At 66.0% G+C, this 57,218-nt stretch carries 48 protein-coding genes and 2 pseudogenes (2 of these 50 cut by a window edge); 24 read left to right on the forward strand and 26 right to left on the reverse strand.

Annotation, left to right across the window (positions count from 1 at the left end; genetic code table 11):
• Window positions 1-1,500, reverse strand: partial view of an ankyrin repeat domain-containing protein gene (locus AC06DU_RS02955; protein ID WP_184615807.1) — the 5' portion only. Its footprint begins 609 nt before the window's first position; only the first 1,500 of its 2,109 coding nucleotides appear in the window; it begins with the start codon at window positions 1,498-1,500; its stop codon lies off the left edge, out of view.
• A 329-nt stretch (window positions 1,501-1,829) separates the two neighbouring features.
• Here AC06DU_RS02955 and AC06DU_RS02960 point away from each other — a divergent pair, with 329 nt between their 5' ends.
• Window positions 1,830-2,750 carry a hypothetical protein gene (locus AC06DU_RS02960; protein WP_260286157.1) on the forward strand — a complete coding sequence of 307 codons (921 nt, stop codon included), beginning with the start codon at window positions 1,830-1,832 and terminating at the stop codon, window positions 2,748-2,750.
• A 175-nt stretch (window positions 2,751-2,925) separates the two neighbouring features.
• Here AC06DU_RS02960 and AC06DU_RS02965 read toward each other — a convergent pair whose 3' ends face one another.
• From AC06DU_RS02965 to AC06DU_RS02980, 4 genes are all read right to left on the reverse strand, one after another.
• Complete coding sequence (locus AC06DU_RS02965; RefSeq protein WP_478203515.1) at window positions 2,926-4,422, reverse strand: hypothetical protein; 1,497 nt, start codon at window positions 4,420-4,422, stop codon at window positions 2,926-2,928.
• A gap of 178 nt (window positions 4,423-4,600) precedes the next feature.
• A complete protein-coding gene (locus tag AC06DU_RS02970; RefSeq protein WP_478203517.1) occupies window positions 4,601-5,005 on the reverse strand; it encodes a transposase in 405 nt (134 codons plus the stop codon).
• Window positions 5,006-5,107: 102 nt separating this feature from the next.
• The gene (locus tag AC06DU_RS02975; RefSeq protein ID WP_184615805.1) at window positions 5,108-5,311 is read right to left on the reverse strand and encodes a hypothetical protein; all 204 of its coding nucleotides are present in this window, start codon (window positions 5,309-5,311) and stop codon (window positions 5,108-5,110) included.
• Window positions 5,312-5,373: 62 nt separating this feature from the next.
• Window positions 5,374-6,306 carry an AraC family transcriptional regulator gene (locus tag AC06DU_RS02980; RefSeq protein WP_065032165.1) on the reverse strand — a complete coding sequence of 311 codons (933 nt, stop codon included), beginning with the start codon at window positions 6,304-6,306 and terminating at the stop codon, window positions 5,374-5,376.
• Window positions 6,307-6,396: 90 nt separating this feature from the next.
• Here AC06DU_RS02980 and AC06DU_RS02985 point away from each other — a divergent pair, with 90 nt between their 5' ends.
• From AC06DU_RS02985 to AC06DU_RS03010, 6 genes are all read left to right on the forward strand, one after another.
• Window positions 6,397-7,230 carry an oxidoreductase gene (locus AC06DU_RS02985; protein WP_478203519.1) on the forward strand — a complete coding sequence of 278 codons (834 nt, stop codon included), beginning with the start codon at window positions 6,397-6,399 and terminating at the stop codon, window positions 7,228-7,230.
• 137 nt (window positions 7,231-7,367) lie between these two features.
• Complete coding sequence (locus tag AC06DU_RS02990; RefSeq protein WP_478203521.1) at window positions 7,368-7,598, forward strand: hypothetical protein; 231 nt, start codon at window positions 7,368-7,370, stop codon at window positions 7,596-7,598.
• 319 nt (window positions 7,599-7,917) lie between these two features.
• Window positions 7,918-8,490 carry an RNA polymerase sigma factor gene (locus tag AC06DU_RS02995; protein ID WP_226426886.1) on the forward strand — a complete coding sequence of 191 codons (573 nt, stop codon included), beginning with the start codon at window positions 7,918-7,920 and terminating at the stop codon, window positions 8,488-8,490.
• Between the two features lie 93 nt (window positions 8,491-8,583).
• Window positions 8,584-8,907, forward strand: coding sequence for a DUF4880 domain-containing protein (locus AC06DU_RS03000; RefSeq protein WP_160955266.1), 324 nt, complete (start codon window positions 8,584-8,586; stop codon window positions 8,905-8,907).
• A gap of 680 nt (window positions 8,908-9,587) precedes the next feature.
• A complete protein-coding gene (locus AC06DU_RS03005; RefSeq protein ID WP_478203522.1) occupies window positions 9,588-12,035 on the forward strand; it encodes a TonB-dependent receptor plug domain-containing protein in 2,448 nt (815 codons plus the stop codon).
• Window positions 12,036-12,104: 69 nt separating this feature from the next.
• A complete protein-coding gene (locus AC06DU_RS03010; protein WP_478203524.1) occupies window positions 12,105-14,180 on the forward strand; it encodes an Atxe2 family lasso peptide isopeptidase in 2,076 nt (691 codons plus the stop codon).
• Window positions 14,181-14,248: 68 nt separating this feature from the next.
• Here AC06DU_RS03010 and AC06DU_RS03015 read toward each other — a convergent pair whose 3' ends face one another.
• From AC06DU_RS03015 to AC06DU_RS03045, 7 genes are all read right to left on the reverse strand, one after another.
• A complete protein-coding gene (locus AC06DU_RS03015; protein WP_478203526.1) occupies window positions 14,249-15,982 on the reverse strand; it encodes a lasso peptide isopeptide bond-forming cyclase in 1,734 nt (577 codons plus the stop codon).
• Entirely contained in the window at window positions 15,982-16,656 is a 675-nt protein-coding gene (locus AC06DU_RS03020) for a lasso peptide biosynthesis B2 protein (RefSeq protein ID WP_435012881.1), read from the reverse strand. The genes AC06DU_RS03015 and AC06DU_RS03020 overlap by 1 nt, the downstream gene beginning before the upstream one ends.
• A 108-nt stretch (window positions 16,657-16,764) precedes the next feature.
• On the reverse strand, window positions 16,765-16,911 hold the full coding sequence (locus tag AC06DU_RS03025; RefSeq protein WP_016903880.1) for a benenodin family lasso peptide: 147 nt from the start codon (window positions 16,909-16,911) through the stop codon (window positions 16,765-16,767).
• Between the two features lie 48 nt (window positions 16,912-16,959).
• Window positions 16,960-17,100, reverse strand: a complete 141-nt coding sequence (locus AC06DU_RS03030) for a lasso peptide xanthomonin 1 (RefSeq protein ID WP_104538648.1) — start codon at window positions 17,098-17,100, stop codon at window positions 16,960-16,962.
• A 246-nt stretch (window positions 17,101-17,346) separates the two neighbouring features.
• Window positions 17,347-17,988 carry a GntR family transcriptional regulator gene (locus AC06DU_RS03035; RefSeq protein WP_478203528.1) on the reverse strand — a complete coding sequence of 214 codons (642 nt, stop codon included), beginning with the start codon at window positions 17,986-17,988 and terminating at the stop codon, window positions 17,347-17,349.
• 285 nt (window positions 17,989-18,273) lie between these two features.
• Window positions 18,274-19,299 (reverse strand): alpha/beta hydrolase, encoded by a 1,026-nt coding sequence (locus AC06DU_RS03040; RefSeq protein ID WP_065032158.1) that lies wholly within the window; start codon window positions 19,297-19,299, stop codon window positions 18,274-18,276.
• Window positions 19,300-19,434: 135 nt separating this feature from the next.
• Window positions 19,435-21,021, reverse strand: a complete 1,587-nt coding sequence (locus AC06DU_RS03045; protein ID WP_115043063.1) for an SDR family NAD(P)-dependent oxidoreductase — start codon at window positions 21,019-21,021, stop codon at window positions 19,435-19,437.
• A gap of 218 nt (window positions 21,022-21,239) precedes the next feature.
• Between AC06DU_RS03045 and AC06DU_RS03050 the strand changes: the two are divergent.
• From AC06DU_RS03050 to AC06DU_RS03060, 3 genes and pseudogenes are all read left to right on the forward strand, one after another.
• A pseudogene (locus AC06DU_RS03050) lies at window positions 21,240-21,359 on the forward strand (SPFH domain-containing protein); the annotation flags it as partial.
• 173 nt (window positions 21,360-21,532) lie between these two features.
• A complete protein-coding gene (locus AC06DU_RS03055) occupies window positions 21,533-22,507 on the forward strand; it encodes a glutathione S-transferase family protein (protein WP_039513158.1) in 975 nt (324 codons plus the stop codon).
• 79 nt (window positions 22,508-22,586) lie between these two features.
• Window positions 22,587-22,982, forward strand: a complete 396-nt coding sequence (locus tag AC06DU_RS03060) for a VOC family protein (RefSeq protein WP_478203530.1) — start codon at window positions 22,587-22,589, stop codon at window positions 22,980-22,982.
• A gap of 142 nt (window positions 22,983-23,124) precedes the next feature.
• Here AC06DU_RS03060 and AC06DU_RS03065 read toward each other — a convergent pair whose 3' ends face one another.
• The 3 genes from AC06DU_RS03065 to AC06DU_RS03075 all read right to left on the reverse strand — a co-directional run bounded on the left by AC06DU_RS03065 (window position 23,125) and on the right by AC06DU_RS03075 (window position 25,421).
• Complete coding sequence (locus AC06DU_RS03065; protein ID WP_054592329.1) at window positions 23,125-23,586, reverse strand: hypothetical protein; 462 nt, start codon at window positions 23,584-23,586, stop codon at window positions 23,125-23,127.
• Window positions 23,587-23,802: 216 nt separating this feature from the next.
• Entirely contained in the window at window positions 23,803-24,798 is a 996-nt protein-coding gene (locus AC06DU_RS03070) for an alpha/beta hydrolase (protein ID WP_039531075.1), read from the reverse strand.
• Entirely contained in the window at window positions 24,798-25,421 is a 624-nt protein-coding gene (locus AC06DU_RS03075; RefSeq protein WP_039531073.1) for a YiiX/YebB-like N1pC/P60 family cysteine hydrolase, read from the reverse strand. The genes AC06DU_RS03070 and AC06DU_RS03075 overlap by 1 nt, the downstream gene beginning before the upstream one ends.
• A gap of 149 nt (window positions 25,422-25,570) precedes the next feature.
• Between AC06DU_RS03075 and AC06DU_RS03080 the strand changes: the two genes are divergently transcribed.
• Together AC06DU_RS03080 and AC06DU_RS03085 are read left to right on the forward strand one after the other, a co-directional pair.
• Window positions 25,571-25,906, forward strand: coding sequence for a DUF3817 domain-containing protein (locus AC06DU_RS03080; protein WP_186810929.1), 336 nt, complete (start codon window positions 25,571-25,573; stop codon window positions 25,904-25,906).
• Window positions 25,907-26,029: 123 nt separating this feature from the next.
• Window positions 26,030-28,006, forward strand: coding sequence for an alpha/beta hydrolase family protein (locus tag AC06DU_RS03085; RefSeq protein ID WP_478203531.1), 1,977 nt, complete (start codon window positions 26,030-26,032; stop codon window positions 28,004-28,006).
• Window positions 28,007-28,142: 136 nt separating this feature from the next.
• Here the strand turns inward: AC06DU_RS03085 and AC06DU_RS03090 are convergent, their stop codons facing one another.
• The gene (locus AC06DU_RS03090; RefSeq protein ID WP_478203532.1) at window positions 28,143-30,467 is read right to left on the reverse strand and encodes a S9 family peptidase; all 2,325 of its coding nucleotides are present in this window, start codon (window positions 30,465-30,467) and stop codon (window positions 28,143-28,145) included.
• Window positions 30,468-30,869: 402 nt separating this feature from the next.
• Here AC06DU_RS03090 and AC06DU_RS03095 point away from each other — a divergent pair, with 402 nt between their 5' ends.
• On the forward strand, window positions 30,870-32,303 hold the full coding sequence (locus tag AC06DU_RS03095) for a GAD-like domain-containing protein (RefSeq protein ID WP_478204356.1): 1,434 nt from the start codon (window positions 30,870-30,872) through the stop codon (window positions 32,301-32,303).
• A gap of 50 nt (window positions 32,304-32,353) precedes the next feature.
• On the opposite strand, the gene AC06DU_RS03100 is transcribed toward AC06DU_RS03095, so the two are convergent.
• Complete coding sequence (locus AC06DU_RS03100) at window positions 32,354-33,445, reverse strand: DUF1615 domain-containing protein (protein WP_046345610.1); 1,092 nt, start codon at window positions 33,443-33,445, stop codon at window positions 32,354-32,356.
• A 258-nt stretch (window positions 33,446-33,703) separates the two neighbouring features.
• Between AC06DU_RS03100 and AC06DU_RS03105 the strand changes: the two are divergent.
• From AC06DU_RS03105 to AC06DU_RS03115, 3 genes and pseudogenes are all read left to right on the forward strand, one after another.
• A pseudogene (locus AC06DU_RS03105) lies at window positions 33,704-35,760 on the forward strand (GGDEF domain-containing protein).
• A 140-nt stretch (window positions 35,761-35,900) separates the two neighbouring features.
• Complete coding sequence (locus tag AC06DU_RS03110; RefSeq protein ID WP_228911382.1) at window positions 35,901-36,341, forward strand: Rrf2 family transcriptional regulator; 441 nt, start codon at window positions 35,901-35,903, stop codon at window positions 36,339-36,341.
• A 435-nt stretch (window positions 36,342-36,776) separates the two neighbouring features.
• On the forward strand, window positions 36,777-37,676 hold the full coding sequence (locus tag AC06DU_RS03115) for an NAD(P)/FAD-dependent oxidoreductase (RefSeq protein ID WP_478203534.1): 900 nt from the start codon (window positions 36,777-36,779) through the stop codon (window positions 37,674-37,676).
• Between the two features lie 64 nt (window positions 37,677-37,740).
• Here AC06DU_RS03115 and AC06DU_RS03120 read toward each other — a convergent pair whose 3' ends face one another.
• The gene (locus AC06DU_RS03120) at window positions 37,741-38,286 is read right to left on the reverse strand and encodes a hypothetical protein (protein WP_104576608.1); all 546 of its coding nucleotides are present in this window, start codon (window positions 38,284-38,286) and stop codon (window positions 37,741-37,743) included.
• Between the two features lie 306 nt (window positions 38,287-38,592).
• Here AC06DU_RS03120 and AC06DU_RS03125 point away from each other — a divergent pair, with 306 nt between their 5' ends.
• Complete coding sequence (locus AC06DU_RS03125; RefSeq protein WP_478203535.1) at window positions 38,593-38,916, forward strand: hypothetical protein; 324 nt, start codon at window positions 38,593-38,595, stop codon at window positions 38,914-38,916.
• 179 nt (window positions 38,917-39,095) lie between these two features.
• On the opposite strand, the gene AC06DU_RS03130 is transcribed toward AC06DU_RS03125, so the two are convergent.
• Together AC06DU_RS03130 and AC06DU_RS03135 are read right to left on the reverse strand one after the other, a co-directional pair.
• A complete protein-coding gene (locus AC06DU_RS03130) occupies window positions 39,096-39,641 on the reverse strand; it encodes an LbetaH domain-containing protein (RefSeq protein ID WP_425519449.1) in 546 nt (181 codons plus the stop codon).
• A gap of 205 nt (window positions 39,642-39,846) precedes the next feature.
• Complete coding sequence (locus tag AC06DU_RS03135) at window positions 39,847-40,698, reverse strand: SAM-dependent methyltransferase (RefSeq protein WP_184515969.1); 852 nt, start codon at window positions 40,696-40,698, stop codon at window positions 39,847-39,849.
• A 305-nt stretch (window positions 40,699-41,003) separates the two neighbouring features.
• Between AC06DU_RS03135 and AC06DU_RS03140 the strand changes: the two genes are divergently transcribed.
• Entirely contained in the window at window positions 41,004-41,879 is an 876-nt protein-coding gene (locus tag AC06DU_RS03140) for a DMT family transporter (protein ID WP_046345616.1), read from the forward strand.
• 143 nt (window positions 41,880-42,022) lie between these two features.
• On the opposite strand, the gene AC06DU_RS03145 is transcribed toward AC06DU_RS03140, so the two are convergent.
• Entirely contained in the window at window positions 42,023-42,820 is a 798-nt protein-coding gene (locus AC06DU_RS03145) for a transporter substrate-binding domain-containing protein (protein WP_434982249.1), read from the reverse strand.
• Between the two features lie 155 nt (window positions 42,821-42,975).
• Between AC06DU_RS03145 and AC06DU_RS03150 the strand changes: the two genes are divergently transcribed.
• The gene (locus AC06DU_RS03150; RefSeq protein ID WP_024937810.1) at window positions 42,976-43,191 is read left to right on the forward strand and encodes a hypothetical protein; all 216 of its coding nucleotides are present in this window, start codon (window positions 42,976-42,978) and stop codon (window positions 43,189-43,191) included.
• 124 nt (window positions 43,192-43,315) lie between these two features.
• Here AC06DU_RS03150 and AC06DU_RS03155 read toward each other — a convergent pair whose 3' ends face one another.
• Complete coding sequence (locus AC06DU_RS03155; protein WP_478203536.1) at window positions 43,316-45,088, reverse strand: expansin EXLX1 family cellulose-binding protein; 1,773 nt, start codon at window positions 45,086-45,088, stop codon at window positions 43,316-43,318.
• A gap of 569 nt (window positions 45,089-45,657) precedes the next feature.
• On the opposite strand from AC06DU_RS03155, the gene cycA reads away from it, so the two are divergent.
• Both cycA and AC06DU_RS03165 read left to right on the forward strand, forming a co-directional pair.
• Complete coding sequence (gene cycA / locus AC06DU_RS03160; protein ID WP_039523314.1) at window positions 45,658-47,034, forward strand: D-serine/D-alanine/glycine transporter; 1,377 nt, start codon at window positions 45,658-45,660, stop codon at window positions 47,032-47,034.
• Between the two features lie 186 nt (window positions 47,035-47,220).
• Window positions 47,221-48,132, forward strand: a complete 912-nt coding sequence (locus AC06DU_RS03165; RefSeq protein ID WP_046345619.1) for a CorA family divalent cation transporter — start codon at window positions 47,221-47,223, stop codon at window positions 48,130-48,132.
• Window positions 48,133-48,717: 585 nt separating this feature from the next.
• On the opposite strand, the gene AC06DU_RS03170 is transcribed toward AC06DU_RS03165, so the two are convergent.
• On the reverse strand, window positions 48,718-49,413 hold the full coding sequence (locus AC06DU_RS03170) for an AIM24 family protein (RefSeq protein ID WP_039523320.1): 696 nt from the start codon (window positions 49,411-49,413) through the stop codon (window positions 48,718-48,720).
• Window positions 49,414-49,947: 534 nt separating this feature from the next.
• Here AC06DU_RS03170 and AC06DU_RS03175 point away from each other — a divergent pair.
• Window positions 49,948-50,907, forward strand: coding sequence for an arabinan endo-1,5-alpha-L-arabinosidase (locus AC06DU_RS03175; RefSeq protein ID WP_065032145.1), 960 nt, complete (start codon window positions 49,948-49,950; stop codon window positions 50,905-50,907).
• A 146-nt stretch (window positions 50,908-51,053) separates the two neighbouring features.
• On the opposite strand, the gene treA is transcribed toward AC06DU_RS03175, so the two are convergent.
• Together treA and AC06DU_RS03185 are read right to left on the reverse strand one after the other, a co-directional pair.
• A complete protein-coding gene (gene treA / locus AC06DU_RS03180; RefSeq protein WP_478203537.1) occupies window positions 51,054-52,727 on the reverse strand; it encodes an alpha,alpha-trehalase TreA in 1,674 nt (557 codons plus the stop codon).
• 400 nt (window positions 52,728-53,127) lie between these two features.
• The gene (locus tag AC06DU_RS03185) at window positions 53,128-53,898 is read right to left on the reverse strand and encodes a DUF72 domain-containing protein (RefSeq protein ID WP_478203538.1); all 771 of its coding nucleotides are present in this window, start codon (window positions 53,896-53,898) and stop codon (window positions 53,128-53,130) included.
• Window positions 53,899-54,005: 107 nt separating this feature from the next.
• Between AC06DU_RS03185 and AC06DU_RS03190 the strand changes: the two genes are divergently transcribed.
• Together AC06DU_RS03190 and AC06DU_RS03195 are read left to right on the forward strand one after the other, a co-directional pair.
• The gene (locus AC06DU_RS03190) at window positions 54,006-54,758 is read left to right on the forward strand and encodes a DNA-formamidopyrimidine glycosylase family protein (RefSeq protein WP_039531016.1); all 753 of its coding nucleotides are present in this window, start codon (window positions 54,006-54,008) and stop codon (window positions 54,756-54,758) included.
• Window positions 54,759-55,038: 280 nt separating this feature from the next.
• Window positions 55,039-56,058 (forward strand): hypothetical protein, encoded by a 1,020-nt coding sequence (locus AC06DU_RS03195; RefSeq protein ID WP_161961154.1) that lies wholly within the window; start codon window positions 55,039-55,041, stop codon window positions 56,056-56,058.
• Window positions 56,059-56,880: 822 nt separating this feature from the next.
• Here AC06DU_RS03195 and AC06DU_RS03200 read toward each other — a convergent pair.
• Window positions 56,881-57,218: the 3' end of a GAF domain-containing protein gene (locus tag AC06DU_RS03200; RefSeq protein ID WP_478203540.1), read on the reverse strand. 598 nt of this gene lie beyond the right edge of the window; the window shows 338 of its 936 coding nt (coding positions 599-936); the start codon falls outside the window, past its right edge — the gene reads right to left on this strand; it ends in the stop codon at window positions 56,881-56,883.

The following is a 57,218-nucleotide window of genomic DNA, read 5'->3' on the forward strand; positions in this document are numbered from 1 at the left end:
GTGGATGTCGCGTGCGTTGGGATCGGCGCCGTGTGCCAGCAGCACGCGTGCGGTGGCCACGCCGCCCCAGCCGAGCATGGTGGTGCCGTTGTCCCAGCGTGCGTCCGGGTCGGCGCCGGCGTCCAGCAGCGCTTCCAGCATGTCCAGATAGTCCTGCAGGCTGAGGTGGTTGCGCAGCTTGCTGTCGACGTCTTTCACCGCCTCCTCGCTGGCCTGCTGCAGGGCGCGCTTGGCGGCGCGATAGCGCTCGCGGGTCTGTGCGTCCTTGGCTTGGGCGATCATGCCATCCAGTGAGTCGAGGCTGCCGATGCTGATGCTGTCGATCAGGTGCTGGCGGTAGTGCGCGCGCGTCATTGCGGCGATCGGCCCGCGGGTGACCACCAGGTCGTGCAGCGGCCAGTACCGCTGATTGGCCCAGCCGTTGACGCGTGCGCCGTGCGCGATGAGCCAGCGCACGGTGGCTAGCGTGCCGTGTTTGACCGCGGTATTGAGCGGCAGCAGCCGTGTATTGAGCGTTGCGCCGGCCTTGAGCAGGCGCTCGATCATCGCCGTGTTGTCGTGCCGGGTGGCGTAATGGATGGCGGTGGAAAACTCCTGGTCGGATGCGGTGTGTTCCATCAGCCAGTCGCTGTCCGGCGTGCAGTCGGGGACGGCGCCTGCCAGCAATGCGGCCTCGACGCCGACGAGTGAATTGGCGCGTGCGGCGTCCAGCAATGCGCGATCGGCAGCGCTGCGCTCCACGATCGGCAGCGGCGGCGTATCGGGGTCGGGTTGTGCCGGGTCGCGTTGCAGCCAGGCCAGCCACGCCTTTGAGCCCTGGTTGCCGGCATCCAGGTAGAAGGTGTCGTCTTTCTGGCCGTTGCCGAAGCGCATCCACGAGGCCCATTCGGTGCCGGCCATGCCTAGCGCCGACATCTGGGTGATGAAGCTGAAGAAGTCCGGCGCCAGCGCCAGGCCGTGCAGCATCTCCAGTTCGTGCGAGAAATAGCGTACCGGTTGCCTGGCCGGATCCGCATGCGTGGTCTCGATGGTCAGCCAGTCGCCGTTGATGAGGTTGTAGAAAGCGAACTGGTGTTCCCACAGTGCAGGACTGTTGGGTGCCTCGGACAGATCGCGCGTGGCCAGCTCCTGCTTCCAGTCCAGGAAGACGGGCAGGGCCATCGTATCGATGTGCGTCAGGCTCCACACTGTGTCGCGATTGCAGCTCATCGACGGCAGGTCTTGCTGTTCCATCGCGCGCAGATGCGAGGGCACGTACCAGCCGAAGCTCACCTCCGCCGACAGCTCGCGCAGGACGCGACGCAGTTGGGCGGGGATCGGCAGGCGGTGACGGCGTTCGAGCGATAGCAGCTGGCGTTCTGTCGCAGGCGGGGCGATCCGTAGCGGCGTCACCTGCCAACGGCGCTTGCGGGCGATGGCTTCCATCCAGCGCCATTTCGCCTGCCACTGGCTCCAGCGCGTGTGCAGGGCGCTGTCCTGCGTGGCGCAGGCGCCGAGCATGCCCGCTGTGCCCAGGACGACGATGCCGGTTTCGAGAAATTGACGACGGGTGACCTTGCTCAGGTGCGGTTCCTCGCAGAAGGCGGAAGAGACAGCTGCTTGCGGGGCGAAGGATAACGCGCGAGGCGATCGGTGCCCGGCAGCAGGCAACGTGTGCGCGACACACCAGGGCGCGACGCCGGAATGCCTGCAGCGCAGACCTTGCGCTCTGTTGCCCGGGCTCGATAATCGGCACGACACCGTGCGGCGGCTGCGATACGTGTTGCCTGCAGCCAGATGTGGCTGAACTGCATCGGTGCGGGAGCAGCGTCAATCCACGGAGGATGCAGATGCAATCGACATCGCAGATGGAAGACAGGTTCACCCCGGCCACACGGCTGTACGTCCTGCTGGCGCGGGACGCACGCACCGGGGTGATCTTCCGGCGTGGGCCCAGCAAGCAGGTACAGCTGATCCGCTGGGACTTGCGCACGGACACGTTCGAGCACGGGCAGTGGTTCAAGGGCCGCATCTACGAGCGGCGTTGCGATCTGTCGCCGTCGGGGCGGCTGTTGGTGTATTTCGCGGCCAAGCACAAGGGCGATTTCGGAACCTGGACAGCGCTGTCGCGCCCACCGTTCTTCACCGCGCTGGCGCTCTGGCCCAAGGGGGATGCGTGGGGTGGCGGTGGTGCGTTTGAGGACGAGCAGACCTTGCTGTTGAATCATCGGCCGCAGGCAGGCCGCGAGCCGTTTCCGCTGCCGACCGGCTTCGGTCTGAAGCACGGGATGACGGTGCGGCCGTTCGGGCAATGGTCCGGCGGTGGCGAAGACGAGCCGATGGACAGCATGCTGCGGCAGCGCGCTGGCTGGCGAACGCTCGACGGCGGTGAGGGCGAACGCGGCGGTTTGCGAAGCGGCGTGCTCTACGGCTTCACGCGCCCACGCGTGTGGGAGAAGGACGGCAGTGGCGGGCGTCGGCTGCAATCGCTGTTGCATGCCGTGGGGCGCCAGAACGATGCCTGGTATGCGCTGGGTCATCGCGTGCTGGATCGCGACGGCGCCGTGCTGGTGGACCTGCCCGGCACCGACTGGGCCGACTGGGATGGCGGCGACCTAGTGTTCGCGCGGGGCGGCTGCCTGTATCGATTGTGCAAAAGCGATTTCCGGCGCTATTCCGAGCAGGGTGAGCAGGCGGCTCGGCTGCTGCATGACTTCAGCAAGGCGCGGTTTGCGCCGGTGGCACCCACAGCGGAGGCGCTACGCTATTGAGGGGCTGTGCGTGATGCCTGTGCGCTGCCGGCATTGCAAGCGGACAAGGCCTTGGAATGCGGCACCGCGTTGCCTGCGCGGCGCCGCGGCTTGCGGCAGCAAGATGTCGACCTGCAAGGCCTCCGTACACACGCCTGAGTCGCGCCAGCCGCGTATCGGCGGCGTGGTGCGGCAATCAGGCGCCATCGTTTGCGCGCAGGTGATCGAGCAGCAGCGGGTGCAGCAGCGGTGGCATGGGAGCAGTGCCTGCCCCGTGCTCCCACTGCTGCAGGAATGGCGCCAGCCATTGGCGATGCCAGACAGTTGGACGGGCGCGTGCGGCCAGCCGCTGGCGCAACTGTTCGACATGTGCGTTGGCACGTGTCTGTTCGCCGCACTCCAGGTGGAAGAACACGAATACCAGCAGCACGCTGTCCGGGCTGGCGAATATCACCTCGGGCGGCACCACGCCGTTGTCGTCGCCGTGTTCCAGCAGCTGCAGCCAGGTGTCGGCGGAGCGTTGGAACCAGGGGCCGGCCAGCTGATCGGTGATGCGGCTGAAGAAGTGCACATCCAGTGCGGGTAGTGCCGTCGCCAGACGGGCCAGGGCAGCGCTCAGCACGGCGTCGCTGTGGGCTGGATTCAGTGCCCAGCCGCCGTAGTCGCCCACGTCCGCGCTGTCCAGGACCTGCTTGCCCAGGAAGGTGGCCGCATCAGCCACGCAATGCAGGTCATGCAGCTGCGTGGTCGCCGCGCGCTGCTGCCAGGCCAGCAGGCGGGCATGCTGCAGCCCCGCCTGGACCATCAGCTCGCCCAGGGTCGGGTCATAGCTGGCCCACAGACACTGACGGCTGCCGTCGTGGTCGCGGATCCATTGCCAACGATGGCTCGCTTCAACCGTGACAGCAGACCAACCAGCAGCGCGCAGCGATGTGCCCAGGTGTTGCTCCACCAGTTGCGGGAGCAGCTCGCGCAGACGCACCTGCTGACGTGTGGCCTTGTCACGCGTAGTGCGTAACGCCGCAGGCGTGCGCTTGGGCTGCAGGAAAAACCGCAGACCCATCTCGCGCTCGATCTCACCGGAGGTGCCGCTGTCGGCCAGCCGCGGCACGGCCAGGTCCTCGGGCGCGCCACGGCGAGGCTTGAGCGCGCGGAGTGCGGCCAGCGCACGGATGGCGCGCAAGGTGTCGGAAGCGAGCAGGCCGTCCAGGGTGGGCGCGATACCGTCGGCAGCGTCGAAGGTCTCGTCCAGCCAGCCGTTGACCAACAGGCCGTAGCAATCGGTGAACAACGCGCTGTCATCGGCCTGGTGGGCGAGGTCGAGAACGTCCCCGAACACTTCTGCCAGCGGTAGCGTGTGGCCGGTGTCTGGTCGGCGGTAGACCACGCGTGCCTGGTCTTGCCATTGCAGATAGACCTCGCCCTGTGCGTCCTCCAGCCAACCGGGCGCTTCGGCGGCCAGGGCCTGCGCGCGCAGGGTCGCATCGTCGATGTCCTCGACCGCCGTACGCACCAGCACGCCATTGCGCAGTAGCTCGGTGTGCACGCGGAACCATGTCAGGCCGGTGTCGTAACGCGCCTGCAGCCCAAGCAGGCTACGCATGAGCGCTGCCTTGTGCGTGCGACTCAAGCTGCCGCGATCGACCAGCTGGACGCAGCGTTCGATGAACTCCTCGATAGCGTGTTGTGACATCCCTGCCTCCTGTACGTCAGTGGTCAACGTGCGGGCACCATCATGCCAGTGGTCCGGGCGACCGCGTGAGTGGGAAAGGTCGCGGGCGGGAGCCGTGCCGCCCGGCGCGGATCCGCTGCCTGTTCGTGCGCTGCTGCGCACTTTTCATCTCAAGCCAACAACGGAGCCAATAACGGGGTCAGGTTAACTTGTCAGTCGGCGGTGTTCGGTCTGTGTGGGCGATGAGCGGGCCTGACGCCCGCAAAGCGGTGGGTCTTGGTTTCGACCATTGCGCGGAAGGCGTCGTGGCCCAGGGCTCGCTGCTGCTGCAGATGAAGACGAATGCTGCGACGTAGTTTCGTCCAAGCCGCTGGATCAGTTGCCCGATCCGTCCCGCATCAGGTGGCGTGACTAGCAAGTGCACATGGTTGTCCATCAAGACGTAAGCGTGCAACTGGCAGCCTGTGGCGTGCAGGGCCTCATGCATCAGGTGCAGATAGCGCAATCGATCGCCATCATCCAGAAAGCAGGGCAACCGGTTGTTCCCGCGCTGCACGATGTGCGGCGGGATGCCGGGAAGGTCGATGCGTGGAAGTCTGGCCATGGCACAAGACTCGCAGCCCGGCGTTGGTGCTGATAGCGAGGAAGCCCTCTCGAAAGCTGAGGCCGTAGCCTGAAATTTGGCTAGGAAGTGAACCTGACCCCGTTAGCGCAGCGTTTCCAGGCATGGCGCGTACTGGGCAGTCTTGTCTTGGACGATTGCCACGTCGTTGCGCATATTTCCCTCCTCGTCCCATCCCGGCGCCTGTCCGCAATGCGTCAGGACGGGAGACAGTGTAGAGAACGCTGCTTGATAGTCCTTGCGGTCGTAGCGCTGCTGAAATACCGCGCGTGCGCAGGCCGGCAACATGCGGTCTCCGCGCTCCTCCAAGCGGAAAGAGCCATGCGGTTTAATTGCCGCGGTTCCCTTAGCTAGTGCGAAGAGACGTACACCGCATCCGCAAATGCCTCGGGAATTGCAAACGTCTCCCGCATCCTCCGCGCCTCGGCCGCCGGCGTGGCACCAAACAACCGCCGGAACTCACGACTGAACTGCGATGGGCTGGTGTACCCCACCGCATGGCTCGCCGCTTCCGCCGTCAGCGATTGCCGCACCATCAACAACCGCGCCTGGTGCAGCCGCGTCGACTTCACGTACTGCATGGGCGAGACCTGCGTGATCGCCTTGAAGTGGCTCTGGAAGCTGGGCGCGCTCATGCCTGCTTCGCTCGCCAGTCGCGCCACGTCCAGGGGCTGCGGATATGAGGCGTGAATCAAACGTAGCGCCTGGCTGATGCGACCGAACTGGCCGCGCATGGCCAGTGCACTACGCATGGCGCTGCCCTGCGCGCCCGTCAATACGCGGAAATAGAGCTCGCGTAGCAGTCCCGGGCCGAGGACGGCGGCATCCAGTGGCTTCTGCATGGCCTCGAGGAAGCGCAGGACCGAATCGCGCATGGCGTCGTCCACGGGCGTGGACATCATGCTCTGCGGTGGCTGCAGAGTGTCGGCCTGGCCTTTGCGGTCGATCTGTTCCGCCACTTCCGCGGCGAGCGGGAAGTCGAGATGGAGGTAGAGGGCCAGCAGGGGGTGGGCCGGCGTGGCGTCCGTTTCCATCGTGAAAGGCACGGGCACCGAGACGGCGAGGTACTGGTCCGCGTCGTAAAGGTAGAGCTGGTCGCCGAAGTAGCCACGTTTGCGGCCCTGGCACACGATGACGATGCCAGGGTCGTAAAGCACGGGCGTGCGGGCAAGCGCCCGGTCGGAGCGGAGGATGCGGACGCTCGGCACCGCCGTGAGGTTATAGCCCTCGTCGGGTGCAAGTTCGCGCAGAAGTTTGAGCGTGCGAGCCTTCGGAGCATCCATAGGAATAGGCAAGAATAAAAGCCAATTGTGACTTATCGACCTGGCAATGGTGGCGGATTATGCATTCCAAGACCAACCAACGGAGCACCCATGGGCAACCCGAAGACCCTCCTCATCACCGGTGTCAGTAGCGGTTTGGGCCGTGCCCTGGCTCGGCAAGCCGTCGCCCAGGGCCACGTGGTCATCGGTACCGTTCGCAACGCGGCAGCGAAACGCATCTTTGAAGACCTCGCTCCCGGGAAGGTTCATGGCCGCCTCCTCGACGTCACCGACTTCGCCGCCATCGACGGCGTCATCGCCGAAGTGGAGGAGAATGTCGGCCCGGTCGACGTCCTCGTAAACAACGCTGGCTACGGCCACGAAGGCATCATGGAGGAGTCGCCTCTCGAGGAGATGCGCCGCCAGTTCGATGTCAACGTATTCGGCGCCGTCGCCATGATGAAGGCCGTGTTGCCGTACATGCGCCAGCGCCGCCGCGGCCACATCCTCAACATCACCTCGATGGGCGGCCACATCACCATGCCCGGCATCGGATACTACTGCGGCAGCAAATTCGCGCTGGAAGGCATCTCCGAGACGCTGGGCAAGGAAGTTGGTCCGCTAGGCATCGCGGTGACAGCGGTGGCGCCGGGTTCGTTTCGCACCGATTGGGCGGGGCGTTCGATGCAGCGGGCGCCGCGATCCATCGCGGATTACGACGCCATCTTTGATCCCATCCGCCAGGCCCGCGAGGAAAAGAGTGGCAAGCAGCTAGGCGACCCGGTGAAGGCAGCACGCGCGATGCTGAAGGTGATTGCCGCGGAAAATCCGCCGGCGCATTTGCTTCTGGGGAGCGATGCGTTGACGCTGGTGCGAGCCAAGCTGGCTGCGTTCGCAGCGTCCATCGCCGATTGGGAAAAGGTGACCATTTCAACCGACGGCTGAAGATGCGTCTCTGGTGCAGCGCACTTGCTAGCGAAGAGGGGGAGCGCGATGAGTCTTATCGCGAGCACCGATCGGCGCCCCTACAACACGGGGTAGCGGGGGTGGCACCGGGCAGGTAGTTCAGTTCATGAAGGGCAATGAACACCGATTCCGCGCTTCTGGCCCGTTTCCCAAAGGATGGAGTGACGGCTTTGGTGTTGATGAAACCAGACTTGGCGGACGATGCGTCGTACGAGTGCCGAACGATGTCGGTAGCAATCGGCCTTGTTGCTTACAAACCTCACGTCTGGATCGTGTCCGCCACGTCAGATCTCGCACCAGCTGGAAGAACGGATGACCCGTATCTGGAAAGGGCGAGCATCTGGTGATTTCTGACGGCGAATCGGTCATGCAGTATCGCCGGTGCAAGTGACAGGGTTGAGGTGTGCAGCACGTGTGTGTTGATGTGGACGGAGGCTGACTGACGCGCAAAACGTAGGGGGTTAGCATCGCTTGCCGTCATAGAAGAGGTGGGGCTGCGGTTCGGGGTGCGGCGCCCACCACCCACTCTCCATCTTTCGGCTGCACTGCTCATGTTCAGATCCACTTGCATGACCCTCGCGCGCGCGTTGCGCTGGTGCGTCGTGTCGCAGGATGCGTGGGGGAGTTGGTGGGCAGCGGCACTTGGCCGAAGGCGCGGCGATCACGATGAGCTCGCGTGACGGGCCGCCCATGGCGCGCGGGCAGCCGTCGCTCGCCGAGAGGGACCGTCTCCGCGCCGAGTTCGACCAGGCATTGGCCGCACTGCATGCCGAGCTGTTGGTATACCTGCGCCGCCGTACGCGCGATGCCGAGACCGCTGCAGACCTGGCACAGGAGACCTTCTCGCGGATGATGGTGTACCGCGATGCGCCCAACATCGGCGACCGCCGGCTGCTGATGTACCGCATCGCGCACAACCTGGTGATCGAGCAGCGGCGCTCGCGTCAGCGGCGGCTGGCGGCGCAGCACGTGTCGCTGGACCAGGTTGCGCCGATCAGCGCCGACGAGGCCGGCGTGGACGAGATTGCCGATGCGCGCCAGACACTCGATGTGCTGCTCAAGCGCACCTTGCTTGAGCTGCCGCCAAAGTGCCGGCTTGCGTTCAAGCTCAGCCGGTTCGACGGGCTCACCTATCCGCAGATCGCCGCGAAGATGGGGATCTCCACCAAGATGGTGGAGAAGCACATCAGCCGTGCGCTGCTGGCGTGCCGCGCGGCGGTGGGGGAACTGCCGCAGTAACCGGGCTGCAAGGCGGCTGGCTGGCGTTGCCGGAAGATGCTGGTAGCATCGTGCGCGAGGCCGCAGCAGACGGCCCGTCGGGAGTCACCAGCCATGCGTGCAGAGTCCGGGCGCATCCACGCGCAGGCGGCCGCCTATCTCGTTCGACGCGGCAGCGAGACTGCTGCCGAGCGCGCTGCGCGCGAGGCGTGGCTGGCTGCCGATCCGCGCCACCGTGCGGCCTACCAGCAGTTGCTCGACGTGGACGAACACGCGTCGGCAGTGCTGGATGATCCCGAGTTGCAGGCCGCCACTGCACGCGATCTGGAACTGCTGACGCCGGCCTCCGGCCGGCGTCGTCGCTGGCCCTGGCTGTTGCTGGCAGCGATGCTGGTTGCCGCGATCGGCTACGCGGTGCATCACCTGCTGGTGCAGTAGCGCGCACTCAGCGCTCGGCACTCAGCAAACCGCACTGCGTGTTGCGGAAACCGTTGAATGTGCGCTCTGTTGCAGCGCTGCCTGCATATTGCACACGTTACTGGTAGGGCATTGCGCTTGCGCAACATCACTTGTTGTCGGGGGACGCAATGGCGATGGTGCCGCGCCCAGGACGCGAAGGATGCACATGCAAGCACGACGGGCAGTATCGGGGAGCGGTGTCGGTTTTGATCATGCACGCAGCAGACTGGCCTTGGCGGTGGTCTCGCTGCTGTCGCTGCACAACCTTGCGGCGCAGGAACGCACTGCTGTGCAACGCGTGCAAACCCCAGCGGTGGAAGCGGATGCGCAGCGCGGTGATGCGCCTGTGCACGTAGCCACGGCCGGCATGCTCTGGTGATGGCGATGCAGGCGTAGTGGACGCGTAGCAGGTAGTGGGGAAAGGGCAATTGCATACACAGCGATGACGTGTCGGGCCCGGATGGGTGCCGAGCCATTTTGCGTGCGCAATGATTGCTCGAAAATCAAACAGTTAGTGATACTGGTCGCTGCCCGCCGCGTTGCGGTGCCCGCGTTTTAGCAGTGGGTGCAGGACCGATCTTGCTCAGCTGGCGATGCGGGTCGGGTCGACCCGGAGTGCGCCGTCGGCGGGCCAACCCAGGCAAGCCAAAGGACGCAGCATGAAGACACGCACGTTACGCAACGCCATTTCCATCGCCCTACTAGCCGTGGCGAGCGGGGCGGCAGGTGCGGTGGGGGCACGGGCAGCGACAGCGCAGGGGGCGACGCAAGCTCCGGCAGCGGCGCAGAAAACGCCGGCAGCCGTGGCACCGAACGCAGGCGAGCCGCCCAGGCCCGGCTCGCCGGAGGCTGCGATTGCGGCGACCGCGCCGGCGCAAACCGCCGCGACCGAGTTGGAGTCCATCGAAGTCACCGGCACGCGCATCAAGGGCGGTGCAGTTCCGTCGCCGGTGATTTCGATCAGCGCGGCGCGTATCCAGGAAGAGGATTTCAGCGATCTGGGCGAGGTGATCCGCAGCGTGCCGCAGAACTTCTCCGGTGGACAGAACCCGGGCGTGCTGAGCGGCAATCTGGCCGGGGCCGGCAATGCCAACCAGAATATGACCGGCGGCGCGAGCCTCAACCTGCGCGGGCTGGGCGCCGATGCCACGCTCACCCTGCTCAATGGGCGCCGGCTGGCCTATGGTGGATTCACCCAGGCGGTGGACCTCAGCGCGATCCCGGTGGAGGCAGTGGAGCGGCTGGAGATCGTGGCCGACGGTGCGTCGGCAATCTATGGGTCGGACGCGGTGGGTGGCGTCGGTAATGTGATCCTCAAGCGCGACTACGACGGGGTGAGCGTTGGCACGCGCTTCGGGCGGGCCACGCAAGGCGGGCTCACCTCGCGGCAATACAGCGTTACGGCCGGCACCACCTGGCGCAGTGGTGGAGTGATCGCGACCTATCAGGACGCGTCCGCAGACCCCATCTACAGCCGTCAGCGTAGTTACACCACTCAACTCACCGACCCGTCCACGCTGTATCCGGGCAGCGACCTGCGCAGCGGGCTGCTGAGTGCCTACCAGGCGCTGGGCGACAACGCCGAATTGCGCCTGGATGCGTTACGCACTGAACGCGACCAACTGCACTTTTACGCTGTCAGTGGCCGCAACAGCCGGGTCACTCCGACCACCACCAGCCTGCTGCTGTCACCGAGCCTTGTGGTGTGGTTGCCCAACGACTGGACGCTGACATTGGGCGCCACCGACGGCAACAGCAAGCACGATCAATACCGCCAGGAGACGGCGCTGGCCAGCGGTGCGGTGAGCGTGACCGACCTGTGCTATTGCAACGACAGCCGCAGTTACGAGCTGGGCGCCGAAGGGCCGCTGTTCGCGCTGCCGGCAGGCGATGCGCGCCTGGCCACCGGGGTGGGGTATCGCAGCAACACGTTCCGTAACGTCAACCACGTCAGTGGCGCGGCGACGATCGACGGCAGCGAAAGTGCGCGCTTTGCCTATGCGGAGCTGAACCTGCCGGTGGTGGGCCCGGCACAGGGCGTGCCCGGTGTGCAGCGACTGACGCTGACAGCGGCGGTGCGCGGGGAGGACTACAGCAGCTTCGGCGGGGTGACGACGCCCAAGTTCGGTGTGCTGTATGCGCCTGGCAGCGATGTGACGCTCAAGGCCTCGTGGGGCAAGTCGTTCAAGGCGCCCACGCTGTTCGAGCGCAACTACGCGCAGGAGGCGTGGCTGTTCCAGCCGGGCGCGTTCGGCGGGGTAGGCTTTCCCGCCGGGACGACGGTGCTGGTGGCCGATGGCGGCAACCAGGATCTGCAGCCGGAGCGCGCCATCACCCGCTCGGTCTCGCTGGCCTGGCACCCCGAGGCGTTGGATGGCCTGGAGGCGGAGCTGACCTGGTTCGGGGTGGACTACAGCAACCGCGTGTTGCAGCCGATCGCCAATGCCAGCCAGGCGTTGCGCAATCCGATCTACGCGCCCTTCGTGGACCGCACGCCGACGCCGCAGGCGCAGGCCGATGTGATCGCGCTCGCCAGCCGATTCTCCAACTTTGCCGGCGTCGCCTACGACCCGAGCCGGGTGGCGGCAATCATCTACACGCAGTACGCCAACGTGGCGCAGCAGGACATCGAGGGTCTGGACCTGAGCGGTAGCTACCGGGTGGCGTTGGCGCGCGGCACGCTGACCTTGCGCGGCTCGGCGAGCTGGCTGGACAGCACGCAGCGGACACTCCCCGCGCAACCGACGTTCGATCTGTCCGGCACGCTGTTCAACCCGCCCAAGCTGAGCAGCCGCGTGGGCGCGGTGTGGAAGCAGGGCGGGCTTACCGCCTCGCTGTTCGGCAACTACCGCGGCGGGGTGCGCAACCGCGCCGACGGGGTGGAGTCGGCATCGTTCACCACATTCGATATGGCGTTGCGCTACGCCACCGGCGCACGCGGCGATGCGTGGGCGGGGCTGGAGTTCGGTGCGTCGGTGGACAACGCCTTCGATCGCGATCCGCCGTTGTATCGGGTGACCTCGCCGCTGTACGTGGCGCCGTACGACTCCACCAACTATTCGGCGATTGGTCGCTTCGTGAGCGTGTCGGTGTCCAAGCACTGGTGATGCGTGGGCTGCCTGCTGCAGCCGATGTATTGGCGATGGTCCTTGAGCGTTGCTGAGAGGAGTGTGTGTGTGAGGAATCACAAACCATGGCGCCTGCTGCTTGCAGGCGTGCTGATGGCGGCAGGTGCATGCGTGGGACACGCGCAAACGGTATCGTCCCAGCGATTGCTGGAGGTGGTGGATATCGGCAGCCCCACGCTGTCGCCGGATGGCCGCAGCGTGGCCTTTCGCACCGAGCAGGCAGCGGTGCAGCGCAATACCTACGACAGCGTCTGGTACGTGCAGGGCCTGCAGGACGCTGCGCCCAGACGCATTGCCGATGGCGGCGTGCCCTTGCGCGATTCGGCAGGCGGGTCCTTGCCTGCAAAGGTGCTGTGGTCGCCGGATGGTCGCTGGCTGTACTACCGCGCGTTGATCGATGACGTGATTGCGGTGTGGCGCGCGGCGGCGGACGGTTCCGGCGCGCAAGCGGTGACCCACGATGCGGCCGACGTGCAGGAGTTTTCGCTGGACGCGGATGGGCGGGTGCTGCGTTACCGCGTCGGCGCCACGCGCGCGCAGGTCATGGCGGCCGAACAGGACGAGTATGCGCAAGGCATCCGGATCGACGAGACGGTGCCGCTCGGGCAGGGCCTGTTCCGCTCGGGCAATGTGCAAGGACGCCTGGCGACGCAGCGCTTCGGCACGGTGTGGTTCGATCGCACCGGCTTGTCGGCGGATGTGCCGGAGCACTGGCTGGCGCTGGACCTGGCCACGGTAACCACGCGGCCACTCGCGGATGCGCCGGTGCCCGCGGAGGAATCGCCCGTCAGTACGCACGGTGTCGACGGTGACGTGTGGCAGTCCGTGCCTGCGCCCGGTGGTGCGGTGGCGGTGTTGTCGCGTGTGGGTGATGGCAAGGGCCAGCTATTCCGTCCGCAGGTGGCGCTGTCAGTCCTGCCCGGTGCACACGCCCGCAAGGCCGTGCGCTGCACCGCGGCGGCCTGCGTGGACAAGACAATCAGTGCAGTGCAGTGGCGCCCGGGGAATGCGGAGGTGCTCTTCACCATCACCGATCCTGCATTGGGCCTGGCGCAATCCATCCAGCGCTGGAATCCGGCCACCGGGCGGGTGCGGTTGGTGGTGCAGGGGCGCGGTTTGATCAATGGCGGGCGTGACCCGGCGGCACGCTGCGGTGCCTCGGCCGTTGCGCTGGTGTGCGTGACAGCCGAAGCCGATCGCCCGCCGCGTCTGGAACGTATCGGCCTGGACGATGGCACGCGGCAGGTGCTGTTCGATCCAAATGCGGAGCTTGCAGCGGACATGGCGCGTGCAACGCCTGCACGGCTGTTGCAGTGGAGCGATGCACGTGGGCGGCGATACAGCGGGCAGTTCTTCGCGGCACACGGTACCGGCGCGGGCAAGCCGCCGTTGTTCGTCACCTACTACAGCTGCCCTGGCTTCGTACGCGGTGGCGTGGGCGATGAGTGGCCGCTCGCCGCGTTGGCGCAGGTAGGCATCGCAGCGCTGTGCATCAATCAGCTGCCCGGCTACACCATGGATGCGGTGGAACGGCACGGCGAAGGGCTGGCGGCGGTGGAAAGCGCGGTGGCGTTGTTGTCGTCACAGGCCGGCATCGATCGCACGCGGGTGGGCATGGGCGGGCTGAGCTTCGGCGGTGCGGTGACCCTGTGGACGGCCACTGAGTCGAACCTGCTGGCCGCCGCTTCGGTAGCCAACCCGGTGGTGTCGCCGTCGTACTACCTGTTCGGCAGCATGAAGGGCGAGCCCTTCCTCAAGGGGCTGCGCGACATGTGGGGCCTGGGTGCACCGGAGCAGACACCCGAGCGATGGAAAGTGTTGTCGCCGGCGTTCAAGCTGGAGCGGATTCGCGCGCCGATCCTGTTCCAGCATTCCGAGCAGGAGTATCTGTACGCGCTGGATTACCTGATTCCCCTGCTGCGTGCGCAACGCGCCGAGTTGTACGTGTTTGCGAACGAGCCGCACCAGAAGTTCCAGCCGCAGCACAAGTTGGCCGTATATGCGCGCAACGTTGATTGGTTCCGCTTCTGGTTGCAGGACTACCAGGACGCTGCGCCGGAAAAGGCCGCGCAGTATGCGCGCTGGCGCGCAATCAAGGCGGCACTGCCGTCGCGTGGCGACTAGCGTGTGTGGCGCAGCTGACGCGTGGCACGTTGGCAGCTGCGCCACGCACCTACGCAGTGCAGGCAACCTCAGCGCTGATGACGGACCCAGTTCTCGACCGCGCACAGGTCGAAGATGCGCATGACGCTGTGGTCGCCGTCGGCCACTGTGTGGTCGAAATGGTGGCGCAGGGCATCGGCGTCCAGCAGCCCCTGGCCTGCAAGCCGACCCTGCAGCAGATAATCGCGGATCTGCTGCCTGCCCCGACGATAGACCGCGCCGGAGTAGTTCATGAAGGTGCCTTTGCTGCGGCGATGCAGAATCTGCGCAGGCAGCACATCCGCAAACGCATCGCGTGCGACGGCGCGATTGCGGCCGCCAGCGATCCACATCCAGCTCGGCACTGTCAGGCAGGCCTCCACCACCGGTTGCGAGAGCAGCGGCATGCGCAGGTGCCACGATGCACTGCGCGCCAGTCCATCACGGAACACCTGGGTGCCGGCCAGATCGACGATACGTTCGCGGTCGCCGGGCAGGCTGTCGGGTGGGGCATCGAACCAGGGATGCGATTGCAATGGAACCTCAGCCTGCGTGCCTAGCAGGAACGATCGCTCCGGCTTGCGTGGCGGTCCGGCCTTGGCGAGGAGTTTCTTGATCGTCAACCTGCCTGCTTTCCACAGCGTGCACTGGTGCAGTTCGACAAGTGCATGGACTGCGCTGAAGCCGGCGCGCAGGCCGCCTGCACGGAAGGCGTCTGCGGCGGGCGCGGCGGTTCTGGTGTTGCAGAACACGGTGTCGCCACCGCCGCCGGAAAAGAAACTGGTGATGGCCAGCTGCGTGCCGATCGCTTCTTTCAGCGCATTGGAGGCATGCTGCAGAAACCAGGTGCTGGGCGCGACCGCATGTGCCGGCGGTGCGAAATCGACCGGTGCAGCGTCGAACCCCATGGTGCGCACGATCAGCTCGGTGCCCAACAGATCGCTAATCTGCCGGGCATAGTGCCGTTCGTCGGCGCCAGGCACCGGCGTAACCAGATTGCAGCACGCCACGCGCGCGGTGGTGTCTTTCAGGCATGCAGCCAGGATGGAGGAGTCCAGGCCGCCAGAGAGTTCCAGCAGCACGGACACATCGGTCCGCGCCCAACACGTGACGCTGGAGGCGACCGCCTGACGCAGCTGTGCCTGTGCGTCGAGTGGGTCGTGCCGGCGCCGAGAGGCTGCGACGAAATCCCAGGGGTTCCAGACTTGCTCGACACGGCTGCGGTTGGACTGCAGACACAGCTGGCTGCCCGGCAGCAATTCGCGTATGCCGACAAGCCCGGTGCGCTCGGTCTTGAGGTGCGGGTAGTGCAGATGATGGGCGATGGAGTCCCAGTCGATCTCACGCGTGTACACACCGGCATGCGTGGCGATCGAAATGTCTGAAGTGATAAAGCCATGCTGTAGCGCGTAAACGCATGCCACGCCGCCGGAAGGCTCGCGCATGACGGTGATGGCGCTGGGATCCGCGCGCGGTGCATGCAACAGCAGGTACTCGCCCCAGTGCGTCTCGATCAGGTGCCGCGTCCGCTGTGCCGCGGACAACGCATGCAGCGATGCGCCGTCCAGCAAAGGGGCGTTGTCGCGCTGCGAAAAGACATGGCCGATCAGTGCGCCACCACCAGGCAGGTCGAGCACGGGCGTGTCGTCTGATGCATACAGGTCGATGTGCCCAGTGCGTTGCCGTAGCTGTAACCCGATCTGGCGCAACAACGCATCGATGCCGGCGCGGTCGCCATCGCGGTGCACCTGCGCATGGTTGAACAAGGCGATGTAGCGGTACATCACACCACCCGGATGGGGGTATGCGCGTGGACGTTGCCGACCGTGTCGTTCAGGACCAGATCGCCTGTCTGTACCCAGCAATGGGCCGAAAACGGATCGAGTGCGACTCCGAAGACAAGCTGGGCGTCGAGCTGGCGCCTACGCAGGAATCTTGCCAATGCGACTGAATCGAGCAGGCAGCGCATCTCGACCGGCACCCACACGCGTGCTCGCTGGAAGGTGGACGCTGCATCGGTGAGCCGTTGCTCGAGTCCGGCGAGCGAGCGTTGCTGCATCCCCCGACGCTGTGCTCCAGCGGAGAGGCTGCCAAGTACCCTGCCAAGCGGGGTGCGCTTCAATGCCAGGCGTGTGGACAGCACAAGTGCCAGCACCTCGAGCTTTTCAAGCAGCTGTGGTCGTCGCGCCGGTACAGGCATTTCCATCGCGCTACGCAAAACAGGCATGACGGGAAGCTGCGGGCCGGCGGTCGCTTGCGACCGTTCCACCAGCAAGCCCCGTTCGACAAGGTCGTTGATCTCCAGGTCCGACACCGGGTCATGCGCCAGGTAGGCGAGCAGGGAGTGCTCCAGTGCATGGGGCAGGCGGAAGTAGCGGTCGTTGCCGACATCCAGAAACACCAGGCGCTCGCCAATGCGGCAGAACGTTAGGTCGTTGCGCAATGTGTAGCGGTGCATGGCGCTGTCCTTGAGAGAAGGGGCGCACCGTTGCAGTGCGCCCCGTGACCTGGGAAGTTGCTCACCGGCATGTACAGCCGAGTGGCGACCGCCGCGCGTTGGCAGCGCCTAGTCCTGGCTGATGCCCAGCGTGGTGCTGCCACCCATTTCTTCGCCTGCCAGTGGCCCGCCCTGCGTGTCCAGGCTTGCGATCCCAAGCACGATGAGATCCTGACCAAACGTCGTGGTGTGCGCGTCGTTGTTGCTGGTATCCATGGTCTCTACTCCTGGTGGGAGAGGCGTGCACTCAGGCACGCCTCGGGTTCACTCTTCGGAAATGCCAGGCACGTTGAAGCCGCCGATTTCTTCGCCAGCGAGCGGGCCGCCTTTGGTGTCGGTGCTGGCAACGCCAAGCACCGTGATCTCGCTGGATGCATCGCTGTAGGTGGTGTCATTGATGTTCATCGCTGTCTCCTGGTTGTGTCATGGGAATCCATGACGCAGATACGTTAGGAAACAGGTGTATTGATTTTCAAATGATTAAGTCGTAACACCGTCATAATTAAATGCACTGTGTGACCGTCATCGAAGATGGCCGCGCAAATCTGGCTGGTGGTGTCGCATCGCACCTTTCACGCCACATCAGGCGCACGTCACAGGCAGCTCGCAAGCACAGCATGCAGATCCCGCGATGTGCTGCGCTGACGACACTCAGTCGCCGAAGCTGGAAGCCTGGTTGATGCGCTCATTCATGACCGCCACGATGCGCGGCACGGCCTGGATGCGGCGTACGTGATAGGCATGCAACGCTGTCTGCAACGCGGCAAGGTTGCGCTGCTGCCAGTGCAGCGTGAGCTCTGCCAGTTCTTCTTCGAGAGAGTCGAGCAGGCCATGTTTGGCATGTCGCACCGGTGCCAACCGGTCGTTGGTCTGCCTGACGGCATGATGCAGCGACCAATGCGCCGTGGCATGGGCGATGGCGTCGAAGAGCTTCCAGGTCTGCTTGACCACGTCAGCAGGTGCGGTGGTGGTCTCCAACTCGCCAGCGGCGTGCGGTGTCGATGCAACGCCGATATCGCAGGCCATCCGCAGCAGGCGGTCCATCCAGTCGTAAAGATCCCGCAGTGCGACCTCGGTGAGCAGCGGCACCTGCAAGCCATAGCGTGCGTGATCGATGACCAGGCCTTCGCCGACCAGGCGATGCAACGCAAGGCGTACCGGCGTGGGGCTGACCTTGAACTCGGCAGCCAACGTTGTCGGATCGATGCGCTGACCGGGTCGATACCGGCCGGATTGCAGTGCGTGCCTGACCTGCGTATAGGCGATGGTAGTTTTGGAGTGGATCCCATGCATGGCGAACTCCTTGTCTGACCGCGACTCCTCCCTGGCCGGATCGTACATGCAATGGCTGCGGCAGGAGTTGCTGCGGTAGTCCTTTTTAGTCCCAGGCCTGTCGCATCGTGCTGCCTACGAGGCAGGCTCGGAGCCAATACCCTGTCCCGACAGTAATAGTTTTAATAACGCACAAACTGGGATCAAAAAAGAGGGCCGCCTGGTATGCCAGGGCGGCCCTCGTGTGGACATTATCTGTTCCTGCTATCGCGTGGCACGCCCGTCGTGCCAGACGCTGTGCCTTGTTTAGCGGAACGACTCGCGCAGCCGCTTGCCTGCGTACTCCTGCGCGGCCTTCGCCTTGGCAACGACTGCGGCGCAACCGAAGAACTCGTGCGTCACGCCGGTGTAGACCTCACGCTCGACCGGTACGTTGGCGTCCTTCAGCGCATCTTCCAGCTTGGCGCCATCGCTGCGCAGCGGGTCGATGGTGGCGTTGATGATCGTTACCGGTGCCAGGCCGCGCAGGTTGGCGTTGACCAGGTCCAGACGCGTATCCGCCTTGTCGGCGTCGCTGCGGATCAGGTGCCCCACGAACCATTCGATCATGGCCTTGTTCAGGGGCTTGGCGATGGCGTTTTCGATGTAGGACTCGGTGTGCAGGCTGCCGGTCTGCCCGACCGGGTAGACCGCCAGGATATGCGTCGGTGCCGGCAGCCCCTTGTCGCGTGCGGCCACGGCCGTGGCGATGGCGAGGTTGCCGCCGGCGCTCTCGCCCGCGAGTGCGACGCGCTGCGGGTTGCCGCCGATGCTTGCCGCGTTTGCCAGCACCCACTCATAGGCGGCGAGCGCGTCGTCCCAGGCGGCGGGGAACTTGTGTTCGGGCGCCTGGCGATAGTCGACCGAGACCACGATGGCGCCGGTTTCCTTGGCGAGCCCGCGCGCGCCGCCGTCATAGACCTCGGCATTGGCGATCACCCAGCCACCGCCGTGGAAATAGACGATGACCGGCAGTGCGGTGCCGCCCTGTGGGGTATAGACGAAGGCCGGGAGATTGCCGGCAGGCGTTTCCAGCGTGTGGGAGGTGCGCTTGACGCCGGGCACCAGCGCCTCCGGGTCGGCGGACTTGCCCTGGTCGTGCAGGAGCTTCTTGACCGCGTCGGCAATGGTCGGCTGCTGCCGGGCTTCGGCCGGCGTCAGCTTCTCGATGGCCTTGGGTTCGAGCGCATCGTGGGCCTGGGCCAGGTCGTGCATGTCGTCGTCGGCACGGATGGCGCCGATGACGTTGGAAAGGGTGTCGATGATCGGGTTGGGCTTGCCGTGCTCTGTCATGTGGGCGTCTCGGTTGATTGACCGTGACGCTAGCGGCGGTGCAGTCAATGGGGCGACAAGGGAGCTCGGCCGTTATGCACATGGCGGCAACATTTGCAGCAGGCGCCGGTGCAGGCACCTGCCGATTGAGAGCCCTCACCAATCCGTCGGCGCATAGTCCTTTAGGAACTGCCCCCACACATGCTCGCCGGTGTTGGCGCCGTGGATGATGGGGTCGACGATGCGCGCGGCGCCGTCGACGATGTCCAGCGGCGGGTGGAAGCGTTCCTGCTGAACCTTGAGCGCGGCGATGTCCGCCGGATCCTCGTCGGTGACCCAGCCGGTGTCGACGCTGTTCATGTGGATGCCGTCGTTCTGGTAATCGGCCGCCGAGGTGCGCGTCATCATGTTCAACGCAGCCTTGGCCATGTTGGTATGCGGATGCCGGGTGGTCTTGAAGTTGCGGTAGAACTGCCCTTCCATCGCCGAGACGTTGACAATGTGCTTGTCGCGCTCGGGCGTGCGCAGCATCAGCGGCTTCAGCCGCGCGTTGATGATGAAGGGCGCGATGGCGTTGACCAGCTGGGTTTCCAGCAGTTCCACCGAGGGCACTTCGTCCATCAGCAGGCGCCAGGAGTTGCGCCCGCGCAGATCCACCTGCTGCAGGTCCTGATCCAGGCGTCCATCCGGGAACAGGTGCTGCTGGCCGACCAGTTCGTCGTCCAGCAACGCCACCTGCGACAGCTCGGCGGCGCGGGTGAGCCCATCGGCGCCGTCCAGGCCGCGGCCATGCACCGCCGGCAGCGCCATTGCCGAGGCATCGCGCAGCAGTTCGGGCGTGCGCAGGCCCTCGTAATGGCCGACCAGGTTGCGTACGGTTTCCGGCAACTCGTGCAGCGCGGCGGTCTCGCCGGCCATCATGTGCGCGTAGAACTGCGGCGGGCGGCGCACCGTCTGGCAGGCGTTGTTGATGATGAAGTCCAGCCGGTCGCGGGTGGCCAGCAGCTGGCTGCAGAACGCTTCTACGCTGGGGGTGTGGCGCAGATCCAGGCCGAACACCTGCAGGCGATGGCCCCATTCGTTGAAGTCCGGCTCCTGCGCATAGCGCGCGGCCGAATCGCGCGGAAACCGCGTGGTGACGATCAGTTCGGCGCCGGCGCGCAGCAGCTTCAAACCGGCCTGATAGCCGATCTTGACCCGTCCGCCGGTCAGCAGCGCCACGCGTCCGCGCAGGTCGGCGGTTTCGGTGCGCTTGAAGTAGTTCAGCTCGGCGCAGGCCGGGCACATCTGGTCGTAGAAATGATGCAGCTGGGTGAACTTCTGCTTGCAGACGTAGCAGTGGCGCAGTTCCGGCGAATGCGTGGGCTCCGGTGCGGCAGTGGCATTCTGGCCGTTGTGCGCGTCGTGCAGGCCGGCGGCATGCGGCGGGAAGAAGTTGGGCGTGCTGAACACCGGTTTGCGCCGCAGCGCGCGGATGCCGCGCTGCTCGAGCAGCGCCTCGGCCTTGCGCACCTTCTCCTGGTGCCGCTCGCGCTCGCGCTGCTTGAGCAGCTGCCGCCGCGCCTTGGGCTCGGGGTGATAGACCCTGGCCACCACCTGGTGCAGCCGCACGCGGTCGGCCTCGGGCAGCGTGTCGAGCACGCTGCGGTCGGCCTCGATGGCCTCTAGCAGGTCCAGCGCCGCGCGCAGGCGGTCGGTCAGGGGCAGGTCGTCGGCGGGCGGGGGTGGGGCGTTGGTGTTCAAGATGGATCCGGAAAAGAGCGACAGAAGGCGGAGCGCATGCAGCGGGCGGCGCGGTGGACGCGATGGATGGCGGCCAGCGGCCACGCTGGCCTGGACCGCTGCCGCCGCAGGCCGGAGCGTCCGGACCGCGGCTATTTTCGCCGATCCCGAGGTGTTGATGCCAATGGCGTGCCAAGGCAGTGGCAGCGGTGATGACTCCGGTGCCCAGGACGTATCTGATCGGCCTGACGCCCGAGCAGTACCTGGCCAGCCAGATCGCCGAACTCAATGCCGATGCCTGCAAGAAGGCGCAGGCCTGCTACATGGTGCCTTCCGGCACGTCGGTGATTGCCAGGTAGCGTGCGCTGCCGGCCGATGGCAACGCGGGGCTCCTGTTGCCTTGCAGCGGTGGGTCTTCGGTCTGCAAACGCTGCTGGCTGCTCGCGTCCGCTCACGCCACCACGGCCGCTCACGCACTCTCCAGACCGGCTGGGCTAGGGTTGCGGCCTACTGTGGTAGCGGAGAAGGCAGCATGGGCCTGTTGGTCGATGGCAAGTGGCAGGACAGTTGGTACGACACCGACAAGAGCGGTGGGCGTTTCGAGCGCTCGCAATCGCAGTTCCGCAATTGGGTGACGCGCGATGGCAGCCCCGGCCCGCATGGGGACGGTGGCTTTCAGGCCGCTCCCGGGCGCTATCACCTGTATGTGTCGCTGGCCTGCCCGTGGGCGCATCGCACATTGATCTTCCGGCGCCTGAAAGGCCTGGAGTCGATGATCGACGTGTCGGTGGTGCACTGGCTGATGGGCAAGCAGGGCTGGACGTTTGCGCCAGGGCCGGGCGTGGTGGGCGATGCGCTCCACCAGGCGCAGCATCTGTACGAGGTCTATCTGAAGGCGGATCCGCAGTATTCCGGGCGCGTGACCGTGCCGGTGCTTTGGGATCGCGAGCGCAACACGGTGGTCAGCAACGAGTCGGCCGACATCATCCGCATGTTCAATAGCGCCTTCGACGCGGTCGGCGCTGCGCCCGGCGATTTCTATCCGGCGCCGCTGCGCGAGCAGATCGATGCGATCAATGCGCGCGTGTACGACACCGTCAACAATGGCGTGTACAAGGCAGGCTTCGCCACCACGCAGGCTGCGTACGAAGAGGCGGTGGTGCCGCTATTCGAGAGCCTGGATTGGCTGGATGCGCGCCTGGGCCAGCAGCGCTACCTGTGCGGCGACCGGCTCACCGAAGCGGACTGGCGCCTGTTCACCACGCTGGTGCGTTTCGACGCGGTGTATGTCGGCCATTTCAAGTGCAACCTGCGGCGCATTGCCGATTATCCGCAGTTGTCCGGCTACCTGCGTGAGCTGTATCAGATGCCGGGTATCGCAGACACGGTGAATTTCCAGCACATCAAGCACCATTACTACCAGAGTCACGACATGATCAACCCCACCGGCATCGTGCCGCTGGGGCCGGTGCTGGATCTGCAGGCGCCGCACGGGCGTGGCGGCTGATGCAGCTGTTCGCCGAATGCTGCCGGATATCCACGTGCTGCCCTAAGCTGCGCGCCTTCGATACGAACAGGAGTGATGCGTGCTGAATCATGTGATGGTGGGATCGAACGATATCGCGCGATCCAGGCAGTTCTACGATGCAGTGCTCGGCGGCGTCCTGGGGGCCGCCGAACCGCTGGTCAATCCTGCCAACTCGGGCCATGTGCGCCTGTTTTATCGCCACGCCGGCAGTACGTTCGTTGTCAGCGAGCCGATCAACGATGCGCCCGCGACCAACGGCAACGGCGCCACCGTGGGCTTCAGCTGCGGCTCGCCCGAGCAGGTGCAGGCCTTCCACGAAGCTGCGGTGGCGGCAGGTGGGATGTCCATCGAAGATCCACCGGGCGTGCGTGAGAGCCGCATGGGGCCGGTCTGGCTGGCCTACGTGCGCGACCCGGACGGCAACAAGCTGTGCGCGATCTATCGGCCTGCGTAGGCTGTAATCCCTGCGCTGCTGCAACTGCCGCAGCGCGAGCGCGCACCGAGTCATCGCTTCGCTATGGCGACGGTAAAACGGCCGTCGCCATGGCGCGCCCTGTGGTTGCAGCGCGCGACAGGCTTAGGTGAATGAGGTCGCGCTAGTGCTTGGCCGCGTCGCGCATGATCAACGTCGCTGCGCCCACCGTGATCGCGTCTTCGACCACGCCGGTGCTGGTCTGGCCGTAGCGGTCGATCGCACGCATGCGCAGGTTGAAGGTGAGATAGGCGGCCGCCACTGCGGTGGACGCTCCCAGCAGTGCGGCGACGCCGCGCTGATGGCGCGGAGCCAGGGCCGTGCCGACGATCACGCCGGTGGCGATGCGCGCGATCATGCCGGGCAGCACGATGCGGTCGGGCGCGGTTTTCATCTTGTCGCCTGCCAGTTCGCCGCCGGCAAGCGCGAGCATGCCGGCCGACGCCAGCGGATTGGCCAGCAGCGGCGGTGCGCCGTTGTCGGCAGGAAGCTTGCCGGTACGCGCAGCATTGGTGACCGCCGCCAGCGGCGTCATCGAGCGCATGCCGGCGACGGCGCCCATCAGGATGGAATGAATCAAAGCCATGTACACCTCTGCGTGTGCTCAACAATCGCAGGCGGAATGCGCTGCGTGCGGCACGCTGTATGGATGTGCACACACTAGGCCGGCGCATGTATGGGCGTTGGCAAGAGCTTGTGCATGCCTTGCATTGGCGGCGCCCGCACGGCACTGGATGTGCTTGCGATGCGCCGCCGGGAATGTATCGGCTTGCGCCGCGCAACCAGGCGCGCGGCATTGCACTCAGGGAGCCTTGGTGCCCAACAGGAACTTCAGCCCATGGGTGATGCCGCGCGGCGCGACACTCAGGTGATCTTCGTCGTTGAGCACCTCCAGCTCCAGCTGCAGCGACGGATACTGTCTCGCGCGCAGCGTCTGCACCAGGTTCCTGGCATCGATCACCATGTCGTACTGCTTGTTGTAGCGCACCTGCTCGTACTCGCCGACATACATGTAGACCCGCGCCGGCGCATCGGTGTGTACCGCAGCGAAGCGCTTTTCCTGCGCGGCCGTGGCGTGCTCGCCGTACCAATACGAGGGGCTGCCAAGCAGATAGCCGGAAAACATCTGCGGTGTGCTCAACAGGATCTGGGTGCCGAGCAGGCCACCGTAGGAATGCCCGAGAAACAGGCGCTTGCCTTCGTCGGTTCGGTAGCGGCCGGCAATGAAGGGCAGCACCTGCTGGCGCAGGTAGGACGCGTAGGCCGTACTGCCACCGTGGGTTGCATTGGGCGGTGCGGTGCCGCCATTTTCCAGCGTCGGGGTGTAATCGCGCCGCCGGCTGGGCATTGGCTCATCGCCCACCGCGTAGGACAGCCCGACCAGGATGAAGTCCTTGATCGCCGGCCCGTCGCCGTTCAAGCGGCGCGCGATCTGCCGCACCACCGGGAACGCATAGTCGCTATCGGTGACGTAAAGAACCGGATAGCGACGCTCCGGGTGGTCGGCGTAGCCGGCCGGCAAGCCGACAACGACCTGATAGCGGCGGCCTGATGCCGGATCCGGGACATCCCAAACCTGGCTGTCGACAATCTCGTACGGCTGGCCTTCGCCGCGTTGCCCAGCTAGCGCGGTGGCCATGGCCGCTTTGGCAGGTGCCGGTGCTTGCTGCGGCACAGCCGCCTTTTCCTGCGGTGCGGGTGGTGCATTGATGCAGCCAACCAGTGACAAGGCGAGCAGCCCTGCCGGCAATGCCTTGTTCAACGTTCTCTCCTGACCACGCGCGGCATTCCCGCGCATCAATTCAAACGGCCGACATACGCCAGCACGGGAGCAGCCGCCATATCGTTCGGGTTGGTGCCGGGCAGGCCTTGCGGCACGTCCATGCCCTTGCTGCGGTAAAAGTCGGTCCAGTACTGCGAGATCTTGCCGGTCTGCAGGTTCTTGAAGTTCATCGGTTGCAGGACGAACACGTGTTGGGCGCGAAACGCGCGTTCGATGAAGTCCGAGCAGTAGTAGCTGTTGTCGTCCTGCACGTAGGTCTGGTTGTAAGGCTTGCCGAGCATGCGCCGTGCCTGCGCGATGGCGCCGGGGATCGCATTGCGCTGTTCTTCCGTCAGCCGGTACACATGGATCTGCCGATGCTTGGCATTGGCTTCTTCGACGAATGCCTGCAGCGGCTGCTGCCGCGAGCCTTGTTCGTCTGCGTGCAGCAGCACCTGTCCGGTAGCGTCATGGGCGAGCAGTGCCACATGATCGAAGCTGGGGGCATCCTGCCTGGCGGTGGCATCGTCGATGGCACCGCTCAGGCCGGTGCGGGCGGCGGTGACGAACAGCAAGTCGCCGTCCTGCAGCTGTACGGCGATGGAGGTGGTGGGCAGCAGTGCCAGTGCAAGCACGGCGAGCAAGAAGAGGGTGCGCATGGGAGGCCGGCAGGTGGTGCAAGGGCCACCATTATCGCCAGGAACGCGGGCCGGCTGCCGATGCGCGATGCGCTCTGTAGAATGCAACTGCCAGCGGGCGTCGTCGCCGCCATCGCGTCGCGGCAATCCCTGTCCGTCTGGAGTGTTGCATGCGTGCTTCTTCTGCGTTGTCGCCGATCGGCCGGCTGTTTGCGGTGGCCGCCTTTATCGAGGGGCTGACCTGGGCCGGGTTGTTGCTCGGCATGTTGCTCAAGTACGGCACGCACACCACCGAGCTTGTGGTGTGGCTGTTCGGGCGCCTGCATGGCGCGGCCTTCCTGTTCTATGTGGCGGTCAGCGTGCTTGCCGCGTTGCGGCTGCGCTGGCCGTGGTGGGCATGGGCGCTGAGCCTGCTGGCCGCATTGCCGCCGCTGGTGACGGTGCCGCTGGAAATGTGGTTCCGGCGTATCGGTCTGTTGGGCCCGCGCGCACGCACCGGTACCTGAGCATGTCGGCGCAGGCCAAGCAACATTGATGCCGCGTGCTTTGCATGGCATCGCGGCAGACGATGGACTCCACAAACCGCCTTTGCCACCATAGGCGGACCAAGGAAGAGGCGGAGTGTCGCAATGCATTATTGGATGAGGGTGGCGACTGCCGCGCTGGCAGTGGCAATGACCATCGCGGTGCCGGCTCGCGCGCAGACGCCGCCGCAACCGCTGGATCTGACGCCCTATCTCAAAAGCGACCAGTTCGAGCGGATCAAGATCTCGCCGACGGGTGAGTATTTCGCGCTCACCATGCCGCTGGAAGATCGCACCGTACTGGGCATCGTACGGCGGCAGGACAAGATGGCCACCGCGAAAGTCACCGGTGGCGCCAATAGCGTGGTGGACGATTTCTGGTGGGCCAGCGACGACCGCATCGTGGTGTCGATGGCGCAGCGGCTGGGGTCGCGCGACGAGCCGATGGCGATCGGCCAGCTGCATGCCATCGACGCCGATGGCAAGAATGGCGGCCTGTTGGCCAGCCCCTATGGCACCAATCCGGATATCAACGGCGTGCAGTTGAAGATGGACCTGGAGCCAGGCACGTTCATGCTCGATACCTTGCCGGGCGATCCGCGCAACATTCTGGTGTCGACGATCCCGTTCGTCGGCGACCCGAACATCCGCATCGACAAGCTGGACATCCAGACCGGCCGGCGCAGTACCGTGGCGACCTCGCCGGTGCGGCGCGCAAACTTCGTGACCGATCAGCAGGGACGCATCCGCTTTGCCAACGGCGCCGACGTGAGCAACGTCAGCAAGCTGTATTACCGCGACGACGATGCCGCACCGTGGCGGTTGGTCAATGATGCCGCCAGCAGCGGGCATCGCGAATTTCCGCTCGGTTTTGCGGCCGATGGCAGCCAGGCCTATCTGCAGGTGGAACAGGCGAGCGGCACCGATGTGCTGGTGGGATGGGACCCGGCCAGCGGCAAATCCACGCCGTTGTTGCACGACGACACCGTCGACCCCTACCGGATCCTGCGCGATCTGGACGGCACCACGCCGATCGGCGCGTCCTACATGAGCGACCGGGTGCGCAACCGCTTCTTCGACGAGAAGTCGCCGACGGCCAGGCTCTACCGCAGCCTGGAAAAAGCCTTCGACGGCAACGCGGTCTACATCACCTCGGCCACCCGCGACCGTCGCCTGGTGCTGGTGTACGTGTGGAGCGATCGCAATAACGGCGACTATTACCTGTTCGATACGGTCAGCAAGCATGCCGACCGCGTGTTCAGCCGCCGCGAGTGGTTCCCGCCCGATGCCGTCCCGGCAAGCAGGCAGGTAAGTTTCCAGGCGCGCGATGGCCTGCAGTTGCACGGCTATCTGACCCAGCCGCTGCATGCCGAGGCAGGCACGCCGCTGCCGTTGATCGTGATGCCGCACGGCGGGCCGTTCGATGTCTTCGACAAATGGGAGTTCGATGACGAGGCGCAGCTGCTGGCCGCCGCGGGCTACGCGGTGCTGCGCGTCAATTACCGCGGTTCGGCCAATTACGGGCGTGCCTTCACCCAGGCCGGCGCCAGGGAGTGGGGCGGGCGCATGCAGGACGATCTCACCGACGCCACCCGCTGGGCCATCGCGCAAGGCGTGGCCGATGCCTCGCGCATCTGTCTCTACGGCGCCAGTTACGGTGGCTATGCTGCGCTGATGGGCGTTGCGAAGGAACCGACCCTGTATCGCTGCGCCGCCGGCTATGTCGGCGTCTACGATCTGGACATGATGGCGCGCGACACCGCGCGCTACGCGCGCTGGGCCAAGAACTGGACCGGCGACTGGCTGGGCGCCCGCGACACCCTGGCGGCACGCTCGCCGGTGATGCTGGCCAGGCAGATCAAGGTGCCGGTGTTTCTGGCGGCAGGCGGCAAGGACGAGCGTGCGCCGATCGAACACACCAAGCGCATGGAGCGCGCACTGAAAGGCGCCGGCGTGCCGGTGGAGGCGCTGTATTTCCCCAATGAAGGCCACGGCTTCTACACCGAGCCGCATCGTCGCGAGTACTACACCCGCTTGCTGGCGTTCCTGAGCACGCAGTTAGGCGGCAGTACGGCGAAGTAAGCGGTTGGTGGTTCCATCCGGCGTTGTCCGGATGGAACGTACGGCTAAGCTGCGCAGCGATCGGTGAGTGTCGCGGCCGGGGCCGCTCCTACGTGGCAGGGGCCTTCGGGTCGCCGGCTGCCATGCGTGCGTGCGCTCAGTTCTTGGGCATCGGCTTCATCTGGTAGTCGGCCGGCGGCGTGGCGCCGAGCAGGTGTTGCACGAAGTAGTCCCAACGGCGGCGGCTGACATACGGGGTGAGTTCGCCATAGCCGTGCTTGGCGTTGGGCAGCATCAGCATGTCGAAGGTCTTATTGGCCTTGATCAGGGCATCGGCCACCAGCAGGGTGAGATATGGCGGCACGTTGTCGTCCAGGGTGCCGTGCACCAGCATCAGCTTGCCCTTGAGTTTGCTGGCGTGGGTGGCGTTGGCCTGGTCGTCGTAGTTGGAGCTGCCGTCCTTGTTGACGATGTGCTCGCCGTGATATTTCTCGGCCCAGTCGTCCTCGTAGCCGCGGTTGTCGTGGTTGCCGCTTTCCGACCAAGCCACCTTGAAAAAGTCCGGGTAGCGCAGCATCGCGGCGGTGGATGCATTGCCGCCGCCGGAATGGCCCCAGATACCGACGCGGCCCAGGTCGATCCACGGATAGCGCTGGCCGAGTTCCTTCAGGCCGGCCACCTGGTCGGGCAGGGTGTTGTCGCCCATGTTGGCGTACCAGGTGTCGTGGAAGGTCTTGGAGCGCCACGGTGTGCCCATGCCGTCGATGGCGACCACGATGAAACCCAGCTCCGCCAGCGATTGATTGTCGCCATGGCCGGCAAGGAAACTGCGGCCGCGGACCGAACCGGTCTGCGGGCCGGGATAGACGTAATCGATGATCGGATACTTGCGCGCCGGGTCGAAGTTGCTGGGCTTGAACATCAAGCCGTACAGCGTGGTCTTGCCATCGCGCGCCTTGACCGTGATCGGCTCCGGCGGCACCCAGCCGGCCGCCTTGAGGCGGCTGATGTCGGCAGTGGCGATCGTGCTGACCGTGCGTCCGTCGCCGGCATCGCGCAGCAGCGTGACCGGTGGAGTGACCGAGGTGGAGTAGGTATCGACAAAGCGGGCGCCATCGGGCGCCAGCGCAATGCTGTGATCGGCGACTTCTGGCGTGAGCAGCACCGGCTCACCACCGTCCAGGCTCACCTTCCACAGCTGCTGGTAATACGGGTCCACGCCCGGGCTGCGGCCGACGCCGACGAACCACGCGGTGCGCGTCACCGGGTCCACGCGCAGCAGTTCGGTGACGTTGCCCTCGCCGGTGGTGATCGCGCGCTTGGGCTTGCCGGTGGCCAGGTCGTAGAGATACAGCTGGCCCCAATCGCTGCGCTCGGAAAACCACACCGCCTCGTTGCTGCCGGGCAGGTACGCCCAGTTGGCGGCGACCTGGCCGCTTTCGTAATAGGTCTTGGCGGTTTCGTCGAAGGCGGTGCGCACGTCGCCGGTGGCGACATCGGCAATGCGCAACCAGGCCTGCTTGTGGAGGCGCGAGGTGGACACGAAGGCCAGCGTCTTGCCGTCCGGCGCCCACTTCACATCGTCCCACAGGCCCGGCGAGCAGCTGACGTCATCGCACAGGGTGGAGCGGTGCTGGTCGGGCGGCAGTTTCAGCCGCAGCACGCTGCGCGTGGGCACGTCGATGACCACGCGCTCGATCATGGTCACGTCCTTGTCGCCGGCCAGCGGGTATTTCCACGACTGCAGTTCCGGATGCCCGAGCTTGGTGCTGACCAGGTACATGTCGCCGGTCTTGCGCTGGTCCTGCTGGAAAGTGGCGATCTTGCGCGAGTCCGGCGACCACGCAACGATGGCGTTGTCGCTGTGCTGCCAGCCGGCGTTGTCGGTGGCATAGCCGAAGTTTTCCACGCCGTCGCGGGTGAGCTGGGTCTCCTGGCCGCTGGCGAGATCGCGCACCCACAGGTTCCAGTTGCGGATGAAGGCTTCGCTGCGCTTGTCCGGCGACAGCACGCCCGGCTCGGCCTTGTCCTTTGCGTACAGCTTGCTGCAGCGCGCACGCGCATCGCAGACCACGGCGGTGTCGCGCACGTTGAGGCGGTAGCGGCCATCGGCGGTGCGCTTGACCACCGGGGCGAAGGTGTCGGCCTTGAGCGGCTTGTCGCCGGTCTTGAGCAGCGTATTGAGCGAGGCGACCAACGCGGACTGCTTGAAGATCGGCGCGCTCTTGCCGGTGGCGGTGTCCAGCTGCAACAGTTGGTTGCCCTTGGCATCGTGGTCGACATAGACCACGTGGGTGGCGTCCAGCCAGTCGATGCGGGTGGCCTGGTGATCGACCAGCGGTTGCGCCAGATAGCTGGTGAGGCGCTCGGCGCGGGCGTAATCGGCCTCGGTGACGGCAGGCGTCTGTGCGCTGGCGAGTGCCGGCAGGGTGGCCAGGGCGATGGCGGCGAACAGCTGCCGCAACGGCAACGGGGTGGGCATGAAAGACTCTCCGGGACGAAAGGAGCGCGCAACGCGGTCGGCGCGACCGTCCGATGCTACCCGCCAGATGGGCCGGGCGCCTCTGCCAGAAGTCGTGTTCGCGCCATTGTCGACTGGTGCGGGCCGCACTCGTCTCGGCGACCGACGCGGGGCGGCCTGTGGTGGAGCGGTTGCCGAGCGCATCGCCCGGTCCGGCACCGCCACAGCGTGACCGATGAGGTTCGTCGAGCGCGATGCCCATCGAGGGAGATCACACCCGTGGACTGCACGCGCGCCGGTGATCGGCCAGCTACTGACTGCGGGAATGTCCCGGCATGAACTACGCTTCCCGGCGTCCACACAGGGCCATTGGGCACGATTTGGATTTACTGCACGCACGCAACGTTGACTGGAGGCCGTCTGATGTCATGGTTCCGCCGCTTGGCACTGTCCCGCTTTATCAAGGCGCACCCGCCGCGCAAGACGCAGCCTGCCCCGGCGGACCTGATTGCCGCCTATGCGCCGGTGCTGCCTGCCAGCCTGCTTGAACTCTGGCGCCAAAAAGGACTGGGGCACTACGGCGACATGCAACTCGCGCTGATCGACCCCCGGCAATGGCAACCGGTGCTGGATCGCTGGATCGTCTCGCCACCCGATGCGGCGCGGCGTATTCCGATCGCGCTCACCCCCTTCGGCGTGCTGCTGTACTACCGCAAGCTGACCGCCACCGACGAAGACGTGGTCTACCTGGACCCGGTCTCCAAAGACGCCGCTGACCTGAGCTGGAGCCTGGACGACTTCTTCAACCAGTCCCTGTGCGAGGCGGAATTCTGCGACTCCCTGATCCCACCAGCCCTGCTTGCCGCCGCACGCAAAGAGTGCGGGCCGCTCGCGGCGGGCGAGGTCTACGAGATCGATCAGATGTTGTTTTCGATGCAGATGTTGCGGGTCGACAAGGTCGATGCGTTGGCGCTGCACACCCGGCTTCGCGATGCTGTCGACGGCCCTGCAACCGTTGCCGATGCACCTACGACCAATGGCGAGGCATTGCCAGCAGCGCAGCGCTCCATGTTCGAGGGCCTCTTCAACGCGCCACAGTGCAGCAACGACCTGCACGGCGTGTACCTGTCGTCGTATATCGATTGGCATCGCATGCTGGCGCTCGAGCCCAACGGGCAGTATCGCCTGCTGTTTTGGAAAATCGATCATCGCAGCCTTGCACGCACCGATGTGCGTGCGTATGCGGGCCGCTACGAGGTAACGCATACCGAGATTGGCGACGAACAGGTGACGCTCGATATTCGGTTGCGCAGCGACTCCAGTGGTAGCGATGCCAACGATGCGCAGCTGGTGGTCATGCGCTCGGGTACCGACATGTTCCTGCTGCGCGCCGACGAGCTGGCAGATATGGCAACGGCCATGGATGGCTCGAAAACGCTGGGCCGCAGCGAGTACTACTTTCGCAAGGTGGGGTTGGGCGATGCATTTGTCGAGGAGCCCTCCGGTGGACGCGCTGCGCCCCCGCTAGCCGATCTTCCACGCGCGTTACAGCAACGGGTGACTGCCGAAGCGATCATCGCCACCATCACCCATGTGGACGACGTCGACCCGGATGCTGAAGACGACGGCGCCGGCACCGTCATGTGCACATTGGACCGAGGCCAGGACGATGGGCTGCGCATGAACATGCCGCTGCGCTCGCCGCCAGACACCGGGCGCGCCCTGTATGGCTGGGTCTGGGAGATGCACCCTGCCGCGTGTCGGGTCGGCATCAACTATCAACGCGGCAGCGATGGCAAGGTGGAACATGGCCCTGTTGTCGGCGATGTGTTGACCAGTCGCCTGAGCGGGGAATGAGATGGCGGTGCGCAGCGCAGGCAGTGCTCGCAGCGCGGCAAGCCAGTCGCTTACTTGCCCATGCAGCGCTTCCAGCGCTCGTTCACGCGTTGCGCGAACCAGGCGGTGGTGAGGGTGCGGGTGATCTTGGGGCTTTCCAGCGTGATGCCGGGCAGCACCGCGCGCGGCAGCGGCTTGCCGGCACTGCGCTCGGCCAGCGCGAAGACCTGGCGATACAGCGCGGTGTCTTCGAAATCGGCAGAGTTGCCGGCTTCCAGGGCGCGGCGTAGCTGCCGGTCGCTCATCGCCAGCTGGCTGCCCAGGGCGCGTGCGGCGCGTTCGGTGCCGCCGGGCGCATCCAGGCTGGCACCCGGTGTCAGCAGGTCGCCGTCCAGGGTCAGCGCGATGCCGCTGGCCCTGCTCAGCGCCGCCTGGAAGGCGGCATTGCGGCTGGCGTACCAGCCGGCATTGAAGTCGGCAAAGCGGTACAGCAGGGCGTCGTAACTGGCCGGATACCCGAGCAGGTGCCTGGTGCCGAACCACAGCCCGCCGCGACGGCTGAACACCTCGTGGCGGATCGAGTCGCCGGGCGGATACGGGTAGCGCTCGGCATGCTGCTCGGCAAAGGCGATGCTGACCTGCATCGGCCCGGCGGTATGCACCGGGTTGAGCCCGTCGAACAAACGCGCGCCCAGCGGCACGCTGCCGGTGAAGTCTTCGAAGATGCGGCTCAGCTCCTGCTCGGTGCGCGCGCTTGCGATGCGCGTGGCATAGCTGCGGCCGTCGGGCGAGTCGATGCGCAGGGCGGCATCGACCATGAAGCCGGGGATGTGATGCGCGCTGGCGCGGCGGTCGATCTCGGCGCGCGAAATCTTGCCCAGATTGGGCACCACCGGGTTGGCCTGGTAGGTCGACTCCTGCTCGGTCACCGCCAGCACCGCGCAGATGTGCTCAGCGCTGGTGTCCAGCCCCTGCGAGGACAGCGCCACGTAGACATCGTCGGCCCAGCCGTTGCGATCGCCCAGCGTGGCCGGCAGGCGCCGCGCGATGTCGGCCTTGACCGCGTCCGGGGAGCGCTGTGGCGCACGCGGCGCCTGGGTGGCGCAGGCCGACAGCAAGGCGACGGCGAGCAGCGTGAGCAGGCGGGGCAGGCGGGATGTCACGGCGTCTCCAGGATCCGGGGGGCGGCAGCAGCTGCCGTGCCGCAGTTTACGTGGCTGGCGCGGGGTGGTTGCATGCGGCGATGTGCAGCAGCCACGACGGCGCGGGTCGCCCGCCGGGGCGCAGCGCTTGCCAAGGAGCACGGCCGCAGGCCGCGATCATGCGATCTGCGGGCCGATTCAAGCCCGCTGCATGCAGGCCGCTATCGATCTTGACGCATAGCGTGGCGATCACATGACCTGCCGTGTTCGCCGGTCATCATGACCGCGTGTTTTTGCATCGAAGTGGCGTCAGTCAGACGCCGACATCGCCCCGATTCCACTGCCAGCCAACCATGGGAGAGCTCGAGTGCCGCAGCAACCAGCAAACCCGATGCGGGCCGGGCGGCGCTTGCTGTGCACGGCAGCCATGCGGTGTGGCTCATCGTCGCCGTGAGGTGTCGGTGAGCAGTGCGACGCCACGCTGGCGGCGCATGGCCGTGGGGATGGCTGCAATGCTGTTCAGCGCGATGCTGTGGGCGCAGCCGCAGCCGTGGAAGAGCATCGAGACCGCCGCGATCGACGACCCCAGGGCCGCCCTGCAGGACGCCCAGGCCGCGTTCGAGCGTGCCCGCAGCGATGGCGACGCCGATGCGCAGTTCTGGGCCTTGCTGGCGCAGGCGCGGGTGCTGATTTCGCTGGAAGAGACCGAGCGCCGCCAGACAGTCCTGGCCCAGGCGCATGCGATGCTGGAACGGGTGCGCGGCAACGCGGCGCAGGCGCAGCTGTGGCTGGCGATCGTGCAGGCGCTCAGCGATGTGCGCGAGAGCCCCAACCGCGGCATGCTGGCGCGGCTGTAAGCGCTGCGTCAGCAGGCGCGCGCGCTGGGGCGCAACGATCTGCTGTGCGAGATCGAAGCGGTCGACATGTGGAGCATGCTCGCCTCCGGCAGCAGCGACGAGGCCTGGAACGCGGCGCAGGCCAGTTACCAGTGCGCGGTGCGCGAACACAGCTTGAGCCTGGAGCTGGATGCCTTGACCCAGCTCGGCTCGCTGGCCAGCCGCGTGGGTGGTCGTTCGGCAGAAGACAACGACGCCGAAGACTATCTGCTGCGCGCCCTGGCGCGCCTGCGCGGCCAGCCGGCACGCTTCCAGCGCAGCCTGATCGAATACGAATACGGCACCTCGCTGGCAGCGCAGCAGCCGGACGCGTCGCTGCTGCATTTCAGGCGCGCGCTGGCGCTCAGCCGCGAGCTGGGCGATCAGGCCGGCGTGGCCGCGGCATTGACCAGCGCCAGTGAGGTGCTGATCGACGCCGGCGATGCCGCTGCAGCACTGGCAATGGCGCGCGAGGCGCTGCCGTTGATGCAACGCCAGGGCAATGTCGGCCGCGTGGCCGCCTGCCATGCGGTGTTGTTGCGGGCATTGACCGCGCTCAAGGCCGGCAGCCTCGGCATGGAGATCATCGCGGCCAGGGCAGCGGACGACCCCAATCTGCCGTTGGTGCGGCGCGCGCGACTGCTCGATGCCATCGCCCAGGCACTGGCAGCGGAGGGGCGACATGCCGAGGCGTACCAGGAACTGCAGCGCGCCAACACGCTGCGCGCGCAGAGCCTGGATCGCCAGCGCGACACCGTGATGCTGCGCCTGCAGGCGCGTTACGAAGATGCACGCCGTGGCGCGGAAACCGCCGAGCTGCGCCGCCGCAGCGAGACCGCGCAACTGGCGTTGCAAGCCCGCGAAGCCGGGCAACGCGCCTTGTGGATTGCGCTATGCGCGGCCTGCCTGCTATTGCTGGGCGCGCTGGTGGTGCTGGCCTTCGGTGCGCGCCACCGGCGGCAACTCTCGCGGCTGGCGATGCGCGACGAACTCACCGGCTTGCCCAATCGCCGCGCCATTCGCGCCGAGGCGCAGCAGCAGATCGAGCAGGCGGTGCGCTCGCAGGTCCCGTGCATGCTGGCATTGATCGATCTGGACCACTTCAAGCTGATCAACGACATGCATGGCCACGCCGCCGGCGATGCCGTGCTCAAGGCGCTTGCCAGCGCCTCCAGGTTGGCGCTGCGCACGCAGGATCGGCTGGGCCGGCTGGGTGGCGAGGAGTTCCTGCTGGTGCTGCCGGGCTGCAGCGCAGAGGAGATTCCAGCGGTGTTCGCACGGCTGCGCAACGCGGTGGCCGCGATCGAGATCGCCGGCCTGCCCGCCAACCAGCCGGTGCGTTTCTGCATGGGCGCGGTGAGCGTCACTGCGGGGAGCGGCCTGGATGTGCTGCTGGGGCAGGCCGATCTTGCGCTGTACGCCGCCAAGACCGCCGGGCGCGATCAATGGGCGGTGGTCTGAGTGCCGCATGCGCGGCTGCGCGGCACCGGCTGCGACATCTGCGCGGGGCTGCGGCACAATCGTGCGGTGGCGCTGCCACGTTGCCTTCCGTCGATTGAGCGAACCGAGACCGCGTGCGAACCGATAGCCGCCTTTCCCGCATGCTGCATGTGCTGTTGCACATGGCCAGAAGCCAGCAGCCGATGACCTCCGAGCAGATCGCCGGCATGCTGTCGACCAATGCGGTGGTGGTGCGTCGGACCATGGCCGGCTTGCGTGCTGCCGGCTACGTGCAGTCGAGCAAGGGCCACAACGGTGGCTGGCATATCGCGTGCGACCTGACCCAGGTGACATTGCTGGACGTGCACCGCGCAGTGGGCGGCCCGCATCTGTTTGCGATCGGCGCCGATCACGCCAACCCGCAATGTGGCGTGGAGCGTGTGGTCAACGCGGCCATCGCCGACGCGCTGGCCGAGGCGCAAACCGTGTTGCTGCAGCGCCTGGGCACGGTGACGCTGGCAACGCTGGCGGACGAGTTCGATGCACTGTGCACGGCAGCCGCGCTGCCCGCCGGTTCGCCGACAGGCAAACGCAGGCGCTGACGCACACCAGCTGTTGCATACGCCGTTGTACATGGCGTGCAGCCTGGATGGCAGGCGCGCGGTGTGCCTGTGCTTGCAGTCCCGTGCGGCGCGTATGCATGCGCTTTGCGGCAGCTGGTCGGCATCGATCGCAGACAGGGCGCGCTTAGCCAGGCGCAGTTGCCAGGACGCTGTCGTTTCCTGACGTGGCGTGTATATGCGCACCCGCGCAGCACCGCCACGCCGCACTGCCACACAGCGCATCGCCTGCAGGCGATGACGCAAACCGCCGCCGATCACAACAACCGCGACAGCGGGCAGCGCATCACCCCTCGGTCGCACACGCAATCCTTCAACCATCGAGCAGGTAGCAACGTCAGTACAGCGCGTTTGAATCGCCGGTCTTTTCATGTAACATCGAAAAGTACATAAAGCGGGTTTCAACCGGGAGCGGACATGCAGCACGACGTGATCATCATTGGCGGCAGCTATGCCGGGCTGTCGGCCGGGCTGCAGCTGGCGCGTGCCCGGCGTACGGTCCTGGTGATCGATAGCGGCCAGCGCCGCAATCGCTTTGCCACCACCTCGCACGGGTTTCTCAGCCGCGACGGTGCGTCGCCTGCGCAGATTGCCGAGACCGGACGCGCGCAGCTGCTGGCCTATCCGAGCGTGCAATGGGCCGACGGCCAGGTGACACGGCTACGCGGCGATGCGGAAGCCTTCGAGGTGACGCTGGTCGATGGCTCCACGCATACCGCGCGTCGCCTTGTTTTGGCGATGGGGGTGGTCGATCGTCTGCCGGCGCTGGCCGGCCTGGCGCAGCGCTGGGGCACGCAGGTATTCGTCTGCCCGTACTGTCACGGCTATGAACTGGGCCAGGGGCGCATCGGCGTGCTTGCCACCTCCGCCTTTGCGGTGCATCAGGCGGCCATGCTGCCGGACTGGGGTGCAACACAGCTGTTCTTGAACGACGCGGTGGAGCTGGACGAGGCGCAGCACGCGCAATTGCAGGCACGTGGCGTGCACGTGGTGGGCGGCACAGTGGCGGCGCTGCAAGGCGATGGCGACGTGCTGGAGCTGGTGTTACGCGATGGGCAGGTCTGCGCGCTGGATGGCTTGTTCATCACCACCCAGACCGAACTCAGTGCCTTGGTCGCATCGCTGGGATGCAGCACCAGCGATGGGCCGCTGGGCCGTCATATCGCGGTGGATGCCATGCAGGCCACTTCGGTGCCGGGTATCGCTGCCTGCGGCGATGTGGCCAACCCGGCGGCATCGATCGCGTTTGCGGTTGCCAGCGGCGCAATGGCCGGCGTGGCAACGCATCGCTCGTTGATGTTCGGTCTGAGCAACTGAGCGGCGTGTTGCGATCGTCCCTGCAGACCAGGCCGGCCTGCAGGGGAGATCGTGGCTGCGCTGCTTACTGGCTGACTTCCTGCATCGCAATCTTGTGCTGCTTGGAATACGCGCGCTGCGCGGTATTCAGCGCTTCCATATCGGTGTTGAGCTGGGCGGACACGGTTTCCAGGTCCTTGGCCAACGGCGCCAGCTCGGCATTGCCGTAGCCGTTGGGCAGGGCCGCCACGCGTTCGAGCGCGGCCATCATCGCGTCGGCACGCTTGAGGTAGGCCGACAGCTTGCCGTCCAGGTCCTTGGCGTTGTCTGGCACGCCCGCGGCCATGGCGGTATTGGCCTGCGCGTTGGCGGCCAGTGCCTTGCGCTGGCTGCCCAGTGCGGTCTTGTAGCTGTCCAGCGGCTTGTGCGCGATGGCATCGGCCACCAGGCTCTGCCCGCGATCGCCCGACACCCAAGGGTCGATGATGGTGACCGCGCCATTCCAGACCGAGATGTTGTGCAGCAGGTAGTCGCTGGAGGAGAGCTTGGAGGCGCCGGTGGTGGTGCCGCCACCGCAGGCAGCCAGCAGCAGACTGAAAGAGACAAGCAGGAAGGTGGTGAACGTCTTCAAAGCGAAAGATCCTTGGTACGAGGCCGTTGTCGCCACTGCATGGCGAAGACGGCAAAAACCCCAAGGAAGCGCCCGGACAATCCATGTTGCATTGTTGCTGGCCATCTTCCCTGAGACGAATGCAGCGTGGAGCATTCCATTCACTCTGAGCGAGTGCGCTGCCATCAGTATAGCGGCCGCGTGCAGCCGGCAGGTGCGTGGCATGCGCTCGTTGCGCGACCACCAGGTGCTGCATGCGTGCGATGGGTGGCCTCGGCCGGTTGCGCTGCGCGTACACTGCGCCGCCACCATCGAACCGATGCCTGCGTGAAAAAGAAGCGGCCCAAATCACCGCCACCTGCGCCAGCTCCCGCAGCGTCCCGGATCCACGAATGGATCATCGGCGGGGGAGCGGTTGTCGTGGCAATCGCCTGCTGCATGCGGCTGTGGCTGGTGCTGGAGGCGATCGTCACTGGGCGCTATATCAGCGTCATCCGCGGCCGGCCGACCAGGATCTTTTACGCGGATGCAGACCCGCAGCGGTTCTGGATCGCCGTCGGCTGGGATGCGCTGCTGACCAGTATGCCGTTGGCGCTCATCGCCTGGTTCACCTACGTTGCCTGGACCACGTACCGACGCGGCAGGCGGTGACCTGCGTGGTCGTTCCACAGCATGCGCAACTGCGGTGCCGCGGTGCCGCGCTGTCGACGACGACGCGGCTGCGCAGGCGTGCGGCAAGCCGCTGTTGAGTACACGGTGTTGATCAGCGGTCGGGTCACACGGCCGTGGCAACCGTTTGCACCGATCGATGCCTGCGCATCATGTGGCCATCAGGGCTGTGTCTGCTTTTGCTTGCGTGATGGCGGCTGCGTCTCGCGCCTGGGCCAGGTGTCATAGCTGTAGACGAACTGCTTCTGATCGGCTCCCATGGTCGGGTCGCAGTGCCAGGAAGTGGCGACGCTGCCGGGTTCCAGCACGCCATCGACTTCGCGCACGGCCTGCGCTTCGAACGCGCAGATCGCCCCGTACAGCTTGATATCCCAGTCCGGCGCAGAGGTGGGGTGGGCGTGCTGCACCAGCACGATGTCGCTGCCGTGGAAGTGGTGCACCTGGGCGCCGTGTTGGCGATTGGTGCTGAAGTAGCACGGTGCGCCGATGCCCAGCGGGAGCACTTCGTCATCGCGCAGGATCGCGCACTTGCCGGCGTGTTCGCCCAGGCGAATCGTACGCCCGGCAAGGACCGCGGTGGTCACCGGATGGCGGGTGGTGACTTCGGACATGGACGGCGGCGGCGACGTCTGCGGCGCGGTCTGCGCGTGTGCGCCGGTCATCACCAACAGCGCGGCGAGCAACCAGGTCGGAAAGCGGATGCGCATGCAACGTCCTTGTCGTGGGCGCTGCAGTATCGCAGATCCGTTTGCTGGTCAGGCGTGGCTGGCACGCAGACTGCACTCCAGGCAGACGGAGGCGGTCAATGCCTGGGACGGCATCTGTCTGCTGCATTGCGGCTTGGCGTGCAGCGCCGACATCCAGTTGGCCGCGACTGACTGCGCGTTTTCGGTTGCGGAAAACATCCCGCAATCAGCGCCGCGCCGGCAGCGTCGCCAGCACACCATCCAGCGCCAGTTGCGTGCTGAAGCCGGCCTTGCTCAGGCGTTTGCTCACTTCGTTGGGCACGTCGCGCCCGCTGGTGAGCCGGTTGGGCGCGCCGGTGTAATGGAACAGGCGCCCGCCACGACGCAACACCCGCGCCAGCTGGTCATAGAACAGCTGCGAATACAGCTCGCCGGCAATGCCGAAGCGCGGCGGGTCGTGCAGGATGGCATCGACCGAATCGTCCGCCAGCGTGGTGATGTGCTGCGAGATATCGGCGTGGGTCAGCTGCAGGCGTCCGCCGTAGGCGGCATCGGCCGGGTCCGGCGACCAGGGATTGAGCGTGCGCAACCACAGCACGTCGGCATTCTTTTCGAACGAGTGCAGCTGCGCCACCCCGGCTTCCAGGCAGCAGGCAGCGAAGTAGCCCAGCCCACCGCAGGTATCCAGCACGATCTTGCCGCGCGGGTCGACCAGCGCCACCTTGCGGCGCGCATCGTCGAACGGCGACAGCTGCGCTGACGGTAGCATCTTGATGCCATCGATCTCGAAGGTGGGCGCACCCCATTCGGTGGGAACGAGCTTGATCAGCGCACCGCTGAAACGCGAGATCGGGGCGAAATCATCACCGTCCCAGAAGTACAGCGTGCGCTCCTTGAACTTGCCCGGATACGGGTAGCCCCTGCCGCGCCACTGCCAGGTCTGCGCATCCAGCTGCGCGGTGCCGGTACTGCGGCCCAGGTCCAGCGAGCCGGTCCATTGGGTCAGACCGCTGCCGCGCGCGGCAAGCAGCGCCTGGGCATGGGAGGAAATGAGTAGTGGGCCGGAGTAGTGGGGCACGAGTCGCTGGTCTGGGTGGGCAGGCGTCACGCGCGCTGCGGGTGCGAGGGATGGACTGGCATCGTAACCGACCCCATCACGCATGCGCATCCAGCGCACCGCCGGCATGATGGCGCGGCGGCGCAGCGGCGGTCTCTGCAGCGACATGGGGCGGCGGGCCGTCTGCAATGGTGTGCCGGTGGTGATGCATGAGCCGTCGTGCCCGGATGCATGCGCCGATTCCTCTGACGCACGCCGCACCGCATACTGCGCGCTTGCCCCCATCGACATGTTGTCCGATTGGCGCCAACCGTGGAGGATCGGCAATGCTGAAGGGTGTGTTGTTGGGGTTTGCCTGTTATGCGGCCTATTCGATCAGCGATGCGTTCGTGAAGCTGCTGGAAGGCACGCTGCCGGTCTACGAAGTGCTGTTTCTCGGTGCGCTGCTGATGCTGGTGGCTGTGCCATTTTTGAAGAAGCCGGACGACCGGCTGCGCGAGCTGGTGATGGCCAAGCAACCCAGCCTGTGGCTGTTGCGTGCGCTCACCGGTGCCATCGGCAATCTGACCTCGGTGATTGCGTTCACCACCTTGCCGATGGCCGAGGCGTTTGCGCTGATCTTCCTGATGCCGATCTTCGTCACCGTGCTGTCGGTGGTGTTTCTCAAGGAAGAAGTGCACTGGCGGCGCTGGTCGGCGGTGATCGTCGGCTTCATCGGTGTATTGATCGTGCTGCGCCCGGGCTTTCGCCATCTCACCCACGGGCATGTGGCCGCGATCGTGTGTGGCCTGGTCGGTGCGATCTCGGTCATCACCCTGCGCATGGCCGGGCATAGCGAAAAACGCCTGACCTTGTACGGCGCCGGGGTGATCGGCCCGTTGGTGATGGGCGGGATCATGATGTTGCCGACCTTTGTCTGGCCCACGCTGTCTCAGTGGGGGCTGTTGGCCGGCTACGGCCTGCTTGCCGGCCTGGCGGCGATCTGCCTGATGTACGCCACGCGCATGGCGCCGGTGAGCGTGGTTGCGCCCACGCAATACAGCCAGATGCTGTGGGCGATCGCCTTCGGCTACCTGCTGTTCCATGACCACCTGGACTGGCCGATGGCGGTCGGCATCGCACTGATTCTGGGCGCGGGCCTGTTCACGCTGATCCGCGAGGAGCAGGTGTCGCGGTGGTGGCGGCGGACGAAGATTGTGTGAGGGCGGCGCTGTGCGCCGCGGGAATGGAGAGTCGGGAATGGGGAATCGGAACGGCGCTGCTTCGAACTGCTGCGATGCGCTGGATGCTATTACGATTCCCGATTCCCGATTCCCGATTCCCGATTCCCGATTCCCGATTCCCGCTACGGCGTAGCAGATTCCTTGCGCGGTGCGCGCCAGGTTTCAACGATGCGCGCGTACTCGCCGCTGGCCTTGCTCAGGTGCAGCCACTGGTCGACGTACGCTTTCCAGGGCTGGTCGTTGCGCGGTAGCAGGAAGGCTTTTTCGCCGTATTGCAGCGGCTGCTCCGGTGCGATTGCGCACAGGCCGGGCAGGCGTGCCTGCTGGTGGAGCGCTTCGGAGGCGTCGGTGATCATCACGTCCGCGCGCTGCTGCAGCAGCTCCTGGAAGATGGTGGTGTTGTCGGCGAACAGGCGTAGGTGCGCGCGCGGCAATTGTTGGCGTGCAAAGGCCTCGTTGGTACCGCCGGGCGGTTCGATCACGCGCACCTCGGGTCGGTTGAGTTGCGACAGGCTGCGGTAACGCGCCTGGTCGGCGCAGCGCACCAGCGGAATCTTGCCGTCCACATCCAGCACCGCGCTGAAATTGGCCTGGCGTTGCCGCTGCAAGGTGACCGAAATGCCACCGACCGCGATGTCGCAGCGATCGGCGAGCAGGTCGGGCATCAGTTGCGGCCAGCTGGTGCGGACGAACGCCACGCGCGCGTCCAGACTGCCGGCCAGCGACTGCGCCAGGGCGATATCGCTGCCCTCGAACTGCCCGTCGGCACGCAGCAGCGAATAGGGGCGATAGTCGCCGGTGGTGCAGACCCGCAGCACGCCGGATTGCAGCACCGCATCCAGGCGTGAGGCAGGCTCGGGCGCGGCTGCGTGCGCAAGGCCGCAGCTGAGCAGGAACGCAAGGCAGATGCGATGGCGCATGACGTGGCCTCGGAAAGATGCGGCCATGATAGTCGTGGCCAATGCGGTGTGGCCGACGTCAACGGCATGTCAGCACGATCCTGCCCGCGATCACGGTGCGGTAGCGCTGCGATGCGCACTGTCGGTGCTTCATTCGAACCGATCGGAGTCACCTCATGCAGCTCAATCCACGCACTGCGCGTCCGATGACCACCGCCATTGCCGGACTGTCGGCACACGGCACGCCCGATCCGGATACCAATGAAGACGAAATCCCGCTGGAAGAACAGACCCCGCAGCAAGGCGGTTTGCGCGAGGAGGTGGGCGATCTGGAAGAAGACGACGATCAGGCATTGCCCGGCCGCGTCGGTGGCGGGCTTGCGGGTGGTTGATGCGGGGGGTAAGAGCGGCTAACCAAGCACTTGAGTAGCCACCAGGCGTGTGCGGCCGACACTGAGATTCTTCAGCATCGTCTGGATGTTCCCAGGCCGGATGGTCAAGGGCGCGATGCCCTCGTCAAGGGAACTGCACATGCCCGGGTTCGAAGTGCACCGGCTTGTCGCCGTCTTCGGGCAGCGCGGGGATCGTGTCCAGGATGGCCTTGCCGCGGATATCGGTGATTCGAATGGACAAGGGCTGGTTGCCGAGTTGCTCGCCGAGGAAGTGGTTGTAGTCCATCTTTTGCAGGCTCTTCCAGCTGCTGCCCTGTTTCACTTCGAATTTGACCACCGGGTAGGCGTGATTGCGCACCTGGATCGCGGCCCACCAGCGCGAGCTGCCTTCCTTGATGCGGTATTGCACGTTGCCGGTGGTCGGCGCGCGCACGATCTTCCAGCTGATCGGGATGCGCCCCTGCACGGTGTCGCCGATGGCCGCGGACGCGTTGGGCGATAGATCCAGGCCGCCCGATGCGCCCTCCGGGTACAGGTCGGTGACGTAGACGACGGTCTTGCCCTTGGGCCCGGTTACTTCCAGATAGGCGCCGGCCAGTGCGGCCCTGACCCCGCCGAAGTTCATCTGGGTCGGGTTGAGCGCGGTGATGAAGGCATTGCTCGGAATCGGGTCCAGCAGCACCGCCCCGCCGGAATAGCCGGAGCCGGTGTAGGTCGCGGTGCCGGTGAAGGTGCTGTTCCAGCCAGTGGCCTTGCTGGCATCCGCGGCAGCGTCTGTCTTCGCCGACGGCGTGGCGGCGCTGGCGCTCGTCAGCCCCCAGGCCTGATGCAGGACCTGCAGCTTGTCGGCACGCGAACTCCCATCACTGGCGAGCAGGCCACCGTTGTTGGCATTGCCCACCTCCCAACTGCCGAGCACGGCGCTGCGCATGCCGGTGTTGCGCAGATACCCGCTCAATGCGTGTTGCCATGCCCGGTCGCGTGGATCGCCATCGCCCAGGCCGCCGCCCAGGCTCACCGGCAGCACCGCGTGATCGGCCGAGAATTGTCCGAAATCGCGCTGCCAGCTCGCCGGCAGGCTGTGCGGAAAGTCGGCCGCTGCGAACGCGTCCGCCGCGTCGCGATCCGGCCCGGCCAGCTTCGGCATCAGCAGCAGATGTGCGGCCGGAATCCGCAGCGGCACGCAGGCGAGCGGCTGCAGATTGCTGCCGGCGGCCTTGCGTGCGGAATCGCTGCAGAGCGCGTCGTTGCCCACGCCTTCCACACCGATCACCCAGGCCGGCGCCTGCTTCAGCACTGCGGCCGCTGCCCGCGTAGCGATGCGGTTCCAGTCGGTGTCTGCCGTATTGCCCGCCCAGTTCGCATTGCGGTAGCCGCTGCTGCCCAGGTCGATCCCGAGCACGCCAGCGGTGCTGCCGTAGCGGCGCGCGAGCAGGCCCAGGCCCTCCATCCAGGCGTCGTGCTGCGTGCCCAGCTGCGGCGATGCGTCGTCGCAAGCGCCATCGGCGAAGGCGAGCAGTACCTGCATGCCGCGCTGGGTGCTGGCGCGCACCACGGCGTCGAGCAACTGCAGGGACGTGAGGCCAGCCAGCGCGGGGTCGCCGGCTACCTCGGCGGCGGCCACCGGTCTGGCTTGCAGGGTTGCCGCACAGATCGGCACGCGCACGGTATTGATGTCCGATGCCTGCATCTGATCCAGCAGTTGCTGCAGCGTATTGCTGCGCAGTCCGGTGGCCGCAAGCGCTGCGCGATCGAAGCCGGGCCAGGTCACGCCGCGTACCTGCAGCGCCTGGCCGCGCGCATCGGTGAGGTGTCCGCGTGCGTCGACCTGCACGGCCAGTGCGGTCACGGGAGTCAGCAAGGCCAGGCCAAGCAGCAGATGAGCATGAGAGCGCATGGGAGTGTCCTGATGGATGGCCCGCGCAGGAGACCAGCGATCGTCGTGTGCGGTCCGTGCGCCGGGTCAAGGAAGCGGGCAGGAGTGTGGGAGCCGCGGCAGGCAAGCGGCCGCAATGCAACGGGGGTCGCGGTTTGTGCGGGATGCTTGATGCGCCGCCGCTGTCGGCGGTATGTACTTGATGCATCGCCGACCAGCGGTGGCCATGTTGCGCTGCGCGAGTGACGGACGTAACGGCAGGCATGCTGCGGACGTGGTCGACCGGCTGTGCCCGTGCCCTGTGTAGTGCATGTGCCTGTGTGTCGCGAGAACAGACAGCGCTGCAACGTGCAGGCGGCAGGCAGAGGGGGACTGCTCCAGCGTCGCGTTGCGCGCGTTACCGACGGCTGCGCTTCGTCGATCAGGGCAGCCGCGAACGCGTGGATAAGCGGCGCACCACGATGGGGCAAGCCAACCACCCTTCGCCGACGCACGCTGCGGCCTACCCGGCGCGGCAGCGCAAACTGCTGGTGCGCGCTGCCGCGATCTCGTATTTTTGACGGCTTGTTCACTTGCCGGTGCCGTGCCCCATGTCCGATCCGTCCGCGCCCGATCATCTGCAACGCAGTCTCTCCAATCGCCACCTGCAGCTGATCGCCATCGGTGGCGCGATCGGCACCGGGCTGTTCATGGGCTCGGGCAAGACGATCAGCCTGGCTGGCCCGTCGATCCTGTTCGTCTATCTGATCATCGGCGCGATGCTGTTCTTCGTGATGCGCGCGATGGGCGAGTTGCTGCTGTCCAACCTGGAGTACAAGTCGTTCATCGACTTCTCCACCGATCTGCTCGGGCCGTGGGCCGGGTTCTTCTGCGGGTGGACGTACTGGTTCTGCTGGATCATCACCGCCATCGCCGACGTCATCGCGATCGCCGCCTATGCGCAGTTCTGGTTTCCCGGATTGGCGCCGTGGATCCCGGCCATCCTGTGCGTGCTGTTGCTGCTGAGCCTGAACCTGGTGACGGTCAGGTTGTTCGGCGAGATGGAGTTCTGGTTCGCGCTGATCAAGATCATCGCCATCTGCGCCTTGATCCTCACCGGCGCCGGGCTGGTGGCCTGGGGCTTCCGCTCGCCGTCGGGCAATGTGGCCTCGCTGTCGAACCTGTGGAACGACGGCGGCATGTTCCCGATGGGCATTGGCGGCTTCTTTGCCGGATTCCAGATCGCGGTGTTCGCCTTCGTCGGCATCGAGCTGGTCGGCACCACCGCTGCGGAAACCGCAGACCCGCGCCGCAACCTGCCCAAGGCGATCAACTCGATCCCGGTGCGCATTTTGATTTTCTACGTGCTGGCGCTGATCGCGATCATGGCGGTGACGCCGTGGCGGCAGGTGGTGGCCGACAAGAGCCCGTTCGTGGAGCTGTTCGTGCTGGCCGGCGTGCCGGCGGCGGCGAGCCTGATCAACTTCGTGGTGCTGACCTCGGCCACCTCGTCGGCCAATAGTGGCATCTTCTCCACCAGCCGCATGCTCTACGGCCTGGCCGAGGAGCAGCACGCGCCCAAGGGTTTTGCCAAGCTCTCGCGTGCAGCGGTGCCGGCACGCGGCCTGCTGTTCTCCTGCCTGTGCCTGTTGCTGGGCGCGATGCTGGTGTACCTGATCCCCAACCTGGTCACTGCGTTCACGCTGGTCACCACCTTGTCGGCGGTGCTCTTCATGTTCGTGTGGTCGCTGATCCTGTGCGCCTACATCGCGTACCGGCGCAAGCGGCCCGAGCAGCACGCGGCATCGGCGTTCAAGATGCCCGGTGGTGTGTTGATGTGCTACGTGTGCCTGGCGTTCTTCGCCTTCGTCATCGTGCTGCTGACCTTGCAGGCCGACACACGCCAGGCCTTGCTGGCCAGCCCGGTGTGGTTCCTGATCCTGGCGATCGGCTATGCGGTGAAGCGGCAGCAGACGCGCAGCGGCTGAGCGCGCGTATCAGCCAAGACATCCAGCGAAGACCTCATCAAGGCCCCGCACTGCGGGGCCTTGGCGTCTGTGGCCGCACAGCGCTGCGATAAAGGCCACTGGCAGCTAAGCGCGTTTTGCGCGCGACGTTGACGCGGATCGGGTGGAACGGGATGCTCGCCGCCATCCATCGCCACGGCCCATCGCATGATCACGACGCACCCGATTGCCGGAACGCAGCACACGCAAGGTTGCTGGGTCGACCTGTGCCAGGCCAGCGCGCAGGAACTGGCGCAGGCCGCAGACAAGGTGGGCTTTGCGCTGCCGGATCGCGCGGCCATCGGCGAGATCGAATTCTCCAGCCGGGTGCGGCGCCAGGGCGAGGTGCTGTTTCTCAACGTGCCGCGCTTTCAGGACGACGATGGTCCGACTGCGCCGCTGGGCTTTGCGTTGTCGCCGACCATGCTGGTGACCCTGCGCGAGCAGCACATGGGCTCGCTGGATGCGGTGGCCGCGCGTCTTGCACATGAGCCCTGCCATAGCGCCGACGACCTGCTGTTGCGCATCTTCGACCAGTTGGTGGGGCGCCTGGCAGACCGGCTGGAATCGCTGGAAGCCGAGGTCACCGACACCACCCGGCAGGTGTTCGACAACCCGCACAAAACCAAGGACCTGGAGCGCATGCTGCATCAGGTCGGAGGCATGGGCCGGCGTCTGGGCGGGCTGCACAATGCCGGGCAAGGCTTGCTGCGCCTGGTCACCTATCTGGATGACGCCGCGCCGGACTGGTTCGGTGCCGATGCGGCCAAACGCATCGGCTTGCTGCACAAGGACCTGACCACCTTGAGCGAGTTCCAGCAGCACATGGACGACCGCATCGAGTTCCTGCTCGACAGCGTGCTGGGCATGATCAACATGGACCAGAACAACGTGATGAAGGTGATGGCGGTGGCCTCGGTGGTCGGCATTCCGCCCACCGTGCTGGTCGGCATCTGGGGCATGAACTTCGCCTACATGCCCGAGCTCAAGTGGCACGACGCGTATTACTGGGCGCTGGGCGTGATCGTGCTGAGCATGCTGGTGCCGCTGGCCTGGTTCCGCAAGCGCGGCTGGGTGTGATGCATCAGAGCCGGAAACCGTAGGAGCGCACCTGGGCGCGATATGGCGTTACCGGGAAGGCCCTCGCGCCCAGGGGCGCTCCTACAGGGTGCCGTCAACGCAATCATCTGTTGCCTACGGCGGCGTGACCACGCAATGCCAAGCTAGGACAGCACAGTAGTTGTGCTGCGCGCGGCAGACTGCAGGAAACCCGTAGGAGCGCACCAGGGCGCGATGCGGCGTTACCGGGACGACGCGGCGTTACCGGGAAGGCCCTCGCGCCCAGGGGCGCTCCTACAGGGTGCCGTCAGCGCAATCATCCGTTGCCTACGGTGGCATGACCACGCAATGCCAGGCTAGGGCAGCACAGTAGCTGCGCAGCGCGCGGCAGACTGCAGGAAACCCGTAGGAGCGCACCTGGGCGCGATGCGGCGTTACCGGGACGACGCGGCGTTACCGGAAAGGCCCTCGCGCCCGGGGGCGCTCCTACGGGGTGTCTGGGATGCGCAGCTGTCACTGCGCACTGCGCCGAGACCGGAAAACTGCCCAGCTGCGTAGCGTGCGACCAGGCGAGACGCATTGTTGATTGCTGCCGGGCGGCCTGGATCAGCCCTTGGCCTGGAAGCTGGCTTCCTCGTACGGCTGCACCACCACCCAGCCTTCGCCGGCAAAACGCATCTGCAGGCTTTCGCCCGAGCCACGGCCGAACAGCGTGCCGATCGACACGTCAGTGACCAACTCCGGGGACAGCGTGCCCGACCAGGCCACGGTGGCATTGGGGTCGGTGAACACCGGGCCGCTGGCGGCGGTGACCGGCAAGGTCAGCGGCTCGTAGTGCGAGGTGATCGCCACGATGCCGTGGCCGCTCAGGCGCACATTGAACAGGCCGCCGGACAGCATGCCCGCCACTTTGCGCATCATCGTGATCTTGTGCTCGACGCCGGATTCGAAGGCCAGCACGTCGTTGCCGTTGACGAAGATCGCTTCGCCATTCAAACGCAACAAGGTCACCAGCTTGCCGAGGTCGGCCAGATACACCCGGCCCTGGCCTTCGGCCTTCATCAGCTGCATGCCTTCGCCGCTGACCGCCTTCTTCAGCAGGTTGCCCAGGCCCTGTTCCAGCAGCCCCTCGCGGGTGAACTTGACGTTGCCGGTGCGCGCGACCATGGCGCCAGCCTTGGACCACACCATGCCGTCGAGGCGTACTTCCAGCAAGTGCGGGTTTTCCAGTTCGAACGGATCGGGGCTGACGTCCTTTTCCTTGGAATGGGCGAGAAATTCGTTGAGCGTGCGTACGGCCATGGATCCGTCCTGGAGGGTGAAAGAGTGCGCATGATACGCGGCAGGCTTGTATCTTCGAAGCGTACTGGTGTGCGCGTCGCTGTGCGTCTGCACAGATGGCGCGCCGATGTTGCGGCGCACATGGTGCTCAGTCAGCGCGTCGCGCGCGATGACAGCCACAACCAGGTGCCCATCCATCAAGATCTGTGCGTCGTGGCGAAGTAGTGCTGCAGCTTTTTGCAGCGTCATGGATGCGGGTTGGCATCGACGCACTGCACGGCGATAAAGAGATGACGCCGATACGCCACTGGTGCAGTGACTCTGTGCGCGCCACGTTCCGACGTATGCAATCCCAGCTGCGTTACACAGTTCGGCACGAAGGCACGTCGCAAATAAAACAACCGCTCGGCCTGCACCGTGCTTCTGAGATCGGCGTCGGATTCGTGGCATTGTTGCCGGGCTAGATTGCTCCTACAGAAAACGTCTTTACGTTGTTCAAGGAGTGGGGCGATGCGCGTTGTGGGTGGCAGTCGAGTGGAAGGTGGCAGGTCTGGAATGTCGCTGCGTGGTGGCGCGATCGCGTCGCTGTTGGCCCTGGCCGCTGCTGCCACTGGCTTGCATAGCGCAGCCGCGCAAGCGGCAGTGGGGCCGGGTGTGGTGAGCGGCGACACCATCGTGCACGATCCGTCGATGCTCAAGCTGAGCGATGGGCGTTACTACATCTATGCCACCACCGGCGTGGTCACCAGTACCGACCGCACCAAGTTCAGCAATGCGGGCGCGATCTTCAGCAGCATGCCGAGCTGGGTGCGCAGCTACAACCCGGACAACCAGCTGTGGGCGCCGGATGTGTCCTTCCATGGCGGCAAGTATCTGATGTATTACACCGCCTCCAAGTTCGCCACCAATACCTCGGCGATTGCGCTTGCCAGCAGCAGCACCGGCAAGCCTGGCTCGTGGAAGGATCAAGGCATCGTCTACACCTCCAAGAGCAGCGACGACTACAACGCCATCGACGGCAATCTGGTGGTGGATGGCAATGGCAAATGGTGGTTGGCGTTCGGCTCGTTCTGGTCGGGGATCAAGCTGATCCAGCTCGACCCCGGCACCGGCAAGCAGCTGTCCGGCAACACGACGCGCTACAGCCTGGCGAGCCGGCCGTCCCCGGGCGCGGTGGAGGCGCCTTTCATCCAGCAGGCCAATGGCTGGTACTACCTGTTCGTGTCGTTCGATGCGTGCTGCAAGGGCGCCAGCAGCACCTACAAGATTGCGGTGGGGCGTGCGCGCTCGGTGACCGGGCCGTACCTGGATCGCGCCGGGGTGGATATGCGCAACGGCGGCGGCACGGTGATCCAGTCCGGGTTGGGCAGCATGCATGGGCCGGGCGGGCAATCGGTGTTCCGCGATGGCGACGGCGACATCCTGGTCTACCACTACTACGACGACCGTGGCGACGCGCGCCTGGGCATCAACCGGCTGGGTTATGACGGCAGTGCATGGCCGGTGGTGCAGTAGCAGCAATCAATCGAACACGCTGCTGCGCGCTGCACTGGCGCAGCGATCAGGCGATGTTTGTTGCAGCGATCCGCTGGCGTTGCCGACTGCCAGAACCGCGAGGCTGCCAGCGCCGCCGGGCATGCCCGGCAGCGGCTGGCGCACGCTCAGCGCGTGGCCGCTTCGGGCTTGCGCACGCGTTTGACAGGCGCCGGCTTGGTCGCGGTGTCCGGATACAGGTTCAACAGCATCAAGGTGACGCCGTTGGTCCAGCCGAAGCCGTCCTGCAGCGCGTATTCGCCACCGCCACCGCCGGCCGCATCGGCTTCCAGGCCGTATTTTTCGACCAGCTTGTGCTCGCGCGCGAACAGCGCCTGCACCTGGGTGAGGAAGCGCTCGCCGATGGTGCGCGCCAGCGCGTCTTCGCCGTAACGGCGCAGGCCGTCCACCGCCACCCATTGCAGTGGCGCCCAGCCATTGGGCTCGTCCCACTGCTGGCCGGTCTTCACTGCGGTGGTGGCCAGGCCACCGGGGCGCAGCAGGCGCGCACGCACCGTGCTGGCGGTGCGTCTGGCATGCGCGTCGGTCGCCAGTCCGGCGAACAGCGGATACAGCGCCGCGGCGGTGACCTGGTCGCTGAGCTTGCGGGTCTGCCAGTCGTAGTCGGCGTAGTAACCGGCCGCATTCCACAGGTGCGCATCGATGGCCTGCTTGCGCTGTAGTGCCAGCGCCGCATAGTCCTGCGCGCACTCGGCGCCCGGCTGCGCACAGGCCTGGGCCAGGGTGCGCTCCAGGTGATACAGCAGGCTGTTCAGGTCGATCGGCACGATGGCGGTGGTGCGGATGGTGCGCAGGTTCTGCCCATCGGCCAGCCAGCGGCTGGTGTAGTCCCAGCCGCTCTCGGCGCCGGCGCGCAGGTCGCGGTAGACCTCGGCGGCCGGGCGGTCGCCGGCCTCGGCGGCGGTGCGGGTGTCGTGCAGCCAGGCTTCCGGGCGCGGGGTGTCGCGCTCGTCCCAGTAGCGGTTGAGCAGGCTGCCGTCGGCCAGACGCACCACATGGCGCGCGGCCTGGCCGGGCTGCAGGTCTTCGCTGCCCTGCATCCAGTAGGCGTATTCCTTCCGCAGCTGCGGCAGGTAGCGTTGGTAGACCGCTTCGCCTTCCACGCCGGCCTGCAGTTCCACCATGTAGGAGAAGAACGGCGGCTGCGAGCGGCTGAGGTAGTAGCTGCGATTACCGTTGGGGATATGCCCGTAGGTGTCGATCAGGTAGGCGAAGTTGTCCAGCATCTGGCGGCTGAGCGTGGTCTCGCCGCTCTTCACCAGGCCCAGCATGGTGAAGTAGGAATCCCAGTAATACACCTCGCGGAAGCGCCCGCCCGGCACCACGTACGGATGCGGCAGCGCCAGCAGGCTGCTGTAGGGCGGCACGTGGGTCTGGCTGCGCACCAGCTTGGGCCACAGCTCGTCGATGTGTTCGCGCAGCGCGGTGTCCTGGCGGATCGCGTCGGTCTGCACCGGCGGCGACTCTTCGAAATTGGCATCCACGAACTTGCGCAGGTCAAAGCCGGGGTGATCGTGCTGCGCCAGATAGTCGGCGTTGATCAGCGCCGGGTCGCGCAGCGGCAGGAAGTCGACGAAGTGCTTCTGGTCGTCGAACAGCTCGCCGCTCTGCACCGCCTGGAACAGTTCCGGGTAGGCCAAGTCGGGCGTGGGCGGTGTGGCCGCCGGTGCGTTGACGACCGGAGTGTCCATGGGCGCGGCGGTCAGCGTGCAGGGCGCCACGAACATGCTCAGCGACAGGCCAAGCAGCGACGTGCAGCACGGGGGCGCGGCAGAACTCATGGCATCTCCAGAACGGGCAGTGACGTGCGGCATGGTAAACGACCGAAGTGGCGGGCGGGGCCGGACGACGGTGTCGGCAGGCCGACAGGCTTCGCACGGAGACGACTGGATTCAGCAAGGTGATCCGGCGCGGGGCTGCAGGTGGCTGCGCGGGTTGCGTTGCCGATTCAGGCCTATCGGCCCGGATCGAGGCAGCTTGAGCCGCGTGCGGACCGCGTCGGATTGCCGACATCGCTGCAAGATGCGCGCCACAGCGCGCGGCACTGCCTGTGCACGGCAGCCGGCGTACGTGGGAATGGCCCGCGGCAGTTCGGCCTTGCTCGCCTGACCAATTGCAGCGCCGCGTGGACGCGCCCGGCGGCACGCCGGATAAGGCCAGGTGGCGTGCCGTCCTCGCGCGTCAGCCTCGGCGCGGCCGACCGGTCTGCAACAAACGCTGCAGCTGCAGCGCGTTGGGCACCGCCAGCCCGGCGGCGGTGTTGTCGAAGATCACCCAGCGTTCTGCCTGCGGGTGCGCTGCGTTGCGCACCGCGTCGGCCAGTGTCTGCAGCGCACTGGCGTCGTAGCTGCTGTAGTAGATGCGCGGTGCGCCATGCCAGCGCCAGTACTGCGGGCCGGCTGTCGCACCCGGTGTGGCGGCGTCCGGCACCGGCGCCGGATCGGCGGCGCAGCGTGCGATGCGGTGGCGCGCCAGCAGCGCCTGTGCCTGCGGGAGAAACCAGCTGGCATGGCGCGGTTCGCAGACCACGCCGCCGTCCCAGCGCCGCCGCAGCATGGCGAAAAACCTGGCCGCCACCGGCGCATCGAACACAGCGCTGGGCGGCAGTTGCAGCAGCAGGCAGCCCAGTCGCGTGCCCAGCGCACCGGCCTGGGCCAGGAAGGCATCCAGCAATGCACCGGTACCTTGCAGGCGTGCATCGTGGCTGATGCTGCGCGGCAGCTTGACCGAAAAGCGGAAATCCTCCGGTACGCTGTCGGCCCAGCGTGCGTAGGTACTGGCACGGTGCGGACGATGGAACGAGGAGTTGATCTCCACTGCATCAAAACGTGTGGCATAGCGCTGCAGGACGCTGGCACCATCGCCGAATGCGGCGCGGTCGGCGGCCGGAATCGACCAGCCTGCGCAGCCACAGCGCACGCGCGGCACGGCGATGGACGAACGAGCCTGCATGAGGTGTACGCAAGACGGGTGGGCAGCACTCTATGCATGCGCGCGTGTCAGCGTTGCGTGTGCACTGCGCTCACGGCCGACTCACCGACGACTTCGATACTGGGCGCATGCCAGAAGGTCCTTCCCTTGTCATCCTGCGCGAACAGACCGAAGCGTTTGTCGGCCGCAAGATCCTGCGCGTGTCCGGCAACAGCAAGCAGGACATCGCGCGGCTGGAGCAGCAAAAGGTGCTGGCGTTACGCAGCTGGGGCAAGCACTTCCTGATCGAGTGCGCGCAGTTCAGCGTGCGTATCCACTTTTTGTTGTTCGGCAGTTATCGCATCGACGAGGACAAGCCGAATGCGGTGCCGCGTCTGCGCCTGGAGTTTTCCAAGGGCCAGCGGTTGAATTTCTACGCCTGCTCGGTGCAGTTCATCGAGCGCCCGCTGGACGAGGTCTACGACTGGACCGCAGATGTCATGAACCCGCTTTGGGATGGCGCGCAGGCACGGCGCAAGTTACGCGCGGCACCCGGCATGTTGGCCGCCGATGCGTTGCTGGATCAGACCATCTTTGCCGGCGTCGGCAACATCATCAAGAACGAAGTGCTGCATCGCATCCGCGTGCATCCGGAAAGCACGGTGGGCGCATTGCCGGCACGCAAGCTCGGTGAGCTGGTCGCCCAGGCGCGCGACTATAGCTTCGACTTCTACACCTGGAAAAAGGCCTTCGTGCTGAAGAAGCATTATCAGGTGCATACCAAAACCAGCTGCCCGCGCGACGGCGCGCCGCTGCAGTATCGAAAGCACCTGGGCAAGGCCGGGCGGCGGGCGTTTTTCTGCGAGGTCTGCCAGCGGCTGTACCTCCCGGAGGATGGCTGAGCATGTGCGGCCCTCACCCTGGCCAGTCGGCATCGACCGGATGTAGGGCGAACGTCCGCCGCCACAGCATGCAGGATCCATGCCGCCGGGGCAGGGCAATGCCTGTCGGCAAGCAGCGGGCGTCGGCCGCCACGCTCGCTAATGTGAATGGCGGCTGGCGCCTGCGGCCCAAACAACGAATTTCAAACGCGCGCAAACGCCACGCCCGCTAGATTTGCGCGTCCTGCACCGGGTTCACGGTGCAGCGTGCGCATCTCTCATCTCATCGGTCTCCCGCATTGTGATTACCCGCAGGAAGGAAACGCTTGTCCCGCATGTCGCCGCTGTCGCATGCACGGGCGCCATCCTGTTCTTTCTTGCCTGTCTGTTGCTGTATATGCCACCGCCACGCAACACGGTGCGACACGACGACAGTTTGCAGGTGTATTTCGTGCCGCGCCCGCAGTTGACGCTGCCGGCGCCGGCGCCGGCGACACCGCCGCAGCAACGCGACTCCACACCGCGCGCGGCCCCTGCCGCGGCCTCATCCGCGCGTAGTGCGCCACCGCCGACACGCACCCCACCGCCGCAGCGGCAGGTGGCGGCCGCCAACGCGCCCGCTGGCGAATCGATGGCGGCCCAGCTCTACACCCGCGAAGGCCGCTTGCGCATGCCGCGCGATGCGCAGGTCGACCCGATGGCGCAAGCCGGCGCCGCGGTGCCACCGGGCATGGCCGACGAACGCGCGCAGGCCAAGGCGCGCAACGTGATGGAACGGGTCAATCCGGTGCAATACCAGGACACGCGCTTTGCCAAGGACTGGAAGAGCGACGGCACGCTGGGCGATGTGGCGATGCAGGAAATGAATCGCGGCATGAAGAAGTTCAACGACATGCTCAACGGGCCGCAGACGCAGGTGGCCAAGGCGCGACCACCGCCGGATGTGCGCTTCAACCCCGCGCTGGCGGGCAATCAGGCCGAGATGGGCAGCGAGGCGACCGGCGATGCCTACAAGGCCGCGCCGATCGCGCACGAGACACCGCCCGATCTCAAGGGCGAAGCCAGCCGCCGCATCCGCGAGGCGCTGGCCGCGCTGGAGCAGCGCAGCGCGCGTTGCGATGCGTCCAAACGCAAATCCCTGTTGTCGCCGGTGCGCACGCACCTGGGCGATCTGGAGCGTGCCGAGCACGCCTTGAACAACGGCGCCGACCCGGTGATGGCCGCACAGATGCTGCCGCGCCAGGCCGACAGCGCCTACGATCTGGCCCGTCGCGCGCTGTGGTACGCGGACCGCCAGTTGAAGCAGTGTGCGATCGGGTGAGTGGGGCAGTGGCTGCGGTTGGGTGCAGCTGACCAGCAGTGGCGGGCAAAACCTCTCTAAGGCTGTACCGATGGCGGCAACGTATCGATCACACTCGCAGCGTTGACGTGTGACCGCGACTGAGTCGAGTGCGCAGTGCTCTCACCGCTCGCGGACACGCCGTGAGTCCGTCCATGGAGGCTCCTTGGCGGCATTCATGCGGCCAAGGGTCCCGCAACCGGCAAGGACACCGCATTAGAAAGTTGGTCGGCGGCCAAGTGAAAACCTGGTTGTTGCTCGGCTTGCGATGGAAGATTTTCGGCCGCACGACAATCCGAACAACGCGTAGCAAGCACTGCTCTTGCCGTGCACACCGACCATCCCGACAGGTCCTTGCCCGCCCACCGTCGCGGGACCTTACGCGGCATGGATGCCGCGTAAGAGCGTACACGGACGTACTTGCGGCGTGTCCTGCGATGGTGGGCGGGCAAGGGCCCTGCAGCCAAACCGCAGATCCGCAGCTCTGCACCCGACTCACCCACACCGCTCAATCACCTGGTAGCCGCGCGAAGTGGAAGTGGACGAGCGGCGCTGCGCTTCCCTTCTCCCGGTGGGAGAAGGGAAGCGTCCCGACAGGAATTGAAGAAGTAAGGCAGCTTCGTCCGATATCGGGACTAAAACCCCCTCCCGCCTGGGCGAGAAGGTACGGCTTTCGCGGCAAGTGCGCGTGTGTCTCGGAGCGCCCGCGACGCAAGCGCGGTTGGAGGCGCGCAGCGGGAGTTGTGAGGGCACGTCTATGAAACGGCGGATCAGCCGGCAGCCGGACTGTCGCCCCGCGCTACATCAGGCGCTGAGGCCGTCCTGCGCCAGACTCTGGCGGTAACGGTCTTTCTCGACACTCAGCGCTACTTCCGCGCGCAGGAACACTTGTCCGATCGGCTCGTCGCCACGGGTTGCCTGTGCCTGGCCGATCAGCACCGTCAGCCCTTGCGCGTGCTGCTGCTGGGCGATGTCGCGCAGGCGCTGCAGCTTCTGCTCGGCATTGGGATCGCGCAGTACGGCGATGAATTCGGCGCTGTCGGTCACGCGGTCCACGCTGTCACCGTTGGCTTGCGCCTGCGCGGCCAGGGCTTGGTCGAGCTGTTGCAAGGCGCGACCCAGGAGCCGCTCGCTCTGTTTTT

Source organism: Xanthomonas sp. NCPPB 3200 (assembly GCF_056393585.1).

Coding starts and splice junctions, on each gene's coding strand:
- AC06DU_RS03140 (WP_046345616.1), top strand. CDS start 41,004: ATGCTGAAGGGTGTGTTGTTGGGGTTTGCCTGTTATGCGGCCTATTCG.
- AC06DU_RS02965 (WP_478203515.1), bottom strand. CDS start 4,422: ATGTCACAACACGCTATCGAGGAGTTCATCGAACGCTGCGTCCAGCTG.
- AC06DU_RS02985 (WP_478203519.1), top strand. CDS start 6,397: ATGGGCAACCCGAAGACCCTCCTCATCACCGGTGTCAGTAGCGGTTTG.
- AC06DU_RS02970 (WP_478203517.1), bottom strand. CDS start 5,005: ATGGCCAGACTTCCACGCATCGACCTTCCCGGCATCCCGCCGCACATC.
- treA (WP_478203537.1), bottom strand. CDS start 52,727: ATGAGTTCTGCCGCGCCCCCGTGCTGCACGTCGCTGCTTGGCCTGTCG.
- AC06DU_RS03185 (WP_478203538.1), bottom strand. CDS start 53,898: ATGCAGGCTCGTTCGTCCATCGCCGTGCCGCGCGTGCGCTGTGGCTGC.
- AC06DU_RS03065 (WP_054592329.1), bottom strand. CDS start 23,586: ATGGCTTTGATTCATTCCATCCTGATGGGCGCCGTCGCCGGCATGCGC.
- AC06DU_RS03110 (WP_228911382.1), top strand. CDS start 35,901: ATGCTGCATGTGCTGTTGCACATGGCCAGAAGCCAGCAGCCGATGACC.
- AC06DU_RS02990 (WP_478203521.1), top strand. CDS start 7,368: ATGAACACCGATTCCGCGCTTCTGGCCCGTTTCCCAAAGGATGGAGTG.
- AC06DU_RS03080 (WP_186810929.1), top strand. CDS start 25,571: ATGCGTGCTTCTTCTGCGTTGTCGCCGATCGGCCGGCTGTTTGCGGTG.
- AC06DU_RS03005 (WP_478203522.1), top strand. CDS start 9,588: ATGAAGACACGCACGTTACGCAACGCCATTTCCATCGCCCTACTAGCC.
- AC06DU_RS02995 (WP_226426886.1), top strand. CDS start 7,918: ATGAGCTCGCGTGACGGGCCGCCCATGGCGCGCGGGCAGCCGTCGCTC.
- AC06DU_RS03190 (WP_039531016.1), top strand. CDS start 54,006: ATGCCAGAAGGTCCTTCCCTTGTCATCCTGCGCGAACAGACCGAAGCG.
- AC06DU_RS03095 (WP_478204356.1), top strand. CDS start 30,870: ATGTCATGGTTCCGCCGCTTGGCACTGTCCCGCTTTATCAAGGCGCAC.
- AC06DU_RS02975 (WP_184615805.1), bottom strand. CDS start 5,311: ATGTTGCCGGCCTGCGCACGCGCGGTATTTCAGCAGCGCTACGACCGC.
- AC06DU_RS03085 (WP_478203531.1), top strand. CDS start 26,030: ATGCATTATTGGATGAGGGTGGCGACTGCCGCGCTGGCAGTGGCAATG.
- AC06DU_RS03020 (WP_435012881.1), bottom strand. CDS start 16,656: ATGCACCGCTACACATTGCGCAACGACCTAACGTTCTGCCGCATTGGC.
- AC06DU_RS03090 (WP_478203532.1), bottom strand. CDS start 30,467: ATGCCCACCCCGTTGCCGTTGCGGCAGCTGTTCGCCGCCATCGCCCTG.
- AC06DU_RS03035 (WP_478203528.1), bottom strand. CDS start 17,988: ATGCATGGGATCCACTCCAAAACTACCATCGCCTATACGCAGGTCAGG.
- AC06DU_RS03040 (WP_065032158.1), bottom strand. CDS start 19,299: ATGACAGAGCACGGCAAGCCCAACCCGATCATCGACACCCTTTCCAAC.
- AC06DU_RS03130 (WP_425519449.1), bottom strand. CDS start 39,641: ATGCGCATCCGCTTTCCGACCTGGTTGCTCGCCGCGCTGTTGGTGATG.
- AC06DU_RS03145 (WP_434982249.1), bottom strand. CDS start 42,820: ATGCGCCATCGCATCTGCCTTGCGTTCCTGCTCAGCTGCGGCCTTGCG.
- AC06DU_RS02980 (WP_065032165.1), bottom strand. CDS start 6,306: ATGGATGCTCCGAAGGCTCGCACGCTCAAACTTCTGCGCGAACTTGCA.
- AC06DU_RS03025 (WP_016903880.1), bottom strand. CDS start 16,911: ATGGATACCAGCAACAACGACGCGCACACCACGACGTTTGGTCAGGAT.
- AC06DU_RS03150 (WP_024937810.1), top strand. CDS start 42,976: ATGCAGCTCAATCCACGCACTGCGCGTCCGATGACCACCGCCATTGCC.
- AC06DU_RS03175 (WP_065032145.1), top strand. CDS start 49,948: ATGTCGCTGCGTGGTGGCGCGATCGCGTCGCTGTTGGCCCTGGCCGCT.
- AC06DU_RS02960 (WP_260286157.1), top strand. CDS start 1,830: ATGCAATCGACATCGCAGATGGAAGACAGGTTCACCCCGGCCACACGG.
- AC06DU_RS03165 (WP_046345619.1), top strand. CDS start 47,221: ATGATCACGACGCACCCGATTGCCGGAACGCAGCACACGCAAGGTTGC.
- AC06DU_RS03000 (WP_160955266.1), top strand. CDS start 8,584: ATGCGTGCAGAGTCCGGGCGCATCCACGCGCAGGCGGCCGCCTATCTC.
- cycA (WP_039523314.1), top strand. CDS start 45,658: ATGTCCGATCCGTCCGCGCCCGATCATCTGCAACGCAGTCTCTCCAAT.
- AC06DU_RS03055 (WP_039513158.1), top strand. CDS start 21,533: ATGGGCCTGTTGGTCGATGGCAAGTGGCAGGACAGTTGGTACGACACC.
- AC06DU_RS03030 (WP_104538648.1), bottom strand. CDS start 17,100: ATGAACATCAATGACACCACCTACAGCGATGCATCCAGCGAGATCACG.
- AC06DU_RS03015 (WP_478203526.1), bottom strand. CDS start 15,982: ATGTACCGCTACATCGCCTTGTTCAACCATGCGCAGGTGCACCGCGAT.
- AC06DU_RS03075 (WP_039531073.1), bottom strand. CDS start 25,421: ATGCGCACCCTCTTCTTGCTCGCCGTGCTTGCACTGGCACTGCTGCCC.
- AC06DU_RS03155 (WP_478203536.1), bottom strand. CDS start 45,088: ATGCGCTCTCATGCTCATCTGCTGCTTGGCCTGGCCTTGCTGACTCCC.
- AC06DU_RS03115 (WP_478203534.1), top strand. CDS start 36,777: ATGCAGCACGACGTGATCATCATTGGCGGCAGCTATGCCGGGCTGTCG.
- AC06DU_RS03170 (WP_039523320.1), bottom strand. CDS start 49,413: ATGGCCGTACGCACGCTCAACGAATTTCTCGCCCATTCCAAGGAAAAG.
- AC06DU_RS03070 (WP_039531075.1), bottom strand. CDS start 24,798: ATGCGCGGGAATGCCGCGCGTGGTCAGGAGAGAACGTTGAACAAGGCA.